Annotated in this window: 61 protein-coding genes and 4 riboswitches (2 of these 65 running past the window's edge); of the genes, 30 read left to right on the top strand and 31 right to left on the bottom strand. The window is 42.4% G+C overall.

Going from position 1 to position 57482, the window contains the following annotated elements; translation table 11 throughout:
* From ACIQXH_RS10925 to ACIQXH_RS10935, 3 genes are all read left to right on the top strand, one after another.
* Positions 1-956 carry the 3' portion of a nitronate monooxygenase gene (locus ACIQXH_RS10925; RefSeq protein ID WP_402990282.1) on the top strand. The gene continues 91 nt to the left of window position 1, outside the view, so only the last 956 of its 1047 coding nucleotides appear in the window; the start codon falls outside the window, past its left edge; its stop codon occupies positions 954-956.
* On the top strand, positions 946-1407 hold the full coding sequence (locus ACIQXH_RS10930) for a GNAT family N-acetyltransferase (protein WP_402990279.1): 462 nt from the start codon (positions 946-948) through the stop codon (positions 1405-1407). The genes ACIQXH_RS10925 and ACIQXH_RS10930 overlap by 11 nt, the downstream gene beginning before the upstream one ends.
* A gap of 67 nt (positions 1408-1474) precedes the next feature.
* Positions 1475-1636: a hypothetical protein gene (locus tag ACIQXH_RS10935; protein WP_402867622.1), complete on the top strand. Its 162-nt coding sequence runs from the start codon at positions 1475-1477 to the stop codon at positions 1634-1636.
* A gap of 44 nt (positions 1637-1680) precedes the next feature.
* Here ACIQXH_RS10935 and ACIQXH_RS10940 read toward each other — a convergent pair whose 3' ends face one another.
* Positions 1681-2259: a GNAT family N-acetyltransferase gene (locus tag ACIQXH_RS10940; RefSeq protein WP_402990276.1), complete on the bottom strand. Its 579-nt coding sequence runs from the start codon at positions 2257-2259 to the stop codon at positions 1681-1683.
* Positions 2260-2364: 105 nt separating this feature from the next.
* Here ACIQXH_RS10940 and pdxR point away from each other — a divergent pair, with 105 nt between their 5' ends.
* Positions 2365-3759, top strand: coding sequence for a MocR-like pyridoxine biosynthesis transcription factor PdxR (gene pdxR / locus ACIQXH_RS10945; RefSeq protein ID WP_402990274.1), 1395 nt, complete (start codon positions 2365-2367; stop codon positions 3757-3759).
* A 45-nt stretch (positions 3760-3804) separates the two neighbouring features.
* Here pdxR and ACIQXH_RS10950 read toward each other — a convergent pair whose 3' ends face one another.
* A complete protein-coding gene (locus ACIQXH_RS10950) occupies positions 3805-4227 on the bottom strand; it encodes a MarR family winged helix-turn-helix transcriptional regulator (RefSeq protein WP_402867625.1) in 423 nt (140 codons plus the stop codon).
* A gap of 318 nt (positions 4228-4545) precedes the next feature.
* On the bottom strand, positions 4546-4749 hold the full coding sequence (locus ACIQXH_RS10955) for a hypothetical protein (protein WP_402867626.1): 204 nt from the start codon (positions 4747-4749) through the stop codon (positions 4546-4548).
* Between the two features lie 127 nt (positions 4750-4876).
* Between ACIQXH_RS10955 and ytvI the strand changes: the two genes are divergently transcribed.
* Positions 4877-5923 (top strand): sporulation integral membrane protein YtvI, encoded by a 1047-nt coding sequence (gene ytvI / locus ACIQXH_RS10960; RefSeq protein WP_402990271.1) that lies wholly within the window; start codon positions 4877-4879, stop codon positions 5921-5923.
* Positions 5924-6293: 370 nt separating this feature from the next.
* On the opposite strand, the gene ACIQXH_RS10965 is transcribed toward ytvI, so the two are convergent.
* Entirely contained in the window at positions 6294-7646 is a 1353-nt protein-coding gene (locus ACIQXH_RS10965) for a hemolysin family protein (protein WP_402867628.1), read from the bottom strand.
* 602 nt (positions 7647-8248) lie between these two features.
* Between ACIQXH_RS10965 and ACIQXH_RS10970 the strand changes: the two genes are divergently transcribed.
* The 4 genes from ACIQXH_RS10970 (at position 8249) to uptA (ending at position 10700) form a co-directional block, all read left to right on the top strand.
* On the top strand, positions 8249-8824 hold the full coding sequence (locus ACIQXH_RS10970) for a YitT family protein (protein WP_402867629.1): 576 nt from the start codon (positions 8249-8251) through the stop codon (positions 8822-8824).
* A gap of 88 nt (positions 8825-8912) precedes the next feature.
* A complete protein-coding gene (locus ACIQXH_RS10975; RefSeq protein WP_403123480.1) occupies positions 8913-9626 on the top strand; it encodes a FixH family protein in 714 nt (237 codons plus the stop codon).
* Between the two features lie 105 nt (positions 9627-9731).
* On the top strand, positions 9732-9905 hold the full coding sequence (locus tag ACIQXH_RS10980; RefSeq protein ID WP_402867631.1) for an Lmo0850 family protein: 174 nt from the start codon (positions 9732-9734) through the stop codon (positions 9903-9905).
* A 165-nt stretch (positions 9906-10070) separates the two neighbouring features.
* The gene (gene uptA, locus ACIQXH_RS10985) at positions 10071-10700 is read left to right on the top strand and encodes an undecaprenyl phosphate transporter UptA (RefSeq protein WP_402955538.1); all 630 of its coding nucleotides are present in this window, start codon (positions 10071-10073) and stop codon (positions 10698-10700) included.
* Between the two features lie 43 nt (positions 10701-10743).
* Here the strand turns inward: uptA and ACIQXH_RS10990 are convergent, their stop codons facing one another.
* From ACIQXH_RS10990 to ACIQXH_RS11000, 3 genes are all read right to left on the bottom strand, one after another.
* The gene (locus ACIQXH_RS10990; RefSeq protein WP_402867633.1) at positions 10744-12075 is read right to left on the bottom strand and encodes a hemolysin family protein; all 1332 of its coding nucleotides are present in this window, start codon (positions 12073-12075) and stop codon (positions 10744-10746) included.
* Between the two features lie 266 nt (positions 12076-12341).
* On the bottom strand, positions 12342-13451 hold the full coding sequence (locus tag ACIQXH_RS10995; RefSeq protein WP_402867634.1) for a histidine kinase N-terminal domain-containing protein: 1110 nt from the start codon (positions 13449-13451) through the stop codon (positions 12342-12344).
* Between the two features lie 223 nt (positions 13452-13674).
* Positions 13675-14562, bottom strand: a complete 888-nt coding sequence (locus ACIQXH_RS11000) for a cation diffusion facilitator family transporter (protein ID WP_403123483.1) — start codon at positions 14560-14562, stop codon at positions 13675-13677.
* 250 nt (positions 14563-14812) lie between these two features.
* Positions 14813-14915: riboswitch (TPP riboswitch) on the top strand.
* A 98-nt stretch (positions 14916-15013) separates the two neighbouring features.
* Between ACIQXH_RS11000 and thiT the strand changes: the two genes are divergently transcribed.
* Positions 15014-15595 (top strand): energy-coupled thiamine transporter ThiT, encoded by a 582-nt coding sequence (gene thiT, locus ACIQXH_RS11005; protein WP_403123486.1) that lies wholly within the window; start codon positions 15014-15016, stop codon positions 15593-15595.
* A gap of 52 nt (positions 15596-15647) precedes the next feature.
* Here thiT and ACIQXH_RS11010 read toward each other — a convergent pair whose 3' ends face one another.
* The gene (locus tag ACIQXH_RS11010) at positions 15648-16172 is read right to left on the bottom strand and encodes a universal stress protein (RefSeq protein ID WP_403123489.1); all 525 of its coding nucleotides are present in this window, start codon (positions 16170-16172) and stop codon (positions 15648-15650) included.
* 290 nt (positions 16173-16462) lie between these two features.
* Here ACIQXH_RS11010 and ACIQXH_RS11015 point away from each other — a divergent pair, with 290 nt between their 5' ends.
* Positions 16463-18439: a transglycosylase domain-containing protein gene (locus ACIQXH_RS11015; protein WP_403123492.1), complete on the top strand. Its 1977-nt coding sequence runs from the start codon at positions 16463-16465 to the stop codon at positions 18437-18439.
* A 179-nt stretch (positions 18440-18618) separates the two neighbouring features.
* On the opposite strand, the gene ACIQXH_RS11020 is transcribed toward ACIQXH_RS11015, so the two are convergent.
* Positions 18619-18924 (bottom strand): hypothetical protein, encoded by a 306-nt coding sequence (locus tag ACIQXH_RS11020; RefSeq protein WP_402867639.1) that lies wholly within the window; start codon positions 18922-18924, stop codon positions 18619-18621.
* A 176-nt stretch (positions 18925-19100) separates the two neighbouring features.
* On the opposite strand from ACIQXH_RS11020, the gene iadA reads away from it, so the two are divergent.
* The 3 genes from iadA to ACIQXH_RS11035 all read left to right on the top strand — a co-directional run bounded on the left by iadA (position 19101) and on the right by ACIQXH_RS11035 (position 22271).
* Entirely contained in the window at positions 19101-20276 is a 1176-nt protein-coding gene (gene iadA, locus ACIQXH_RS11025; protein WP_402990256.1) for a beta-aspartyl-peptidase, read from the top strand.
* Positions 20277-20354: 78 nt separating this feature from the next.
* Positions 20355-21626 (top strand): MFS transporter, encoded by a 1272-nt coding sequence (locus ACIQXH_RS11030; protein WP_403123806.1) that lies wholly within the window; start codon positions 20355-20357, stop codon positions 21624-21626.
* Positions 21627-21773: 147 nt separating this feature from the next.
* The gene (locus ACIQXH_RS11035; RefSeq protein WP_402955565.1) at positions 21774-22271 is read left to right on the top strand and encodes a kinase; all 498 of its coding nucleotides are present in this window, start codon (positions 21774-21776) and stop codon (positions 22269-22271) included.
* A 147-nt stretch (positions 22272-22418) separates the two neighbouring features.
* Here the strand turns inward: ACIQXH_RS11035 and ACIQXH_RS11040 are convergent, their stop codons facing one another.
* A complete protein-coding gene (locus ACIQXH_RS11040) occupies positions 22419-22817 on the bottom strand; it encodes a carboxymuconolactone decarboxylase family protein (RefSeq protein ID WP_402955568.1) in 399 nt (132 codons plus the stop codon).
* 118 nt (positions 22818-22935) lie between these two features.
* On the opposite strand from ACIQXH_RS11040, the gene ACIQXH_RS11045 reads away from it, so the two are divergent.
* The 7 genes from ACIQXH_RS11045 to ACIQXH_RS11075 all read left to right on the top strand — a co-directional run bounded on the left by ACIQXH_RS11045 (position 22936) and on the right by ACIQXH_RS11075 (position 26585).
* On the top strand, positions 22936-23364 hold the full coding sequence (locus tag ACIQXH_RS11045) for an Lrp/AsnC family transcriptional regulator (protein ID WP_402955571.1): 429 nt from the start codon (positions 22936-22938) through the stop codon (positions 23362-23364).
* An 88-nt stretch (positions 23365-23452) separates the two neighbouring features.
* On the top strand, positions 23453-24019 hold the full coding sequence (gene sigY / locus ACIQXH_RS11050; protein WP_402955575.1) for an RNA polymerase sigma factor SigY: 567 nt from the start codon (positions 23453-23455) through the stop codon (positions 24017-24019).
* A complete protein-coding gene (locus ACIQXH_RS11055) occupies positions 23973-24320 on the top strand; it encodes a YxlC family protein (RefSeq protein WP_402955578.1) in 348 nt (115 codons plus the stop codon). The genes sigY and ACIQXH_RS11055 overlap by 47 nt, the downstream gene beginning before the upstream one ends.
* The gene (locus ACIQXH_RS11060; protein ID WP_402955581.1) at positions 24313-24531 is read left to right on the top strand and encodes a sigma-Y antisigma factor component; all 219 of its coding nucleotides are present in this window, start codon (positions 24313-24315) and stop codon (positions 24529-24531) included. Before ACIQXH_RS11055 ends, ACIQXH_RS11060 begins: the two co-directional genes overlap by 8 nt.
* The gene (locus tag ACIQXH_RS11065) at positions 24512-24826 is read left to right on the top strand and encodes a YbjQ family protein (RefSeq protein ID WP_402867647.1); all 315 of its coding nucleotides are present in this window, start codon (positions 24512-24514) and stop codon (positions 24824-24826) included. The genes ACIQXH_RS11060 and ACIQXH_RS11065 overlap by 20 nt, the downstream gene beginning before the upstream one ends.
* A 102-nt stretch (positions 24827-24928) precedes the next feature.
* A complete protein-coding gene (locus ACIQXH_RS11070; protein ID WP_402955584.1) occupies positions 24929-25471 on the top strand; it encodes a glutathione peroxidase in 543 nt (180 codons plus the stop codon).
* Positions 25472-25655: 184 nt separating this feature from the next.
* Positions 25656-26585, top strand: coding sequence for a catalase family peroxidase (locus ACIQXH_RS11075; RefSeq protein WP_402867649.1), 930 nt, complete (start codon positions 25656-25658; stop codon positions 26583-26585).
* Between the two features lie 79 nt (positions 26586-26664).
* Here the strand turns inward: ACIQXH_RS11075 and ACIQXH_RS11080 are convergent, their stop codons facing one another.
* The 4 genes from ACIQXH_RS11080 to ACIQXH_RS11095 form a co-directional block, all read right to left on the bottom strand.
* The gene (locus ACIQXH_RS11080) at positions 26665-28335 is read right to left on the bottom strand and encodes an ABC1 kinase family protein (protein WP_402867650.1); all 1671 of its coding nucleotides are present in this window, start codon (positions 28333-28335) and stop codon (positions 26665-26667) included.
* A 15-nt stretch (positions 28336-28350) separates the two neighbouring features.
* Positions 28351-28653, bottom strand: coding sequence for a phasin family protein (locus ACIQXH_RS11085; protein ID WP_402955593.1), 303 nt, complete (start codon positions 28651-28653; stop codon positions 28351-28353).
* Between the two features lie 242 nt (positions 28654-28895).
* Positions 28896-29192 carry a hypothetical protein gene (locus ACIQXH_RS11090; protein WP_402867652.1) on the bottom strand — a complete coding sequence of 99 codons (297 nt, stop codon included), beginning with the start codon at positions 29190-29192 and terminating at the stop codon, positions 28896-28898.
* A 3-nt stretch (positions 29193-29195) separates the two neighbouring features.
* A complete protein-coding gene (locus ACIQXH_RS11095; protein WP_402867653.1) occupies positions 29196-29987 on the bottom strand; it encodes a TIGR00266 family protein in 792 nt (263 codons plus the stop codon).
* A 251-nt stretch (positions 29988-30238) separates the two neighbouring features.
* Between ACIQXH_RS11095 and ACIQXH_RS11100 the strand changes: the two genes are divergently transcribed.
* The gene (locus ACIQXH_RS11100) at positions 30239-30703 is read left to right on the top strand and encodes a CBS domain-containing protein (protein WP_402955599.1); all 465 of its coding nucleotides are present in this window, start codon (positions 30239-30241) and stop codon (positions 30701-30703) included.
* A 178-nt stretch (positions 30704-30881) separates the two neighbouring features.
* Here ACIQXH_RS11100 and ACIQXH_RS11105 read toward each other — a convergent pair whose 3' ends face one another.
* The 4 genes from ACIQXH_RS11105 to ACIQXH_RS11120 all read right to left on the bottom strand — a co-directional run bounded on the left by ACIQXH_RS11105 (position 30882) and on the right by ACIQXH_RS11120 (position 35090).
* Positions 30882-32999 carry a peptidoglycan D,D-transpeptidase FtsI family protein gene (locus ACIQXH_RS11105; protein WP_402990240.1) on the bottom strand — a complete coding sequence of 706 codons (2118 nt, stop codon included), beginning with the start codon at positions 32997-32999 and terminating at the stop codon, positions 30882-30884.
* 280 nt (positions 33000-33279) lie between these two features.
* Complete coding sequence (locus ACIQXH_RS11110) at positions 33280-33645, bottom strand: hypothetical protein (RefSeq protein WP_402867656.1); 366 nt, start codon at positions 33643-33645, stop codon at positions 33280-33282.
* A gap of 75 nt (positions 33646-33720) precedes the next feature.
* Positions 33721-34836: a DUF2515 family protein gene (locus ACIQXH_RS11115; RefSeq protein WP_403123495.1), complete on the bottom strand. Its 1116-nt coding sequence runs from the start codon at positions 34834-34836 to the stop codon at positions 33721-33723.
* Positions 34837-34919: 83 nt separating this feature from the next.
* A complete protein-coding gene (locus ACIQXH_RS11120) occupies positions 34920-35090 on the bottom strand; it encodes a hypothetical protein (RefSeq protein ID WP_402867658.1) in 171 nt (56 codons plus the stop codon).
* Between the two features lie 519 nt (positions 35091-35609).
* On the opposite strand from ACIQXH_RS11120, the gene ACIQXH_RS11125 reads away from it, so the two are divergent.
* Both ACIQXH_RS11125 and ACIQXH_RS11130 read left to right on the top strand, forming a co-directional pair.
* Complete coding sequence (locus ACIQXH_RS11125) at positions 35610-37361, top strand: ABC transporter ATP-binding protein (RefSeq protein WP_403123498.1); 1752 nt, start codon at positions 35610-35612, stop codon at positions 37359-37361.
* Entirely contained in the window at positions 37358-39376 is a 2019-nt protein-coding gene (locus tag ACIQXH_RS11130; protein ID WP_403123501.1) for an ABC transporter ATP-binding protein, read from the top strand. The genes ACIQXH_RS11125 and ACIQXH_RS11130 overlap by 4 nt, the downstream gene beginning before the upstream one ends.
* 69 nt (positions 39377-39445) lie before the next feature.
* Here ACIQXH_RS11130 and ACIQXH_RS11135 read toward each other — a convergent pair whose 3' ends face one another.
* From ACIQXH_RS11135 to ACIQXH_RS11145, 3 genes are all read right to left on the bottom strand, one after another.
* Positions 39446-39907, bottom strand: a complete 462-nt coding sequence (locus ACIQXH_RS11135; protein ID WP_403123503.1) for a GNAT family N-acetyltransferase — start codon at positions 39905-39907, stop codon at positions 39446-39448.
* A gap of 72 nt (positions 39908-39979) precedes the next feature.
* The gene (gene metC, locus ACIQXH_RS11140) at positions 39980-41161 is read right to left on the bottom strand and encodes a cystathionine beta-lyase (protein ID WP_403123506.1); all 1182 of its coding nucleotides are present in this window, start codon (positions 41159-41161) and stop codon (positions 39980-39982) included.
* Positions 41158-42270, bottom strand: a complete 1113-nt coding sequence (locus ACIQXH_RS11145) for a methionine biosynthesis PLP-dependent protein (protein WP_402867662.1) — start codon at positions 42268-42270, stop codon at positions 41158-41160. Before ACIQXH_RS11145 ends, metC begins: the two co-directional genes overlap by 4 nt.
* Positions 42271-42355: 85 nt before the next feature.
* A riboswitch (SAM riboswitch) is annotated at positions 42356-42470 on the bottom strand.
* A gap of 319 nt (positions 42471-42789) precedes the next feature.
* On the opposite strand from ACIQXH_RS11145, the gene fumC reads away from it, so the two are divergent.
* The 4 genes from fumC to ACIQXH_RS11165 all read left to right on the top strand — a co-directional run bounded on the left by fumC (position 42790) and on the right by ACIQXH_RS11165 (position 46593).
* Positions 42790-44172 (top strand): class II fumarate hydratase, encoded by a 1383-nt coding sequence (gene fumC / locus ACIQXH_RS11150; RefSeq protein ID WP_402990220.1) that lies wholly within the window; start codon positions 42790-42792, stop codon positions 44170-44172.
* Positions 44173-44279: 107 nt separating this feature from the next.
* Positions 44280-44522 (top strand): hypothetical protein, encoded by a 243-nt coding sequence (locus ACIQXH_RS11155; protein ID WP_402867664.1) that lies wholly within the window; start codon positions 44280-44282, stop codon positions 44520-44522.
* A 226-nt stretch (positions 44523-44748) separates the two neighbouring features.
* Positions 44749-45945, top strand: a complete 1197-nt coding sequence (locus tag ACIQXH_RS11160) for an MFS transporter (RefSeq protein WP_403123509.1) — start codon at positions 44749-44751, stop codon at positions 45943-45945.
* 237 nt (positions 45946-46182) lie between these two features.
* A complete protein-coding gene (locus ACIQXH_RS11165; protein ID WP_403123512.1) occupies positions 46183-46593 on the top strand; it encodes a hypothetical protein in 411 nt (136 codons plus the stop codon).
* A gap of 68 nt (positions 46594-46661) precedes the next feature.
* On the opposite strand, the gene ACIQXH_RS11170 is transcribed toward ACIQXH_RS11165, so the two are convergent.
* The 5 genes from ACIQXH_RS11170 to ACIQXH_RS11190 all read right to left on the bottom strand — a co-directional run bounded on the left by ACIQXH_RS11170 (position 46662) and on the right by ACIQXH_RS11190 (position 51478).
* A complete protein-coding gene (locus tag ACIQXH_RS11170) occupies positions 46662-47804 on the bottom strand; it encodes an ABC transporter ATP-binding protein (RefSeq protein ID WP_402955631.1) in 1143 nt (380 codons plus the stop codon).
* 99 nt (positions 47805-47903) lie between these two features.
* On the bottom strand, positions 47904-48800 hold the full coding sequence (locus ACIQXH_RS11175; RefSeq protein ID WP_403123515.1) for a PucR family transcriptional regulator: 897 nt from the start codon (positions 48798-48800) through the stop codon (positions 47904-47906).
* A 134-nt stretch (positions 48801-48934) separates the two neighbouring features.
* Positions 48935-49756: a MetQ/NlpA family ABC transporter substrate-binding protein gene (locus ACIQXH_RS11180; RefSeq protein WP_403123518.1), complete on the bottom strand. Its 822-nt coding sequence runs from the start codon at positions 49754-49756 to the stop codon at positions 48935-48937.
* A gap of 50 nt (positions 49757-49806) precedes the next feature.
* Positions 49807-50475: a methionine ABC transporter permease gene (locus ACIQXH_RS11185; protein WP_402867670.1), complete on the bottom strand. Its 669-nt coding sequence runs from the start codon at positions 50473-50475 to the stop codon at positions 49807-49809.
* A complete protein-coding gene (locus ACIQXH_RS11190; protein ID WP_403123523.1) occupies positions 50462-51478 on the bottom strand; it encodes a methionine ABC transporter ATP-binding protein in 1017 nt (338 codons plus the stop codon). The genes ACIQXH_RS11185 and ACIQXH_RS11190 overlap by 14 nt, the downstream gene beginning before the upstream one ends.
* A gap of 69 nt (positions 51479-51547) precedes the next feature.
* Positions 51548-51657: riboswitch (SAM riboswitch) on the bottom strand.
* Between the two features lie 326 nt (positions 51658-51983).
* Here ACIQXH_RS11190 and ACIQXH_RS11195 point away from each other — a divergent pair.
* Entirely contained in the window at positions 51984-52805 is an 822-nt protein-coding gene (locus ACIQXH_RS11195) for an MBL fold metallo-hydrolase (protein ID WP_402867672.1), read from the top strand.
* A 91-nt stretch (positions 52806-52896) separates the two neighbouring features.
* Positions 52897-53098, top strand: a riboswitch (cobalamin riboswitch).
* A gap of 228 nt (positions 53099-53326) precedes the next feature.
* A complete protein-coding gene (locus ACIQXH_RS11200) occupies positions 53327-53551 on the top strand; it encodes a hypothetical protein (RefSeq protein WP_402867673.1) in 225 nt (74 codons plus the stop codon).
* A 29-nt stretch (positions 53552-53580) separates the two neighbouring features.
* On the opposite strand, the gene ACIQXH_RS11205 is transcribed toward ACIQXH_RS11200, so the two are convergent.
* The 5 genes in view from ACIQXH_RS11205 to ACIQXH_RS11225 are tightly spaced (at most 60 nt apart) and all read right to left on the bottom strand, a layout consistent with a single transcriptional unit that may run on beyond the window.
* Complete coding sequence (locus tag ACIQXH_RS11205) at positions 53581-53772, bottom strand: hypothetical protein (protein WP_402867674.1); 192 nt, start codon at positions 53770-53772, stop codon at positions 53581-53583.
* A gap of 58 nt (positions 53773-53830) precedes the next feature.
* A complete protein-coding gene (locus ACIQXH_RS11210; protein ID WP_402867675.1) occupies positions 53831-54034 on the bottom strand; it encodes a YheE family protein in 204 nt (67 codons plus the stop codon).
* A 60-nt stretch (positions 54035-54094) separates the two neighbouring features.
* The gene (locus ACIQXH_RS11215; protein ID WP_402955655.1) at positions 54095-55237 is read right to left on the bottom strand and encodes a YheC/YheD family endospore coat-associated protein; all 1143 of its coding nucleotides are present in this window, start codon (positions 55235-55237) and stop codon (positions 54095-54097) included.
* Between the two features lie 50 nt (positions 55238-55287).
* A complete protein-coding gene (locus tag ACIQXH_RS11220; RefSeq protein ID WP_402867677.1) occupies positions 55288-56655 on the bottom strand; it encodes a YheC/YheD family endospore coat-associated protein in 1368 nt (455 codons plus the stop codon).
* 3 nt (positions 56656-56658) lie between these two features.
* Positions 56659-57482, bottom strand: partial view of a YheC/YheD family endospore coat-associated protein gene (locus ACIQXH_RS11225; RefSeq protein ID WP_402867678.1) — the 3' portion only. The gene runs 247 nt beyond the window's last position; only the last 824 of its 1071 coding nucleotides appear in the window; its start codon lies off the right edge, out of view; it ends in the stop codon at positions 56659-56661.

The raw sequence follows: 57482 nt of genomic DNA on the forward strand, positions 1-57482 counted from the left end.
CAGGAGGATTGGGGTTTCTCGCAGCTGGATATAAAACTGCAGAGGAAATGAGAAACGAAATGGAAGAGGTGCGCCGATTGACTGGGCGGCCTTTTGGCGTGAATGTGTTCGTGCCAAGTAAAGAGGTTGTGGATGAATCCAGACTCACCGCCTACCGGGAAAAAATACAAAAAGAGGCGGAAAGTGTAGGGGCTTCAATAGGGGAACCCATGAGCGACGATGATGACTGGGTCAATAAAATAGCCGTGTTAAAAGAACTCCGGGTCGCCGTTGTGAGTTTCACATTTGGGTGTCCAGAATCCGGTATCATCAAGGAACTCCAACATGCCGGTACGCTTGTTACGGTATCGGTGACGAACCCTACAGAGGCACAAATTGCAGTTACGGCGGGAGCGGATATCCTTTGTGTACAAGGGATTGAGGCAGGCGGCCATCGTGCCAGTTTTGATAACGAGTCAGAAAGTGACCAAGCGCTTTTGGAATTGATCAAGATCGTAAAAAAAGAAACGAACGTGCCGATAATTGCCGCAGGCGGATTGATGGATGGAAAAGACATTGCCGGTGTTCTTGCAGCAGGGGCAGTAGCGGCACAGTTGGGAACCGCTTTTCTATGTTGCCCGGAAAGTGGCGCAAGCCCAGCTCATAAGGCAGCGCTCCATAATCCACGGTTTACCGAAACGGCGATCACCCGGGCATTTAGCGGCCGCCGTGCTCGGGGGTTGGTGAATCGCTTCTTAATGGAATATGACAGGGTCGCCCCGGCAGCCTATCCTTATGTTCATCACATGACGAAACAGATGCGAAAGGTGGCGGGACAAAAAGGCGAACCTGAATTGATGGCTCTATGGGCAGGAGAAGGATACAAACGGAGTCGAACGCTTCCCGCCTCGGTATTGATGGGAGAGTTGGTTGAAGAAATGAATATAGAATCTAGGAGAGTATGTCATGAAAATTAGACCCTTGAATCCAGGCGAGGCACCACCGATGGAGTTACTGTTGCTTGCTGATCCTTCAAAAGAATTGGTTGAGACCTATTTGGAGAGGGGCACGTGTTTTGTCGCTGAATCGGATGGGCTGATAACCGGCGTGTATGTCTTGAAGGAATTGTCCGATGACACGATAGAAATCGTCAACGTTGCTGTAGCGGAACAATACCAAGGTGAAGGCCAGGGGAAAAGACTGGTCAATCATGCGGTTCATCATGCGAAGTCACTGGGGTATCACTCCATCGAAATCGGCACGGGTAATTCAGGGATGGGGCAGCTGGCCCTTTATCAAAAATGTGGATTTAGAATAACCGAAATCGATCGCGATTTTTTCACGAGGAATTATCCAGAGCCCATTTATGAAAATGGGATACAGTGCAGGGACATGATTCGTTTATCTCAAACCATCGGGAGCACCTAATGCCGTTAGGGAAATCAATCCAATGTAGGCATCCCATCTTACTGGATAGAGCATAGGAGGAAAAATCATGCTTTTCGGCGATTCCATTTATCTATTGTTTGCGTTGCTCATGCCACTTTTTTTCGCTATTGTCGTATTCATATTCATTCGTTCTATTAAAAAGCAGAATGAATCTTTACAGCAAAAGGAGAAGGAAAGTACAGCTCATAAACAATCATCCGAAAATTAATCCATGGTCAAGAGAGTGTCCAAATGAATGGGCACTCTCTTGATTCATTTCCCCAAAAACCCTTCCAACTTCTGCTTCACATTCGGCCACTCTTCTTTGAGGATGCTGAACACCATGGTGTTTCTGACTCTCCCATCTTTCAGTACTTTTTCTTTTCGTAACATCCCCTCTTCAACAGCTCCAAGCCTAGCAATGGCCGCACGTGAAGCTCTGTTCAGCTCATCTGTCCTGAATTCTACACGATTCATGTGCCACGTTTCAAAGGCATGCTGTAAAAGTAAATATTTGCATTCGGTGTTGACGGCTGTCCTCCACTTTGAAGGGTGATACCAGGTCGAGCCGATTTCCACTGTTTGATTATCGAATCGTATATCCCTTAGGCTTGTGCTGCCGATAACCGATTGAGTCGAAGAATCGATTACCGCAAAGGGATGGTGCTGATTCTTTTCCCTTGATAAGATGCCTTGCTGTACAAATTCCACAGCGTCTTGATGAGACAAAATCTTCGTCGCACTCCACACCCAGATTTCTTTGGGGAGGGAGGCTGTGTAAATCGGTTCGATATGATTTTCCATCAGGGGTACCAGTGAAACGTATTTCCCGGTTAATTCAAACGGCTTCATGTTCATTCCTCCAATCAAGTAATATCCTGATTATAAAAAAAATCTGGTACTATAATAAGAACCAGAACTGTTATAATTTATGGAACCAGTAAAGGGGTGGGCGCCATGTACGAAATCACTTTTCAACTCGAAAAAACAAAGGATCGACCATTATATGTTCAACTGTATCACTATTTGAAAAGGGAAATTCAGAATGGGCAAATAAAGGCTGGAATGAAGTTACCCTCAAAACGAAAGCTAGCCGTTCATTTAGGTATTGGCTTGAATACGGTGGATTCAGCTTATCAGCAGCTAATCGCGGAAGGGTATGTGGAGAGCCGGGTGAGAAAAGGATATTTCGCAGCGGAAATCGATCGGATTTCTTCCATTATGGAGCAAGTAACCACGACTAGTAATCCAGAGACCATTTTGCCAATTGTAACCAACATGATAGATTTTCATTATGGCCATGTGGATATCGACTCCTTCCCACATACCGTGTGGAAAAAGTGCATGAATAATACGCTGTACCTTCAGGAAAGGGACATGTTCATCAGCGGGGACCCTCAAGGGGAGCATGGTCTTAGGAACGAAATTGCGGACTACCTTTTTCAGTCAAGAGGGGTGCGGTGTGTCCCTAATCAAATCATCATCGGAGCGGGTACACAGTATTTCATTCATCTTTTGCGGCTTCTTCTTGGCAAGGAGAGAGTATTTGGGTTGGAAGACCCCGGGTTTCATCGGGTGAGAGAAGTATTGAAAGTGGAGGGAGCTGAGATGAGGTTCATTCCTTGTGATGAAAGCGGGTTGTGTGTGGAATCATTAAAGGAAAGCCAAGCTGATATCGCCTATGTTACCCCTTCTCACCAATTCCCGTTAGGAATGATCATGCCCATATCACGAAGGGTGGAATTATTGAAATGGGCAGGTAGAAAGAATGGCTATATTATTGAAGATGACTATGATGGAGAATTCCGACATACAGGCAAACCTATACCGTCTCTGCAAGGTCTGGATACAGGTGGAAGGGTAATCTATTTAGGCACGTTTTCTAAATCATTGATTCCCACGATTAGAGCGGGATATATGGTACTACCTCCTGAGTTAGCCGATCTTTACCAAAGAAAATTAAAAGGATACAAACAGACCATTTCCAAAATGATCCAAGAAACGGTCTGTCTTTTTATAAAAGATGGCCATTGGGAACGGCATCTGAATAGAATGAGAATCTTGTATCGAAAAAAGAATCAAGTGTTGCTTGCTGAACTAGAAGAAACCTTCCATGATCAAATAACGGTAATAGGAGAGAAGTCCGGACTACATATTCTAGTGCAAGTCCATAGTGATAAATCCGAAGCCGAGCTTATTCAAACCGCTGAAAGAAAGGGAGTGAAGGTGTACCCCACTTCAGTTTATCATTCAAAGAAAGACAACCATCCAACCATTTTGATGGGATATGGCGGTTTATCTGAATCAGATATCAAAGAAGGGATTCGCCTGTTAAAAAAGGCGTGGCTCTAGCTTTTGAATCGCTTATATAAAAGGGATTTAAAAGAATGATGGCAATTAATCTCTAATATTATTTAGAATTTTAAGCAGTGTTTGGAAAAATAAGTCCTGCTCCTCTTCGGAAATGCCATCTAAGGCTTTTCCTTCGATCTTATCCGCAATCTTCATGCATTTCATATGTACTTCTTTTCCTCTGGGCGTGAGTTCAATTCGCTTTTCCTCTTCATCCTTCCCAGGGACTTGTTTGATCATATGGTTCTCTTCCATGCTATTCACGGAACGGGTAATGATCACGCTATCAACGTCTAGATAATTGGATATGTCATTGATGGTAGAATAACCACAGTTCTTTAAATAATTCAAGATTGTCCATTGGTTATGATAAATATTCAGGCTTGTGATCTGTTCGTTCATATTTTTTACGATAGTTCTGGATAATTGTAAATGTTGATGGAATAGCTGATTTTGTTTGTTTTTCATATAATTCTCCTTCATAATGAGCGGCCACTTCATTATAATTTATAAATTGAAAAAGTCTAAGATAAAGAAAGATTCATATGATTCATTTTACTCATAACCGATTTTATCTTCAAGACATGTAAGGGGTATCATTTGTCGTACTTTGTGAGTAGTTGAACATAAACAAGTGCCAAAAAGAGAATGACCCTTTGTATTATACGACAAACATACAGAAATTTTAAGTAGCGTCTTGAAAATCATGGGGAACTATCTTTTTCCAATTTGCCCCTTACAAAAATATCAACTAAAAAAACCAGCATGGAAGCTGGTTTTTTGTCGTTAAATTCTTTCGCTTGCGGAGCGGTGTTTGGTTTCTTCTTTATTTCGTTCTTCTTCTTTTTCGTATTTAATGTCTTCTAGTGGCAAATCGTCGATGGGCATGACAAGCTGATCACGTTCTAGTTGTTTCTCTTGATTTTCTTTGAAAGCCTTGGATTTATCATTACGTTCCTGCAGAGTTTTATCTTTTTTTAAGTTATCCATAATCGATCCCTCCATCTCTTTCCTTATCTTTTCCCTTGAAATGAGAAAATAAAACGTATAACCGAAATATATGGGAGATTCTTTCATAAATATAGGAGAAATAGGAAAGGGCAAGGGGGTGTAGTAATTGAATTTCGCTATGTTTTTTCGCTGGTTTTGGAAGGCGGCTATCCTTTTAGGGATTATATTCTTGATTCCTTACTCGTGGGCGCTGATTTTTGCTCTAGTAACCGCCATCATATTGGATGGATTAGTGAACTTTATAAGCAAAATGTTAAACGTACATCGCCTCTGGGGCGTGTTGGTTTCCTTCATTATCTATGTAGGTGGCTTTATCGGCTTGATTTATTTCTCGCTTTCCGTTCTAATCAAACGGATTATCGTCCATTCTGAAAAGCTACCGATTTTAATTCGAGAAATTTATCTCACGGCAATTTTGCCGGTCATCAGGCAATGGGAGCAATATTCCCAAACGTTGCCGCCTAATCTCATTCAGTCAATCGAACTTACGATGGAAAAAGGGGTCATGGCTCTTGAGGGGTTTACGAAGGACTTTGTCCAGGACATGGTTCAGCTTGTTACGCTCGTACCCGCCTTTTTTATAGATTTCTTAATCTATTTAATTGCTTTATTCTTAATCAGTCTTGAGCTTCCGATGTTGAAGAGAAAGCTAGTTTCTTTTTTAAGGGAGTCAACCTACCAAAAAATCACCATGGTTTATCAAGATCTTAGTATGGCGGCTGTCGGGTTCTTTAGGGCGCAGATTGTATTGAGTTTATTCACGTTCTTGATGGCCTATGCGGGACTATGGATCCTAGATGTGAAATACACCTTGATCTTGGCTCTTTTAATCGTCATCGTCGATATTCTCCCGATATTGGGAACAGGGTCAGTGCTCGTTCCTTGGGCTGTCATTGTATGGACGCAAGGAAATCATCACCTTGGCATTGGTCTAATCATCTTGTTCCTGGTCATAACCGTTGTCAGGAGGACCATTGAGCCAAAAATCTATTCAGCAAATATGGGTTTAACCCCGCTAGCGTCGCTTGTCAGTCTTTATTTAGGATTTAAAGTGCTGGGGGTAATCGGACTTTTCCTAGGGCCGGCTATTCTCATCGTTTATAATACATTGAAGAGGGCTGGTGTCATCAAGCTTCATCATTTTAAAATATGAGCCATTGTTAGAAATTCTTAATGGAGTTTACTGAATTGGACATATCTTTAACCGTTTTACCTTTTCCTTTACAATGATTGCAGTTCCGTGAAAAGAACTGTAGATAGCGAGTTTTGCCTTTCCCTTTGCATTGCTGGCAAATGGTTATAACTTTCATCAGTCTTCACTCCTTAATTATGATGATGTTTCTTTAACAGTATGAAACAAGAAAGGTAGAACTATACCTCAATCACTATAAATAGAGGGGGATTTCTTACTATAATATGAAAGTTTTTTGTCTCATGTACCATAATGAAAGTGAAATCATGGAAGATGCCATGATGTAGGGTAGAAAAAACCCCGTCCTAATAAACTAGGGCGGGGTTTTCCATTAAGAAACGATTTCAGTCTGCGACATTAAAGGAAATTCCTTTACTTCGCTTACTGCTTTTGCAGGTTTATAAATCTCGATATAGCTGATATGGTGGTCTTCCATTTCTTTTATTTTAAAATGGTAAGGTCCATAATTCAGAATATCGCCTTGTTTGGCTTCGTAGTTCTCGGTAAGAATCCAGCCACCCATCGTATCGATATCTTCATCGTTGATATCGATGCCAAGTAAATCATTTATTTCACTGACCAATACCTTTGCATCGATAATATAATGATTTTCCTTCACTTTACGAACGTCAGGGACTTCATCTAAGTCGAACTCATCCCGGATATCACCGACAATCTCTTCCAGGATATCTTCAACGGTGACTAATCCCGATGTGCCGCCATATTCATCCATGAGGATTGCCATGTGTACACGTTCTTTTTGCATCTTTAATAGTAAATCGTGGATGGGGATGCTATCGATGACACGAATGATCGGACGAACATAACGATTGATCGTAGATGTTGCCTGATTTTTCTTGTCTATCATTTCCGTGAAAAGTTCCTTGATATTGACCAGTCCGATGATATGGTCTTTATCACCATCGATAACTGGGTATCGAGTGAAGTTTTCTTCAGCCATGATGGAAAAAAACTGCTGTATGGTATCATCTTTGGAAATCGTGGCGATTTCGGTACGAGGAACCATGATTTCCTTTGCTATGCGATCATCGAATTCAAAAATTTTATTCACATATTTAAACTCAGATTGGTTAATTTCGCCGCTTTTATAGCTTTCTGAAACAATGATGCGAAGCTCTTCTTCCGTATGAGCCAAGTCATGCTCAGAAACTGCTTTTAATCCAAACATTTTTGTTAGCACTCTTGCAGAGCCATTAAGTACCCAGATGAAAGGATACATGACTTTGTTAAATCCAATTAGCGGTTTGGCAATGAATAATGTTACTTGCTCTGCTTTTTGAATGGCCATCGTCTTTGGTGCCAGTTCTCCCACCACCACATGAATGAAGGTGATCAAAGAAAAGGCAATCGCGATTGAAAGGATATGTGAAGCAGATTCAGGGATATTTAATTGAGTGAGAAGCGGGCCCAAAATACTTTCAACTGTCGGTTCTCCCAGCCACCCAAGTCCTAATGCCGTAACTGTAATTCCCAGTTGGCATGTTGACAGGTATTCGTCGAGATTGGATGTGACCTTCTTTGCTGCTAGGGCATTCGGCTTACCTTCTTCAATTAATTGATCGATCTTCGTGCTCCTCACTTTAACAATCGCAAACTCCGAAGCTACAAAAAATGCTGTTAAAGCAATTAAAATGGCAATAAGTACCAAGTTTATTATGTCCAAAAAGTCTCCCTTACATCGCCTATGAGACGAATAAGGAGTCCACCTCCTACATTTTTAAAATATACAAGTATATTTTTTTTGTCGTGCTAAATAGCTAAATACGTACTGGAGTCGTGCATGAAGGCTGCAAGTTTACACTCCGTTTTTAAATGAATAGAGTACTAGTATATGTGTATTAGCGATACGTAGACGGGAAATAGAAGAATTTTGCAAGGAAAATGCAAGCAAGATTATTTAATACCGTGCACTTTTTCGCCAGGCAAAGCAGCGTCCGTCCGTCACAACGAACGTTCTTTAATGTCCCATCCAATCACCTCAGTTTAATTGATTTAAATACTTTCATTATAGAAAGAGTTAGTCATCCAGTCAAATTGCCTAATACTCGCAAAATGGTGGAAATGGCTTGTAAAAGGTTCATTTGTTTCACTATTTGACGGTTTTTGACCAATTCCTTTCCTATAACCATTATATAATGGAATATTCAGAAAATTAAAGGTCTATGCCTATAAAAAATAAAAAAGGCCTTTTATTAATTTTTAGCTTCTCTGTACATAGGATATAGGATTGGGACAAGATTATCCATTAAAAAGGATGTGGAAGTCATGATGATCATCGAAAAGATGGCAGCCATAATGGCCGGAAGTTTGCTTGTGGGCGTAGGAATTAATTTTTTTCTCATTCCTTATCACTTGTTGGATGGTGGCATGATTGGGATTGGTTTAATCATTCATTATTTTCTAGGGCTTCCAACTGGATTAGGCGTTATTCTGAGCAGTATTCCCCTATATATATATGCTTGGTATTACGAAAAAAAACTATTCCTCAACAGTTTGCATGGCCTACTTTTCTCTTCGTTATGTATCGATATTTTTTCCGAGGCTGTCATCGATTGGAATCTTCCCATCTATATAAGTGCCATAATCGGAGGGGGATTAATCGGGCTGGGAATCGGGCTCATGCTCCGGTATGGTACATCAACAGGCGGGACCGACATGCTTGCACAGATCATTTCCAGGAAAAGCGGGCTTAATGCCGGCATGTTAATTTTCTTCATAGATGGATGTGTCCTCATTGTGGGCTTGAGCGTGGTGGACCTGACTGTGTTTTTCTATTCATTTTTGACCATCATCGCTGTGGCGATGCTGACTTCGGTAACCGTGATGCGGACCGCAACTTAATAGAATGTATATATTTCAGTTATCTGGGAAGGATGGTGTATAAAACGACCGTCTTATCGGTTAATTATGAAAAAGAAGGAAGTTTTCGATGAAGAAATTTTATTTGTCAGCCATATTATTGTTTGCGTTAGCAGGATGTCAGGAAACCGAAAAGCCAGAAGATAAAGAAGTGAGCAATGCCATACCTGAAACCATGGATGCCACTATATCCGTTAAAGGGACATTGGTTTCCGGAAAAGAGGTCATCCTAGAAACCACAGTGAAGGAAGGAAGCCAACTTGTAAATGAAGCTGGTGAGGTTCTTTTTGAAGTGAGGAAATCCGGACAGGATAAACGGGAAATGTTAGATGCAAAGAATACGGGAAGCGGGACATATCAAGTGATGCACACCTTCAAGGAACAAGGGAAGTATCATGTAATTGCCCATGTAACAGCTAAAAATCAACATGTGATGCCGGAAAAAGAAGTGGTCATTACTGATAATGAAAGTGAAAACACCTCGGTACACCCAAGGTCGAATGTCTTGATCGAGTTTCATAACAATCCTGTGACGGCGGGGAACAGTTCCACCTTTGAAGCCAATGTGCATTTGGATGGGAAGCCTTTGACTGATGCAGATGTAAATTTTGAGGTGTGGAAAGAAGGCAGTGAAGAAAGTTATTTCACCAAGGCGAAAGAAGAGGGAAAAGGGACTTATCTAAATAAAGTGTCCTTTGACGAGGCGGGAACTTATAAGATTCAGGTGCATGTGGAAAAAGAAGAAGTGCATGAACATCAGCTACAAACGATACAGGTTAATTGATGAGAATATCTACCCTTTTTGGCGAGTATTTATCCAGATAGGTTTTAGCCTTACTTTTAATGGGAACGTAAAGGATAACGAATACAGCAGGAAGGGAGGGTAAGCATGAAAAATGAAATAATCAACAAGTACAAAAATCTCGGGGTCCATATTCAAAAAACGAAATCACGTCAGGAGATTTTCACGAATATTTCTCACACTGATTCATCCTTACTCACCTTAGAGTTCGCAACTGCTTTTTCAAACGATGTACAAAAACAGGAAATAAAAGAATATTAATCACAAGGAGACCGGGAAAGACAAGCTGGTCTTTTTTTTTGTTATCTAAAATCATATCACAATCTGACTGTTCCTTTTTTCAGGAAAATGAATAGAACGGATTTTTCCGCAATAGGATAGAAGGACAACCAAGTCAAAATTAGCGGAAAAGGGAGTCATTACATGATGTCAGAGCTGATTATGAAGATACTGAATTGGTTTGCGGAGATGGGATATATCGGTATTTTATTGGGGTTGATGGTGGAAATCATCCCCAGTGAGCTCGTACTTGGATACGGTGGCTATTTGATCGGAATGGGTAAGATGAACTTTTTGGGTGCCGTTATCGCAGGGGTGATGGGAGGTACGATTGCCCAATTATTCCTTTATTGGGCTGGTTATTATGGAGGACGGACATTCCTTTTAAAGTATGGAAAATATATATTCATTAAAGAAGCTCATATGATAATGGCCGAAGAATGGTTCCAACGGTATGGGGTGGGGGTGGTGTTCACAGCTCGCTTCATTCCTGTCGTACGACATGCCATTTCCATACCAGCTGGGATTGCCCGGATGTCCGCCTGGACATTCACTTTTTATACAGTGGCAGCCGTCATCCCTTGGACGATATTGTTCTTGTCATTGGGTCGGATTTTGGGGGAGAATTGGCAACAAATTAGAGAAATCACTGCACCTTATTTGATTCCTGTAGCAGGTTTTTCATTCGTCTTGATCATGTTGTATATCATTTGGAAGAAAAAGAGCCCGCCGCCAATCGTGACGGTCAAAAAGGTTGGGTCTGATAAAAGAATATAAAAAAATGGCCCCGGTAAGAATACTAGGGCCATTTTTCTTATTCTTAATCTTGTGGAAGGTTCTCCTCAAGTGTCAGCTGTTCTACTTTTTTTGTCACTTCAATAAAACGGATGGCGTGTTCATCCATCTCAATGACTTTGAAACAGAAACCATCTTTTTCCATGATGTCGCCAACTAGTACATCATAATTTTCCGTTAAGATCCAGCCACCGATTGTATCTACATCCTCTTCATCCAGGTGAATGCCAAGTAAGTCATTCACGTCTTTTACTAGAAGTTTGGAATCCAAGATATAGTGTCCATCCTTGATCTTACGAATGGAAGGAACTTCATCGATATCGAATTCATCACGAATTTCCCCGACGATTTCCTCAAGGATATCTTCAACGGTGACGAGACCGGAAGTACCACCATATTCATCCATCAAGATGGCCATGTGAATCCGCTCTTTTTGCATTTTTAGCAGTAATGTGTGAATGGGTATATTCTCCATGACCCGAATGATCGGGCGGGTATATTGTTCAATGGTTTTGGACTGGATATCCCGGTCCTTAATTAGGTCAGAAAAAACTTCTTTCAGATTGACCAAGCCAATCACATGATCCTTATCACCTTCGACAACGGGGTAACGCGTGTATTTTTCCGTTTTGGCAACATCGACGAAACCTTGTACGGTTTCATCTTTGGAAATGGTAAGGATTTCTGTTCTTGGAACCATGATTTCCTTGGCTACCCGGTCATCAAAATCAAATATATTGCTTACATATTTGAATTCAGATTGATTGATTTCCCCGCTTTTATAGCTGTCCGAAAGGATGAAACGCAATTCTTCCTCCGTGTGAGCAAGCTCGCTTTCCGAAGCGGATTTGAAGCCGAATAATCCAACGACAAACCGAGAGGAATGATTCAATAACCAGATGAACGGGAACGCGATCTTATGGAAAAGGATCAGAGGTTTGGCGATGGCCAAGGCCACCTCTTCCGCTTTTTGGATGGCAACCGTTTTAGGTGCGAGTTCACCTACGACGACATTCAAGAAGGTCATTAGGGAAAATGCAATGATAAAGGACAGAATACCTGCCACGTTGTTCGGAATATGTAATAGCTCGAATAAAGGTTCTATCAATTTATAGATTGTCGGTTGCCCAAGCCACCCAAGTCCAAGGGCGGTCACGGTAATGCCGAGCTGCGTTGCCGATAGGTACTCATCGAGATCTGATGTCACCTTTTTTGCAGCTAAGGCTTTCCTGTTTCCTTCTTCTATCAATTGGTCGATTCGCGAGCTTCGTACCCTAATGATTGAAAACTCGGAAGCAACAAAAAAGGCGGTTAAAGCGATTAAGATAATGACTAAGGCTAAACTAAATATGTCCAATAGTGAGGGATGTAATTGAACCGTTTACTTGCACCAAACGGGTGAATTATCCCAGTCACCTCCCAAAAACAAAAATGAATAAAATGTATAATGACTGTAAAAAAAGTAGATGGAATGATCTTGAAATGAATGTCTTCGAGCTTTTCTTTACGAATCTGTAGATTTATTCATCACGATTATACAAGTCACCTAATTATAGTATAAGGAACTATCAGGGAATCAGTCAAAAATTACACACTACTTCCCCGTGATTTGGTGACTTTTACTTATGATTTTGTTTTTACGCGTATGGAGAATGTAGTTAAGAAGTCCGTTGAATGACAAGTCAAGGTCCCTTGATGCTTGAGGATGATTTCCTTGCAAACGAATAGTCCCAACCCTGTGCCCCTTTTTTTCGTTGTGATGAAGGGTTCAAAGATGCTAGGAAGCACCTCGGAAGGTATCTTTGGACCGTTATTAGAAATATTCAAGGTTAGGAAACCTGATGCTACCGAACCGGAAATGTCTATGGATGGATTTGGCGTTTCCGTAACTACATCCAGGGCATTCAATATGATATTGAGTAACACTTGCCTGAATTCCTCCTTGGAGCCGGCCAACTGGGCTTCGCCCTCAATATTACAGGAGACGGAAGCATTTACTTCCAAGATGCTAGGGTATAGGAATTCAATCACTTCATCTACCAGGGGGGCGATTGGAAATATTTCAATTTGTGTAGTATCCGTTTCCCTCTTTGAAAGGTTAAGAAATTGTGTAATCCGATAATTAAGCTGATCCAATTCCTTTGAAATGATGTCCAGATACTTAATCTCTGGCTGTTCGGCTTGTAATAATTGAATGAAACCCATGATGGACGTAAGGGGATTCCGGAACTCATGGACAAAACTTGATGTCATCTGGCCTAAAAGGGTCAAACGGTCTTTATGATTTGGATTGATCAGCTGATATTGCTCCGCAACCTGCTTCGTCTTTAAATCGGTATAACTGGATAAAGCGAAATAAATGAGTTTATCGAAGTACGCATTTATTTGGTGGATAACCGCAGATAGTTCTCCTTTGATGGCTTCGTAAGAGAGAAATTGATCAATGATGATCGATCTTCCGGTAGAGGTTATGGAAAAGAACATATCCATATTCAAATGCTGTTTAACCCGGCCGGCTGAAATCTTTTCCCCTAAATCCTTCAGCATATCATCTATGTTAGTATCTGTATTTTTCAGTTGTTTCATCAGTGAATTTAGAATTTTTTCTATTTCTTCTTCAAAATATTCTATATAGCCATCTGACAAATGCTTTAATCGCTCTTTCCATTCGGTAAGGATAGTAGTTTTATGAGAAGATAGGAAGTGAAGAGTCATTTCTCGATTCAATACCATTTTGCCCTCCATGTGTAGGAAAATGAATTTATCTTACTTAATTATGAATGAATTAGAATATAATTCCAAAATGTAATATATGGTTTTAATAATAACAGATTGAAAGCGTTCTTTAAATACTCATTCATGCGGTAAATGATCGGTAAAAGGGGAAAGGCTTTGTTTATATTAGGTAAACATTGTATTAATAGGGGGTTTACACATATAAAAAAGGCACCGTTCATTATTGACGGGTACCTTTTTTTTGAAATGTATAGGGTTCGATATGGACAATGACATGTTTGATGTCATGTTCCTTTAATAAGTTTTCTTCAACCTTCACTGTAATGTCATGACTTTGGATGACGGTCAAGAGCGGATTGACATGCACGGTTGTTTCAACCAGAATTTCATTCCCATGCATCCGAGCTTTAATTTCACTCATGTCTTTCACCCCATCCGTCAACAGGATGGTTTGACCTATTTGTTGGAGATGCTGTTCATCGAAACCGTCGGTCAAGGAAAGTGAAGCGTCGTGGAAAATATCCCAAGCCGTTTTACAGATCATCAGACCTACCACTAAAGCCGCAACCGCATCCAACCAGTCTATGCCGATTGTGGTACCGATAATACCTACGAAAGCACCGATACTGACAAGAGCATCAGAACGGTTGTCCTGTGCGACAGCACGGATGGAGGCGCTGTTTATTTTTTTGCTTAAAGCCAAGTTGTAACGATAAACCCCGTACATGAAGATGGCGGAGAATAAAGCGACATAAGCTGTGAACATATTCGGTACAACTGTCGCATCCTGCGAAAAGAATGATTCGATGGCGCTGTATATGACCTGTAATCCGACGGTGATCATAATGAAGGCGGCAACCAGAGACGCTACGGTTTCAGCTCTCAGATGACCGTATGAATGATTATTATCAGGTGGTCGCTTTGATATTTTTAAGCCTATTAATACAGCGACAGAGGCAATGATATCGGTCGTGTTGTTTAAACCATCTGCCCAAAGTCCTTTCGAGTCTCCAAAGTAACCAAACGTTAATTTGAGGGCCGACAAGAATATGTATGCGGCTATACTGATATAGGCGCCCTTTTCAGCAGAAATTGAATGTTTATCCATGTCTTTTCCCCCTCGTGCAAAATAACCTTTATAAAGATATCAAATTGAACCCTAGTGAGTCTATAGAAAAATTGTCGTCTTTATCCATCTAACTTGGCGTATGGCATGTGTATTGAGGCCATGTAAAGAAGTTGGCTGGATGAAAAAATATAACCAGTAATAGGGAAAAACGCTCGTGGATATAATCGTGTTATTTACTTGTCAATTAGAGAAACTAGTAGTATATTCTAACCGAGGAACAAAAATTAAATACTTCCACAAGGGGAGCCAAGATGGCTGAGAGTGAACGGTTGAGTTCAGACCCTATGAACCTGTTAGTTAGTACTAGCGTAGGGATGTGGTTTTGGATAGCAATACTGGGCATCCATTACCGCCCTGGTGTTGCTTTTTTGCATGCCAAAAAAGCGACACGGGACTCATGGGCACTTTTGCACGTGGAGAAGGGTGAGAGATGATGAAACATAAAACATTATTCATGACAGAGGTCGCGATTTTTTCTGCATTGGCATTACTGCTGGATATAGTCTCCGGTTTTGTTTTTGCAAGGATATGGCCACAGGGGGGATCGATTTCCATTGCCATGGTACCGATATTCTTAATGGCCTATCGTTGGGGAATCAAGGGAGGAATGGCCACCGGTTTACTATTGGGGCTTTTGCAGATTGCCACTGGTTTGGCATTTCTGGCAACGCCGCTTCAAGGATTTATCGAATATTTTCTTGCTTTTACCGCCGTGGGATTATCCGGGTTGTTCATGAATAAATTTGTGAATAACCGTAAAGGGGGAAAACGGTTAAGAGGGGATATATATGCGGTTTGTGGCATGTTTGTGGGGAGCTTCCTGAGGTTTCTTTGCCATTTTACAGCAGGTATCGTTTTCTTTGGGGAATATGCGCCAAACGGGCAACCAGTCGTCCTCTATTCCTTGATTTACAATGGGACATATATGCTGTTTAGTTTTATTTTATCAGCAATCGTGGTAATGGTGCTTTATTCGGCTGCTTCGAATGTCTTGTTAAAGAAAGCCATCTAAGGACAGACTTATAAAAAGGGCCGGCTCAATTATGAGCCGGCCCTTTTCTCCATTATTTTGCAATAAATACCGAGCATGGTGCCTGCTTGGCTATGGAACTGCTGGTGCTTCCGAGGAAAAACTTTTCCAGGCCGCTTTTTGCACTGTTGCCGACGATGATTAAATCGGCGTTCGTCCGCTTTGCATAGTCACATATGCTATCGGTGGCATTTCCCTCTAAAATCTCGATATTTCCATTAACCTGACATTCACTGAGCAATCTCATCATATTGCTTTCAGCCATCCTCACATTGTTTTCATGAACGGTGGGAGTATCGTTCATGTGCATTTGACTTTGTTGTTCTACTTCTGTTACGGGATGCGTTTGTGAAGGGTCGACATAAAATCCTGCTGCCGGTACGAACCCAGGAGCGGATGCACTCTCGATGATGCGGCTTTCACCTTTTGGATTCAGAACTTGAACAATGGTCAATTCAGCTTCCGGAAAGGCCTTTTTTAATGAAGCTCCATATTCCACTGCGCGGTTGCTCTCTTCATTTCCATCATAAGCGGCGACGATACGTTTTAATTGTTTCATCTAAGATCATCTCTCCCCATAATTTGTCATTATAGGTTATATACCCGTTTTTATTGGTTTCATGCCTTTTTCAGGTGTATATTGATTTATAAATGTGGGTAAAGGGTATGGAAAAAGAAAAGACTAGGCATGAAAGGGAGAAATATTGTAGGCACTTTGTATGGAAAAGGATAAGGGGAAAAATGTTGTGGAATTTGTTTTCCCTTTTAGCCATTGCAAGAGTTTTCTTTCATAAAAAGGGCAAAATATTTTTAATGGAGCATGTCGCATCTGGGAAAATGGGGGTACAAATGAGAGCGTTATTGAAAATAGGTCTTATAATTATATCAATCATTGTCGTAGTGGGAGCCGGTTTGTTCATATATTTTAAACAAACTGTGGATATAAGCAATCTCCAGGATCAACTTCAGCAACCGACCAAGATTTATGACGAGGATGGGAACTTAGCCAGTACCGTCACGGCTAATAAATCGGAAGGCGTCGCGATAGAGGAGATCCCGGAACATCTCATTCAAGCGGTCGTATCCATTGAGGATCACCGTTTTTATGAACATCATGGCATAGATTATCAAGCGATCATGCGTGCGATGGTGAAAAATGTCAAGGCGAAAAGCGTTGTTGAAGGCGGGAGCACACTTACCCAACAACTTGTAAAAATCACCATGCTTGAATCAGATCGGACCTTGAAAAGAAAGATAGAAGAGTTTTTCATCGCTCAAGAATTGGAACGTACGTATACAAAGGATGAAATTTTGGAAATGTATGTGAATCAAGTTTATTTTGGACATGGAGCATGGGGACTCAAAAAGGCAGCGAACATATATTTTTCAAAAGATGTTTCTGAGTTAACCGTCGCCGAAGGGGCTTTGCTTGCTGGGGTCATTAACTTGCCTTCCAAGCTTGATCCGTACAAAAATCCAGAAGGGGCGGTTAAACGACGGGATTTGGTACTGTCTAGAATGACCGAACACGGATATTTGACCGAAGAGGAAGCGGCTTCTGCCAAAAAGGATGAAGTATCACTACAGTTAGGTGAAGATACAGATCCTTTAAAAGGGAAGTATCCTTATTATATAGACCATGTCCTATCTGAAGCCTCCACCATGTATGGATTGGAGCTCCAGCAATTACTCACTAGGGGCTATAAAATATATACCACATTAGATCAACCGATGCAGCAGGCTGCCGAATCAGTCTATAGTCAGGATGCCAATTTCCCTTCTGGGACAAGCAATGACATATTGGTGCAAAGTGGGACGGTCCTTCTTCATCCTAAAACAGGCGGCATTAAGGCACTTGTTGGGGGGAGGGGCGAGCATCAATTCATGGGATATAATCGGGCGACGCAACTGAAAAGATCTCCTGGTTCGTCGATTAAACCGCTCGCTGTTTATACACCGGCAATTGAAGAAGGATATGAAATGACCGACTCTTTAAAAGACGAGAAGATGGAGTTCGGGAATTATGAACCATCGAATTTGAGCGGCACTTATAAAGGGGAGGTCCCAATGTATGAAGCCGTGATGAATTCCTTGAATGTGCCAACCGTTTGGCTCCTGAATGAAATTGGAATCGACAAGGGGCTGGATGCGCTCAAACGGTTTGGGATTCCTTATGACAAAAAAAATGACCGAAATCTATCGATAGCCTTAGGCGGGATGGATAAAGGGGTGTCCCCACTCCAAATGGCAGGAGCTTATGCGGCGTTTGCAAATGAAGGAAAGCGAAACGAAGCGCATGCCATTATAAAAATAGAAGACACGGATGGGAAAGAAATAGCAACCTGGAAGGAAAAGAAGACAAAGGTGGCTTCGAAGGATGTCGTCGATAAGATGAATGCGATGCTTCTTGGGACAGTTAACTATGGAACGGCTAAAAATGCCGCGGTCTCTGGCTATGAAATCGCAGGAAAGACAGGATCCACACAGGTCCCGATCGAAGGCATATCAGGTGTGAAGGATCAATGGTTCGTGGGATACACCCCTTCTTTAGTAGGAGCTGTATGGGCTGGCTACGATAAAACGGATAAAGAACATTATTTAACCACTAACAGCAGCCAGGGAAGTACACTCATCTTTCAAAAAATCATGGCTCAGGCCTTACAGAACGAAACGGCTGAATCATTTCATGCAGAAGACATCGGACCATTGATAGCAGAACAGCAGGAAAAGGAAGAAGAAGAGGAAAGGAAGCAATATTGGATTGATAAGGGGAATGAAATCAAGGAGGGGCTTGGTAAGTGGAAAACATGGGATTTTCCTTGGTGATGATTGGGGATATATCCATATTCCCAGTAAATGAAAAAAAGCTGTCATTATTGACAGCTTTTTTTCCCTCATTAAAAGATGAAATTTACAACTAAACCGATTACGACGATAGCCCCGATAATCATTAAAATGGTTCTCATATCTATACACCTCATTTATATGTAATTTTTTTTCGTATATTAAATCCCAACGGTTTGGTTGGAGTGAAATCCTATTTTTTCATCATTTTCTTTACAAATGGCCTGAACCTTTTCCAGCATTGCATGTACATTTTGTCCTTCTAGGATCACTTTCATATCCACACACTCTTGTAGAATGAGAACGAATGATACAAATGTTGAAAGTTTTGTGGCATCGACCATTTTATGATTGCAGATAAAGTAGATGTTTCCTTTGAATTCTTTTGTCACTTGGTATAAGTTCATGATTTGACGCATGGATAATCGTGTATTTGTTTTAATATCAGCAGAAATTACTTTGTTCATGGTTGTTTACTCCTTTAATTTTTATATAATTAAATGTTTGTGCCGTAATACTTATAAGATAGAAAAACTAAGTTAAGTTCTTTTGAATTCATGTAATTGGGTTATGGTGTATATTTACCCGCGTATATCGTTTTGAAACCTATTAGAATATTTAAACTTGGAGGGAGTTTGGCCCTATGCTGACACTGATAAAGAATGGTGAGGTTTATACGCCGGAATACATAGGTAAGAAAGACGTTTTGTTGGTCGGAAAACAAATTGGCTTCATCGAGGATAAAATCGACGTCCCTGCCAATTTCGTTGAAATGCAAGTGATTGACGCGAACGGTCGAATCATTGTACCAGGTTTTATCGATGCACATGTTCATATCATCGGTGGCGGCGGTGAAGGGGGATTCAAAACAAGAACGCCCGAAATTCAGTTGACCGACGCGACGCTAGCCGGTATCACGACATTAGTCGGGGTCATTGGCACGGATGGAACGACAAGGACGATGCCGGACTTGCTCGCTAAAGCGAGGGCCCTAGAAGAAGAAGGGATTAGTTGCTTCGTTCAAACAGGTTCGTACCAAGTCCCGGTGAAGACCCTAATGGACAAGATTGAAGATGATTTAATCTTAGTGGATAAAATCATTGGAGTTGGTGAAATTGCCATTGCCGATCACCGTTCTTCACAGCCAACCGTGGCAGAGCTTGCAAAACTTGCGTCGCAGGCCAGGAATGGAGGACTTTTGTCCGGGAAAGCCGGTATCGTTAATATACATGTCGGGGATAGCCTGGATCATGTACAGGTAATCGAGGAAGTCGTCAGGACGACGGAAATACCGATTACACAGTTCTACCCTACACATATGAACCGGAACCCGCATTTGTTTGAGGCCGGGATACAATTTGCCAAAAAAGGCGGGTACATCGATTTCACGACAAGTACCATTCAAAAATTCCTGGATGAAGGGGAAGTAAAAGCAAGCACGGCAATAAGGAGAGCCCTCGACGAAGGTGTTGATATCCGCAACATCACGCTTACATCAGATGGACAGGCTAGCCTTCCGGAATTTGATGGCAACGGAAATATATCCGGACTGAGTATGGGGACCTGCATGTCGCTGTATGAATCGGTTGTCGATGCGATTATCGATGATGGAGTTTCGATAGAGGATTCCATCCGTGTGGTCACGGAAAATCCCGCGAATATTTTGAAGCTAACTAATAAAGGACGGGTGGAAACGGAAAGGGACGCAGATATACTGATTTTGAAAAAAGAGACCTTTGAAATAGATACCGTCATCGCAATGGGTCAGATTATGGTCAGTGAGGGCAAAGCGATGGTGAAGGGCACATTTGAAAAATAATTCATTGATTTCTCTTTCTTGAATTGGAATTTTTGGGTAAAATTAACCAGAAAGTCGGATGAAGGGGGATAGAAAGAGATCATAAAACTTTTTAACAATCGAAATTATACGAAATTATTTTTAGCGAACGTAACATCACAAATGGGCGGGACCATCGGCATGACTGCATTTATGTTTTATTTACTGGACCGCTTCACCAATCAGCCGATTTATGCGACGGTTACGGAATTAATGTATTCTTTGCCTACCCTTGCTGTTTTCTTACTGGTGGGGGTTTTTGCTGATAGATTGGACAGGCAAAAGATTGCTTTGTATTGTGATTGGATTTGCGCAGGGTTGTCTGTTTTATTCTTGCTTTCGTTAGAGCTAGATCTTCTCATGGTATCGTTTGCCGTCATTTTTCTGAGAAGTGCCGTCAGGAATTTCTTTGTGCCAGCGGAGTCAGCGTTGATTCAAGGCATTTTGCCTAAAGAGGATTATACGATGGCGGCTGGTTTAAATCAGATGGTATCGAGTCTGTTCATGCTTTTCGGAAACGGAATCGGCATTTTTATCTATTGGTCAGTCGGCATTGAGGGAGCCATTATCTTCGATGTGATCGGATTTATAATCAGTGGTTTCTTGATCCGTTCCTGTCGGATTTCAAAAGAAGTCAGACAGCCGAATGGAGTTTACAATTTGAAGGAACTGAGTGTAACAGGCGTTTGGGCAGATTTTAAAATTGGCTGGCAATATATATGGCAGTATAAGCTATTGTTCACGTTAATCAGCGGTTTTCTAGTATTTGGGATTGTGAATGGTGGATTTTCCGTGATGCAGGTTTTTATCTTGAAGTACAAACTTGAACCTGTTGATTATGAAAAGTATGCAGTCATCTTTGGTGTCATTTTCGGGACTGGAGTATTGCTGGGAAGCATCTTAGCTTCGGTACTGGCCAAAAAAATGAAGCTTCATCATATGATGGTCGTAGGCTTGCTGATATCGGGAGTGGGCACGGTGGCCAGTGGCCTTGTCGAAACAACCCTGCAATATATGATTGGATTAGCCATCGTGGCTCTATCGCTTCCCATACTTAATGTGTCCCTTGGCGGGTGGCTGCCAAGCCTCGTTGCTCCCGAAATGATGGGGAGGGTCCAAGGATGGATCAACCCCTTGGTGATGTTATCGCAATCAATCACGTTATTCTTGATAGCCGTTGGATTCCCCACCTACATAGCAGTAGAAACGTTATATTGGGTAGTGGGAGGGTGTCTGATCTTCGTAGGCTTCCTATATATGGCCATTATACCGAAGTTCATCCATGAAAAGGCGCCAGAGGCTACTGTGATGATGAAGGATCAAGCGAAGTAATTAAGCAAGTAAGGAATGGAACAAGGGAATTCTTGTTCCATTTACCTTTTCTATTTTCTAAACGGTACAGGTTCAGCCTCAATCTGAGAAAATGTCTTGCTAACAATCAGGGTTTATATAAAGAGCGCAAGGTTATGGGGGGAGACCATGAAATCGAAGCTAATCATCATACGAGGGAACTCTGGCAGTGGAAAAACAACGATAGCAAAGAGCCTTCAAAATCAGTTAGGAATAGGTACCCTATTGGTTTCTCAGGATACAGTTCGCCGGGACATGTTGAATGTTCGTGATAGAGAAGGCAACCTTTCAATTGATTTGATCCGACAAATTACGGAATACGGAAAAGGAAAATGTGAATATGTCATTTTGGAAGGAATCTTACATAAAGATCTTTATGGTGATATGCTACATCACTTAATACGGTTCTATAACGAAAAGGTTTTAATTTGTTATTTTGATTTATCCTTTGAAGAAACCGTCAAACGTCACAACTCTCGTTCAAAAAAGATGGAGTTTGGAGAAGAGTCTTTACGTGCTTGGTGGAAGCCGAATGATTATCTAGGTATCAAAAATGAAATGATATGGACTAACGAAACGTCACAGGATGATGTATTGAATCAGGTTTTTGATCATTTAGAAGATTGATTGATATAACGAGAATGAGTATAAAAGCAGAGTGAATTCACTCTGCTTTAATATTTGTATAGAGAAGCGGTGTTTACCTTCTTACACTATATTCATCACATGTACGAATCCACTGCAAGTCCTAGAAATTGTAACTGAATGCAAACGTTATTTTAGTCCCATCATGGCCCCGAAGTATTGTTGTGCAGTGGAAAAACAAATGAAGGCTATTAATTCTGATATTTCTTCGTCGCTGAATACTTCCTTTAATACTACAAAAAAACGTTCTTCTGTTTTCTCGCGTTGCACTAAAAATACCTCTGCAAAGGCGATTGCGTAGCTTTCTTTTATATCGGCCGGTTCCATTGGAATGCCTTTGGCCTGACAGTACGCACAGCCATTTCCATAGGCTAGAATTCTTCTGACATTTTCCTTCAATTGCTTTGTAAGCACTCCATCAGCAGAAATGGTTTCTGAGAGGTCATTCCAATTATGCGCAATTCCTTCGTTATGAAACAATTGCTGAAATGGACTTGTTCCAAATTGTGAACTTTTAATTCTTGGCATCGATATCTCCCCTTTGAGATAATCATAATCTAGAAGAAATGAAAAATTAATCGCATATGAAAAGTGATAGGAACAAAAAAATACTAGATGAATGGAAAATAAGGAGAATAGTATTCATATGAAATTAGACGATAAAGACCGCAGCATTTTAGCCGTACTGAAGAATGATAGCAGGGTTTCCATGAGAGAATTGGCAAAGAAAGTGGAGATGTCAGCACCCGCCGTTACAGAACGTGTCCGGCAAATGGAGTCTTTTGGTATCATCAAGGGTTATGGAGCCGAGATTGATTATAAAAAAATGGGCTTTCCGATAGAATGCATGATTGAAGCGACGGTGAAAAATGGGGAATATGACCGATTCAGAAAGTTTATCTTGGGTCAAGAAAATGTGGAATTTTGCTATCGAATCGCGGGAAAGGCTTGTTTCATGCTCAAAATTCGCTGTGAAAGCCTTCAAAGAGTGGAAGAATTCATTAATCTCGCCATTCCTTTTGCATCGACGGTGACGCATGTAATTCTTTCTGAAGTAGAGAGACTTTCTGAATGAAAAATTTTTTTACAAGTCAGTGAACGAATTCATTTCCTTAACCGTCATATAAGTAACAAGCTAAGGATCAGGGAGCAGGTGATGATAGATGGAAGAACTGGAGCTGATTAAAGCGGCGAAAAAGGGGGATGATCAGGCGTTAGCCTCACTATTTCAAAACACGTATCCTTTTCTGCTAAAATACTTGCTTAAATTGACTTATGATTTACAAACTTCAGAAGATGTAGCTCAGGAAACCTTTTCTAAGGCCATCGAGAATCTTTCAAGGTACAAAGGGACTTCCAAGTTTTCCACATGGCTGATTTCCATTGCGACTCGGGTTTACTTGGATCAGAAGCGGAAGGAGAAGCGGGAAGAGTCCTGGTTAAGGCAAGAGCAATCGGTCAGAAAGCTCAAATGGGAGACGCAGGCCAACAATCAAGCATGGGATGATGTAATGGAAGCATTGGGGAATGTAGAGGATGATCTGCGAATTCCAATCATCTTGAAGCATTATTACGGATTTTCTTACGAAGAGATTGCGAAAATCATCAAGATACCAGAAGGTACCGTGAAGTCACGTGTCCATATTGGATTAAAGAAGATTAGAAAGGAGTTGGTCAGTAACGATGAAAAAGAACCATCCGGTTTATCAAAACCACTCAGACAAGAGTGATCAAGAGACGGTTAGTCAAATCAAGAAAAGCTTGGAGGAATTTGACGATACGATTTCCATCGATGTCCCCCAAGTATCTTTTTTTGAGCAAACCATTAAACGAAAGCGTCAAAAAGCCAGAAGGGAATGGCGGAAAGAAGTGCTTATGTTTCTAGTGACGGCTGCTCTCATTCTCTGCTTCTTGTTTCTATCTTTATTTCATCAACCTGAAGTATTTCTCACATTACAAGTGTTGAGCGTGATTTTCATCGGCATATATACGTTTTATGTAAAAAGGAAGGTGGAAAGCAGTCATGGATAGAATGCAGATGTATGTATTGATTATGTGTGGGCTTATCTTGTTGGCCCAAAGCATATATTTATTCACCGATGCAAAGAAGAATGGTTTCAATCATTGGTTATGGGGCATTCTTGGTTTGATTCAAGCACCGGTTCCGCTAATTTTTTATTTAATCGTAAAAAAAATAAGAAAACGGGAAGAGGATGAGCTCAATGATTATCGTGACTACTAATGAAGTGCCGGGTAAAGAAATAAAGGAACTGAAGGGACTCGTTAAAGGGAACTCGGTCCAATCAAAGCATATCGGGAAAGATATTATGGCGGGTTTGCGGACCATTGTCGGTGGGGAAATTTCTGAGTATACGGAAATGATGAAGGAAGCTAGGCAAAAGGCCATTGGCAGAATGGTGGATGAGGCGAAGGAAAAAGGAGCGAATGCCATCGTTGCGATGCGCCTTGAAACATCCGCTATCATGCAGAACGCTTGTGAAATCATTGCCTATGGAACTGCCGTATATGTTGAATGAAGGTTTTTGTAAGCAATTAGTCATAGGTATTTAAGCTTATTTCTTTTGTTCCTTCTATTCCTATCGTATAATTCTAGATAGAAATATAAGGGGGAATGAAGAGTGGGGATTTATGAATTTTCTGCAGAGCGAATCAATGGACAGGAAGTTTCTTTAGAGAAGTATAAAGGTGAGGTCCTTATCGTCGTCAATACGGCAAGTAAATGTGGGTTTACCCCGCAATACGAGGATTTACAAAAGCTTTATGACCGATATAAAGATAAAGGATTGAACATTCTTGGTTTTCCTTGTAACCAGTTTGGAGAACAGGAACCAGGCCAAAACCAAGAAGTGGAAACATTTTGTCAGTTGAATTACGGCGTGAATTTCCCACTATTCAGTAAAGTGGATGTCAGGGGAAGTCAGGCACATCCATTATTTCACTATTTAACAATGAATGCGCCATTTACCGGTCTTGTCGACAAGCCAGGCGGAAGAATGCTGCATGCAAAATTGCAAGCGGAGCATCCAGAGTTTTTGATAGATGATTCAATTAAGTGGAACTTCACGAAGTTCCTTATCGACCGCGAAGGAAATGTCGTGAAGCGTTTTGAATCGGTAGAAGCCCCATTTGATATGGAACAGGATATTGAAGCCCTTTTATAAAACCCTAATGGAAAAACGGCAGCGCTTGGATTCTTTCAGGCGTTTTTGTCGTTTTCACGTTAAAAATATCTGCATATGGAAATAAAGAGAAGGACGATGTGCTATCCTGCGTTTTATATGGAATAGACAATCGAGATTGAGGGTACTGGTAAAAGAAACTTTAGCGGAAAGAAGGGTGATGAACGTGGAAAATGAAAAGGCAAAACCCGAATTAGCTAATCAGGCGGTGGATGCCATTGAAAAAGTCGTGGGTACGTTTCCGGGTAATCGTCGAGCTCATGCGAGGGGGAATTACTATGAGGGCGTGTTTACCCCAAATGGTCAAGCCGCATTGTTAACTGACGCACCACATCTTCAGAATCAGGCAGTTAAGGCCACCATCCGATTCTCCAATAGTTCCCCGAACCCCAATCATACGGATGCCCATTCTCCCGTAAAAGGGATGGCTGTCAAGTTCCATTTGCCTGATGGGGAGGAAACAGATCTTATTGCCGTGACGATTCCTTTGTTCTTCGCGAAAAAACCAGAAGCGTTTGTTGAGATTCTTGAGTTTGTCAAATCGGCCAAAGATGGTTTCCCGAATTTGAAAGAACTCGCAACGATTGCGATGAAATACCCTGAAAGCAAAGCGGGTCTACAGATGATTAAAGAAATGCGTTCCCCTGCCAGTTATACAATGGCACGATACTTTTCCATACACGCCTATTATTTCGTGAATGAAAATGGGAAGCGCCAGGCCATCAAATATCAGTGGGAGCCGGATGCCGGGTTAAGTATGCTGGAAAAGGATGAATTGGCCAAGCTTCCACCAGATTTCTTGACTGGAGACATGGAGGAAAGGCTGAAACGAGGACCAGCCAGCTTTAATTTAAACATACAAATCGGTAAGGAAAATGCCCCGACTGATGATCCTACCGTCGTGTGGCCGGAAGATAGTCAAATCATTACGGTTGGGAAGTTATCCATCACAGGTAAATTGGACTCGCAGAATGAGGCAATCCGGTTCGATCCAACGAATGTGACGGATGGGATTGAGTGTTCGGAAGATCCCATCTTGAATTTCCGTCATAGCGCCTATGCCGTTTCTTATGACCGACGCACACATAACCAGTGATTGGGCAGGCGAATTTGTGAATGTCCATGAAAAAAAGAGAAAATGCCAAGAAGGGATTTTCTCTTTTTTCATGATGAAACTACATCCTCCCCGATCTAAAGATGGTATAGATCATCAATAAGAACATGAGGGTTGCGACGACAAACCCGATTTCGATGGCTGGTATATTCCAAAGGATGTTTGCTTGGCCGGCAATGGCAGAGCCGACGATTAGACCGACCATGATGATGCTAAAGGCCAACAGGATTATACTGAAGGACAGCCGATTCGAGATTTGATCAAGTTTATGTAAGAAAACCTGGAGTTCGGGGATGTTGATGTCCAACCGTAACTTTCCTTTTTTGATGATATCTGAAACGTCCCTTATATCCTTAGGAAGCTCGGAAATTGCTTCTGCGGATTCAATAAATTGATTCCATGTTTTCTTTGCCAGGTTCTTAGGATGGAAACGCTCTTTCAATAGCCTTTCACCAAAAGGTTCTGCGGCTTTCATGATACTGAAGTTCGGGTCCAATTCTTCGACGATGGCTTCCATGGTGAGCAAAGCCTTACCAAGCATCGTGAACTCGGGTGGAATCATGACCTTGTGTTCATTGGCCACGGAAAACAGATCATTGACTGCACCACCCAAGCTTATCTGGCTCAAGGGGATGTCATAATATTTATTCCGCAATTCATCAATATCATATCGTAACGAAGACATATCCGTTTCGTCCGTGAGAAGTCCCATATTGGAAAGGGTATTGATCAATCCAGTGGTGCTTCCTCGCTTTAGATTTATGACAAGGGAAGCAAACTGATACTTCATCTCTTCCTCAAGACGGCCGACCATACCGAAATCCATCAGAGACACTACATTCCCAGGTAAGATGACGATATTCCCTGGATGAGGGTCACCGTGATAAAAACCATCAATCAAAATCTGCTGAAGAATGGAATTGGCTAATCTATCCGCGATTATCCTGCGATCATATCCTTCTTCATCAAGCTGTTTGTAATGATTGATCTTGATGCCTTTGATGAAGTCCATCGTCAGGACCTTTTTGGTTGAATAATCCCAGTGGATCTTCGGTATCTTGATACCTTGATTGTCGATGAATTGCTTGGCTATCCTTTCTCCGTTCCGCCCTTCTGAATTATAATCGAGTTCAGCTCGCAGGGACTTAGCGAACTCATCAATCATTTTTCTGATTTGATATCGCCTTGCCCAAGGTATCCGGGCTTCCATAAGCCTGGTCAAATCATCGAGGATCTCCAAATCCGTTTCCACGTTTGGCAAAATGTCGGGTCGTTGGACCTTGATGGCGACCACTTCCTGTGAGTGAAGCCGAGCAACGTGGACCTGACCGATTGAAGCGGTCGCAAGAGGGGTTTCTTGAAATTCAAGAAAAAGGCTTTCCAAGGAATCCCCCAATTCAGCTTCAATAATCTGGCGTGCTTTTTCAAAAGGGAAAGGTGTGACCTGATCTTGGAGCTTCTCTAGCTCGCGGACAATTTCTTCCGGTACAATGTCACGTCTGGTACTGGCAATCTGACCAAGCTTGATGAAAGTCGGGCCTAAACTTTGTAATATCTTATGTAGCCGTTCCCCGATCGACCGCAGGTTCAGGTTTTCTTCGGGTGCGACTTTCGATGTGGATTTTCCATCAGATAATCCCAATCGATAGATGAAATAACCCATGCCGTTTTTTAAAAAGGCATTCGTGATTTCCTGATACCGATGTGCATGTTTCAATCGCTTGCCAAACATTCATTTTCCTCCAGATCAAGGTTGTATGGATTGGTTTTTTTGTTCTAAAGCAGCTATCCGGCGCTCTAATGCCTGAACTTCTTCTCTTGTGGCCAAATTGAGGCCATTCAAAGCCTGGTTGACTTTCACTTTGACTGAATCATCGATTTGCTTTTGGGCCTGTTCGCCTTTTTCTACCCACTGTTTAATAAGGTCCTTTGATTCTTCTTTACTGATATCGCCTTTTTTTACCAGGGTATCCACCGTTTTCTCAATCTGCTCTTTCGTTGCTGCAGCAGCACCTATGCCTAAGGAAAATATGTTTTTTATTAAGTCCATGTTTACATTCCTCCAATATAAAGTTTTTTACACCTTAAACTCCAAGAGTAAACCATGCTTTTCTTCTATCATACATGAATCATGAACACTACTAAAATATTATGGGTCAGAGTATTCGAAATGATGGGAAGAATGTGGCTACAAGGTGAAAGGTGAACATGCACTAAAGATTTGTTAGAAACCGACTTGATACGGAGAACCATGCAATATGAAAGCCACTGACAAGATAAGTAGAATGAATGTCATTTTTTACGGTAGAGGTATTGCCATTCGGTTCCGAGCTCCCGGTTAAGCAGTCGTTCCATTTGTTCGAGTTCGTTTCTGCCAACAGGCTCATCGGCAGGTGTCCACTGAATGGTGTAAACAAAATAGTACTCTCTTATTTTTCTGAAGATGACGGGGGAGTTGGGGTATTGGTCAAAAATCGCTTTGATATTGTATCGTCTCATGTAGGACCATTTAACAAGCTGCATGTCGATTCCACCCTTTTCTGCTAGATGATATCTGTGGCCGAAAAGCCTGCCGGCCACAGACTGCATCAATTATTTATCGTTGAATAAGCCGAACAAGCCTTTTGCTATGCTCCCTTCATCGGATGACCCGCCATTTTGTGGCATCGCAGCAAACACACGGCTGGCCAGGCGGCTGAACGGAAGGGATTGAATCCAGACGGTTCCAGGACCCTTCAATGTGGCAAAGAAAAGACCTTCTCCGCCGAATAGCGCAGTTTTTACACCTTTGACGAATTCGATGTTATAATCCACTCCGCTGGTCATGGCGACTAGACAGCCGGTATCCACACGGAGTACCTCACCTGGGGCCAATTCCTTTTGGTGGATCGTACCCCCTGCATGGACAAAAGTCATTCCGTCTCCTTCGAGTTTTTGCATGATGAACCCTTCACCACCGAAAAAGCCTGTCCCAATTTTCCTCTGAAATTCGATTCCAACCGATACACCTTTCGCTGCCGCTAAAAAAGCATCTTTTTGACAAATGATTTTTCCGCCGAGCTCACTCAAGTCCATAGGGATGATCTTACCTGGATAAGGGGAGGCGAAAGAAACATGCCTTTTTTCATGACTTTCATTGGTAAAGGTGGTCATGAATAAGCTCTCGCCCGTAAGCAGCCTTTTACCGGCACCAAAAAGTTTTCCCATCATCCCTCCATCACTGCTAGATGACCCATCGCCAAAGATCGTTTCCATTTTGATTTGATCTTCCATCATCATTAAACTGCCTGCTTCGGCAATCACCGTTTCTTTGGGATCCAATTCGACCTCGACAAACTGCATGTCATCCCCGTGTAATTTGTAATCTATTTCATGATTATTCATTGTTTATCCTCCATTCTGATCTTATTTTCATTGTAAAAGAAATTCATCCAATCTTCCAATATTATTCAATGATTTGTTTTACGGAAAAAGAGGGGGCTGATTGTCCAATAAGAGGGTGGGGCAGATGAAAGTAGAAAAATTGACAAAGAATGCACAAGTACCAATGTTTTTTAATGGTATGATTAAATGGAAAGTAAGTGAAAATATAGATATTGGATATGGAACATCAACTTAATAAAAGGGGTGGTTGGATGTTAGTCAAGGATTATATGATCAAAGAGGTATATGTGGCTCGCCCGAATTTTACATTAAAGGAAATCATGGGGCTCTTTATAGAAAATAAGGTTGGTGGGGTTCCTGTGGTCGATGATCAGGATAAGCTTCTAGGGATGGTATCGGATGGAGATATTTTACGTTACCTGGCACCCGCGGAAGAATCCGTCAAGGGATATTACACGTACATCACGATTTTGCCTGGCGAAAACCTGGACGAAAAGGTCGCCTCTAAAATGAATGATAAAGTCTCGCAAATTATTAAAAATAAGAAAATCACGAAGTTATCCCCGGAAGATCCATTGTCTGATTTGATAAAGGTCATATCTAAACACCACTTCAAGAAAATCCCGGTGGTGGATGAACATAATAAGGTTGTCGGGATAATTAGCAGGGGAGATGCGCTACGGGCCCTTTATAAAGAGTTCGTCCAAAAGCTATAGTATTAAGTATGAAAATGAAATGGGGCTGTCTAATAAGTCCTTATTCCAGTGAATTTCGCAAAAATAAAGAGGCAGAAATGTTGTTAAATCAACGTTTCTGCCTTTTACTATTTATTCAATTTCGGTGTAATTACCCCTTTTGGGACAGCCCCATTTTTGTCGATTCACCCGATTTGGATCACTCGGGATTTGAATCAACCGCCTTGTCTTTCTCTGTATCTCCTTTTAATCTTTTTTCCTTTAATTTGAAATAAGCATCCATCGCCCTTTCACCAATCCGCTTGTTGATATCATCTGCGGCGGAACCTTGGTAAACCCATGGTGCTACGACGGAAAACGCCACTTCTGGTTTATTGTGTGGGGCGTAGCCTACAAGCGTTAGATTGATAGTTGGTTCGGGTTCGCTATATTCATTTCTTCGAGGCCCGTCATAAAAGGCCTGGGCCGTCCCTGTTTTCGCAGCCGGGCGGTATGACTTGCCGGCAAAAGCACTATATGCCGTTCCACCAGGTTCCTGTGCAACCTGTCTAAAGCCTTCTTGGACACGTTGAATCCAAATTTCTTCCCCGCCCAGATCGTTTAAAACTTTCGGACTCACCGATTGAAATACAGATCCCAATTCCCCATGCTTATCGGAAGGGTTCCTGATTTCCTTAACAACATGAGGCTCAAGTCTTTGTCCACCATTAGCAATCGTCGATACGTACTGTGCCAATTGCATCGGTGTATAGGTATCATACTGTCCAATGGATAAATCGAGTAGCAATCCATCTGTCGAAGTATCGACCCCTTTAAATCCCGCCGATTCATTGGGAAGGTCGATGCCCGTACGAACGCCTAAACCAAATTGGGCATAATGGTTTCTTAGTGTGGTAAAGGACCCACTCTTAAGACCCAACTTTTGATGTGGACTATAATGACCGCCGCCAATCTTGATTGCCGTCAGGAACATATAAACGTTCGATGATTTTTTTAATGCAGTTACATCTGATAGATACCCCAAGTTGCTATATGACTTTTTGGGTTTAGCCCCAGCCAGATAAAGTGGCTGGTCATACAAGGTTGTCCCGGGAGAGATGACCCCAGTTTGAAAACCCGTGTAAACCGTCGCCCCTTTTACAGAGGAACCCATCGTATAAGATGTGGTAATCGTTCCAAGGGCAAAATCGTTAATCTCGGTCGCACCGGTTTTAGCGTTGTGCCCGTATTGTTTCCCGGACATTGCCAGGACTTCGCCAGTATTAGGGTCCATTAAAACGACGAAGGCACGATCTAACAAATATGTATTACCCTTTGCTTTCGTTCTTCTTAACTCCGTTTCAATGATTTCGTCTACTATTTGCTGCAGCTCCATATCGATGGTCAGGACCAGGTCCTTTCCACTTTCACCGTCAGTGACGGGAATCGTGTCAACCACTTCGCCTTTACTTAAGATGTTTTCCACTTTCGCCTTTTTCCCACGGAGGACATCTTCATATTGTTTCTCAATATAACTTTTTCCGACTCGATCATTCCGGGTATAGTCACGGGCTAGATAATAGTCTAGATTTTCGCTAGGAAGCCCTTCTTCAGAAGAGGACACTTTTCCGAGTACCGACCGCAACGTTTCATCATATTTATAGGTCCTATCCCAATCCGTCGTAACATCGACACCAGGAAGGTCGGATAAATGCTCACTGACCCTGGCGAATTCTTTTTTGGTCACGCCTTTATTCTTAACGATGGATGGGGTAAGTGCGTATCCACTATTAAACTCTCGAAAAATTGCGAGAACTTCCAATTCATCCTTGGTGAATTCTTTGATGTTTTCTTCGGTTATTCGCTCTAATTGAAGTTCATATAACTTTTTTTCTTTCCACTTATTTTCTTCGACTTTCTTCCGTTCCGCTTTTGTAATCAAAGCCTCCGCTTTTTTAGGATTTTTTAAGATCCAGAAATCCTTCCTATCCCGCTCCGTAATTTTTTTCGTATCCTTTTTTATCAAGGTAGCGAGGATTTCGGCCGTTTCTAGCATTTCTGCTGTCTTTGTATTTGGATATTTCGTATAGGTGATCGCATTAAGAGGATCATTATCGACGACTGGGTTCAAGTACCGGTCGTACATTTTACCACGGGGAACGGGGCTGTTGACCACATCATTTTCGGTTCGATCCACCTCGCGTAAATAATTATCTCCATAAACAATTTGAACGATACCCAGCCTTATAACCAGGGCGGAAAATAATATGAATATGAAAAAGAACATAAAGTTCAGTCGGAAAGGAATTGGATTCTTTTTTTTCTTTTCTTTCTTCATTTAGGTCATTCCCTTCTTAATCAAAAGTAAAAAATTCCTAAATCTAATGATATATAAAAACAGCCTATATATCTATGGTTATTCCATAAAATTATTTAATTAGAAAAAATAGGTTGGAAGAATAAGAGAATAACCAGGAGAATTCGGGAGGACGAGAAGAAAGAAGCAGAGGATGAGGGGGAGTATGTACCCTTTTAGATGGGGGCTGGAACGCCGCCAAATTAACTGCGAATTTCCCTTCTTAAGGAATTATAAGGAATATACGGAATGCGAGCAATGCCTAATTGGCTTCTTTTCCCTTTGGTGTTAGCGAATAACTCATACGGTCGGATACGCTGATTACTTCATTGAAATATCCGCAAAGTTCAAGCCACTTTTCAGGATAAATCGTGATAAAACGTTCCATTGTTTCGATTGAATGCAGGACAAGGCAATCAATTTGCTTTACTTGTTTATTCTGCAGGTTAAAGAGAAGTACATGAGGGATGGTGTAATACGGATAGAGCTGATATGGGTTCAGTATGACCGGGGAAATATTCTTTTCTTCTATATACTTGTCCGTCATGATTTTTTGGATTGCAAAACTCTCACTCGGATGTAAGTCTCCTATGGCGTGATTCGGATTCATCAGTACAATGCCTCTCATTTGGTTTCTCCCCTTCTTTTTGGTACTCATTGTTTCCAAATGATGGGAGTTGTATTCGTAATGAGAGGCATGGATTCAAATGAAAGATTTCAGTTCATTGATGGTCTTTAAGTGTTGGACATTTTCTAACACCTTGCTTGTCAGGTCCACCTTCTGAACAAGCGGCAAGTCTTGTAAATCATAAATGAAGGCTTCTTTCGTAAACCAATCAGTCCGGGGCAAAGGGAAAACCGGACAATCACTCCAGGCGGTGGGGAGGGTTGGGCTGTATACCTTCGATTCCACGCCGGAAATGGATGTAGAGGTATACACATCATCCCAATAGTCTGCCCGGGAAGCGGTGTGGGGATGATTGGTTGCGAATTGCTCGACACCTTGGAGGATCATGGGGTGCTGAAAGAGAAGCTGGTATAGGGTCTTGCCGGTCTTGATTCGTTGAAGGGGATCAGCAAATCGCGAAACGGTCAGGCCGGTTAATGAATAGCGCTTTTTCTGGTATGCATAAGGAAAGAGCACCGTCGTAAAGCCTAAAAGTTCCTGTAGCCGGAAATCGAGCCTCCGGAGGATTTCACCATGACGGGAGCGTTTCAATACGCGTTCTTCCAGCATCCTTTGTTCATTGATAATGAGGGCGTTTGTTAAAAGTGGAGAATGGGGCTCATGGATAAAGGACTCCCATATGGGGGCCATGAAGTTGGAGATATGGAAGATCCGCAAATATTTCCTTAAGGGAATATTTTTTTGCTTGGCCTTTTCATATAAAAGGAGCTGTGGAAAGGCATCGGCAAAAATGGCCGAATTTGCCCGTTCTAGGAAAAGGAAGAATTTTTGCCGATCCTCGCTGTTGAGAAGATGGGTCATGGAAGAACTGGCCAAGTCCGTCATATGATAGCCACCGTTCCTAGAAACCATATGAGCTAAAAAAGACCAATGCACCTCGGGGTTTCGCTTGTAATAGGAAAGGTAAGCTTGAGTCCTGGTCACGTTATTCCGGTTCTGGGCCGCAGTCTCAGCCCGGATGTTTTTTATAAGGGAGGATTCTTCAGGAAAGAAAATGATGGATTCTTCCGCAGGCTGCTTAAGCTCGAGTTCCAATCTGGATTTCAATGCATCGAAATCCCCTGCATCCAAGACGGGTTGAATCTTTTGTGGGGGTCCACCTAACAGCTTCTGCACATATTGCGAGAACATACAATCACCACGAATGTTTTTCGGTTAGTATATGCAGAGCAGTCAAGAAAGGGGCGTTGCTCCTGCAGAGCCATCGTACTAGATCAACGGTTCTTTTTCTTCTTATTCAAATACATGATGATATAGTAGACGACCCAGAAAAGCCCAACTGGAATGAAAGCTAACGGACTGTATTTTTCGGGAACGACAAATGCAATGAAAATGGATAGTAATAAAAATGGAACAGCCAGTAGTATATAGCTTCTCCAATTCATAGAATGAACCTCCTTTAGGGTTACGTTATCCCTATAGGATAAATGATTATTCAATAATAATCTAGAAAAGTCACAATTGACAAAAATATACACCCGTAGTAATCTTTAAAAACAAGTTAATTATTTCCAATGTATCTTTAAAAGGAGGAGGACGTCATGACGAAATTCGATAAGCAAAAAGAAGCAATGATCGTATATTTTCATACGTCAGCCTGGCCCGAAACATTGTCTATATAAGTAATAGACTTATATGTTTCTTTGGATAGCATGTGCGCAGGTTGTGGATATTCGCGGCCTGCTTTTTGATGCGTTTTCTTACGCATATTGAAAGCTTCTGCTAAATGATGCGGGAGCTTTTCCTGTTTAGAGAGCATTGTGGGCAGGCCAGTATCCTTTCCGTATACATGTGTAAGAGGAGGAAGGTCAAGGGGGGCAAAGCTTTGGGATATCTGCTTCGAGCGGGAGAGCCAAATAGTGGCCAATCAACCTTGGTGGTGACTACATAAGGAGGAGGAATTCATGTTTGCGATATTCAAGAAGCTGAGCTGGTTCTTTAAAGAGCAGTGGCGGCGGTATACCTTGGCTATTATCTTTTTATGTTTGGTAAATGTAATGGAAGTCATCCCCCCACGGCTCATTGGGAATGCCATCGATGATATGAACAATGGCAATATGACCCAAGATGCCTTGGTGCGGTATGTTACTTATTTGCTTGTTCTTATGTGTGTCAGCTATTTATTTGGATACTTATGGAGTTACCTTTTATTTGGTGGCGGGAATTTGGTCGAAAGGAAGATCAGGTCAGGATTCATGGGGCATTTATTGAAGATGACACCGACCTTTTACGAGAAAAACCGTACTGGTGATCTGATGGCAAGGGCGACCAATGATTTAAAAGCCATCTCGCAAACGGCTGGTTTCGGAATATTGACACTGGTCGACTCGGTCGTCTTCACATTCATGGTCGTCATCATGATGGGCGTGACCGTCAGTTGGCAGCTAACGATCGCGGCTATACTGCCCCTACCCATCATGGCCCTCATGATGCAGATTTATGTGAAGAAAATTTATAAGCGATTTACGGATGCACAATCAGCATTCGGTGAGCTGAATGACAAAGTGTTGGAGTCCATTTCCGGCGTGCGTGTCATACGTGCATACGTCCAGGAAAGGGAAGATGAAAAGAGATTCGATGAGATGACGGAGAATGTTTATCGCAAAAACCTGGCAGTGGCAAAGATCGATGCCCTTTTCGATCCGACGATCACCATCATCATCGGCATTAGTTACTTAATCGGCCTTGGATACGGAGCGTACCTTGTTTTTCAACAAGCCATCACGCTTGGAGGCCTTGTATCATTCAATGTATACCTAGGCATGTTGATTTGGCCAATGATTGCCGTAGGCGAATTGATCAATGTCATGCAAAGGGGGAATGCATCTTTAGACCGTGTTCAAGAAACCCTTTCCTATGAAGCCGATGTGAAAAATCCATTGAAGCCCGGGCAATCTTTGAACGGGGATGATATCGCGTTTCATCAAGTGAGTTTTACCTACCCTTCTTCAAAAGTGGTGAATCTGTCTGATATATCGGTTCAACTGGAACAAGGTCGCACTTTAGGGATTGTCGGTAAAACAGGAAGCGGGAAAACGACGTTCGTGAAGCAATTGCTGAGGGAATACCCACTGGGAAGCGGGGAAGTCGTATTTGCGGGAATGCCGATTGAACAGCTTGAACTCGGGGATGTCCGCGGCAAAATCGGGTATGTCCCACAGGATCACTTTTTATTTTCAAGGTCCGTGAAAGATAATATCCTCTTCGGAAAACTGGACGCCTCGGAAGAAGAGCTTGCAGAAGCAATCCGACTTGCAGATTTCGAGAAGGATGTAACGATGCTACCTAACCGGCTTGAAACGCTCGTCGGTGAAAAGGGGGTCGCTCTATCAGGAGGACAGAAACAGCGGATAGCGATAGCAAGAGCCTTGATTAAAAATCCGGAAATCCTGATCCTGGATGATTCCCTTTCAGCCGTGGATGCTAAAACGGAAACGACGATCATCAAAAATATCCAAAATGAACGGGCGGGGAAAACGACAATCATCACGACCCACCGCTTATCGGCCGTTCAACATGCGGACCATATCATCGTCCTCGACAATGGGACGATTATCGAAGAGGGTACACATGCAAGTTTACTCAAGCAAGAAGGCTGGTATAAGGAGCAATATGAGCGGCAACAAGTTAATGAAGGAACGGAGGTCGGGGCATGAAGGTTGTAAAAAAACTCTTTCAATATGCTTCCCTTTACAAAAAGATAATCATCGGAGCACTGATCATGCTGGCCCTTTCCGTTGCCGCCGATTTAAGCGGTCCATTCGTCGCTAAAAAAATCATCGATTCTCATATAATGGGAATCGAATCATCTTGGCATGAAACGGAAAAAGGGCAAGATGCCGTGGAATACGAAAATCACTGGTACAAAAGGGATGCCTATTTTTCAAAAGGGGAAGAGAAAGGGAAAGAGGTCCGGGTGCTACAGGTCGGTAGCCAATTCGTCTTCGTCGATAAAGCGGTCCCGGTGGATGGGCGCCGCAGTTTAGATGGTAATACATTAGTCATTGAAAAAGGCGGAAAAGAAACGAGGACGGCATTTGAACCCTTATCAACCCAGGAATTGATGGGGTTTTATCAACCGGAAATTCCAAGGATATTGGGACTGGTCGCTTTTTATTTCGGTCTAGTCCTCATTTCCTCCGTCTTTCAATACGGACAGAGCTTTTATTTACAGAAAGCCGCCAACCGGATTATCCAGCGGATGAGAAATGATATTTTCACCCACATTTCCCGTTTGCCAATCCGCTATTTTGACAATATGCCTGCTGGTAAGGTCGTTGCCAGGGTCACAAATGATACAGAGGCCATCCGCGAATTATATGTAACCGTCCTGGCCAATTTCTTTTCGAGTACGATCAACATCATCGGTGTACTCATTGCCTTATACATTTTGGATGCACGTGCGGGTCTCATGGGTCTTCTACTTGTTCCCATCATTATTATCTGGACGAAGGTATATCGTAAATTCGCCTCGAAATATAATCATATCATTCGGGAACGAGTCAGTGATATCAATGGGATGATCAATGAATCGATTTCAGGAATGAATATCATTCAAGCATTCGGACGTGAAAAGGAAACGAAACAGTCATTTGAAACCTTGAACCGAGATCATTACTTTTATCAAAACAAGATGCTTCATTTGAATTCCTTGACGGGGGGAAACTTGATTGGAGTCATCAAGGTTATCGCACTCATCGCATTTGTATGGTATTTTGGCGGGATGTCGCTTACAGCGACCTCAGCCGTTTCACTCGGGATGATGTATGCCATCGTCGACTTGATCAGCCGACTGCTTCATCCGTTACATGGAATCGTCAATCAGTTCGCGAACCTGGAACAGGCATTGGTTGCGGGGGAGAGGGCTTTCAGTCTGTTGGATGAGCCGGGCATTCAGGTCAGCGATCGAAACATTCCCAGATATAAAGGCAATGTGGCATTCGAACATGTATCGTTTGGCTATAAGGAAAATGAATATGTCTTAAAGGACATATCCTTTTCAGCTAGTCAGGGAGAAACGGTCGCATTGGTGGGCCATACTGGTTCAGGGAAAAGTTCCATCATGAATTTACTGTTCCGTTTTTATGACAGCAATGAGGGGACCATTAAGATTGATGGAAAGGATATTTTGGATATCCCCCATCAAACCTTAAGGGAACATATGGGGATCGTCCTTCAGGATCCTTACTTATTCACGGGAACGATTGCTTCCAATATCAGTCTAGGCCAGGAAAGGATCACAAGGGCCACCATAGAAAAAGCGTTAAAGGATGTTGGTGGAGATAAAGTGTTGCGGCATTTGCCATTAGGGCTTGATGAACCGGTGATTGAAAAAGGTGGGACATTGTCCTCGGGACAACGACAGCTGATTTCCTTTGCTCGCGCCCTGGCCTTCGATCCGGCGATTTTGATCTTGGACGAAGCAACGGCGAGCATCGATACGGAAACAGAGGCCATCATCCAAGAAGGCATGGAAGTGTTGAAAAAAGGAAGAACGACTTTCATCATCGCGCATCGATTATCCACGATCAAGAATGCCGACCAGATTCTCGTATTGGATAAAGGGCGGATAGTGGAACAGGGGACACACGAAGGGTTGATGGAACAAAAGGGGAAATACTATCAAATGTATGAACTGCAGGCTGGACCTAATAAGGGGATGGCTGGATAGATTCATAATATGTAGGATGAAAAAGAAGAGGGGCATTTGCTCCTCTTCTTTCTCATTTGCTCATATAGATTACATTTCCTTGTAAACAAATTCTCGGTATTTTACAAACTCATTCTTCTTATAAAAGTTCCTTGCAATTTCGTTATCGAACCAATAATCCAGTTCAATCCTGTTAATGCCGTTTTCTTTTGCAAAATCAGTAATTCTATCCATTAACGTAGTAGCATATCCTTTTCTTCTTTGACTATCCACTATACTTATTTGATGAACATATACAGATTTATACGCTTTTTTAAAGGCATTTTCGGGAAGGTTTCTTAACTCAATCCAAGCATATCCCAAAGGTTTTCCTTCATCCTCCAACTTCAGGAAAGTGAATTCGTCTCGATGGATGATTCCTTGGAAAAAAGCTTTAACTTCTTGGAAGTTATATGGCTTAAAATAATCAGGATATAAATTCGCATGTATATCGTGCACGTATTTATTCAATCTAGCAAGTAATTCATAATCGTCTGTTCGATCGATTTTCAAATCCTTTTCTCCTTTGAAATATCCTGAATTAAAATCCTAACATTACTTGTTCCTTTTATCCTTCTCATCCGTTTATTTAGTAGAAACGGCCTGTCTTTCTGTACTTTTCTTAAGGGCTAAATCAAAGTCCCTGATCAAATCATCAGGATTTTCCAAACCGACGGACAAGCGAAGCAAGCTGTTCGTGATGCCGCGTTTTTCCCTTTCTTCTGCAGGCATGGCCGCATGGGACATTTTAGCCGGGTAAGATAGAATCGATTCGACGGCCCCGAGGCTTACAGCAAACACGGGTAACTCGACATGGTTTACGAACGAGCGGAAAATTTCTTCGCTTTCCAATTCGAATGATAGAACAGCTCCCGCTCCCCTGGCTTGATTTTCCTGGATGCCGTGTTGTGGGTGGTCGGAAAGACCAGGGTAATACACGTTTTTCACTAACGGTTGCTGTTTTAAATATTCCGCAATTCTTTCAGCACCTTTTTGAGAGTGCTCCATCCGGACGGATAGGGTTTTCAGACCTCTCATCACAAGCCAGGCATCCTGAACACCGAGCACCGCTCCAAAAGAGTTTTGGAGGGAACCAAGTCTATCGGCAAGGTCCGGGTCTTTTACGACGGCAAGGCCTGCTACGACATCACTATGTCCAGACAAAAATTTCGTTGCACTGTGCAGGACAATATCGGCCCCGAGGTTTAACGGCTTTTGGAGGGCAGGCGTCAGGAATGTATTGTCTACAAAGCTTAATGCGCCAATGCTTTTGGCGATATCACATACCGCTTTAATATCGGTTACTTTAAGCAAGGGATTGGAAGGCGTTTCAATATAGATTGCTCGCGTATTTGGCTGGATGGCCGCTTTTACACTCTCAAGATCCGTCATATCCACGAAGGTATGTTCGATGTTAAAACGGGTCAGCACGGTTGTTACCATTCGGAATGTGCCTCCGTATACATCTTCAGAGATGACGATATGGTCACCGGCAGAAAGCAGGAGGAAAGCCGTTGAAATGGCAGCCATCCCGGATGAAAAAGCGAATCCGCGCGTGCCTTCTTCCAGTTCCGCAATGATATCTTCCAGGGCTTCTCGCGTCGGATTCCCGCTCCGGCTGTAATCGTATTTGCCAAATTGATCAATGTCGGTTTGATGGAAGGTGGAAGCATGCTGGATCGGAACACTCACCCCACCTGTTGTTGGATCGAATTTATGTTGGTTGTGTAGTAATTTGGTTTCAAAACTGAATTCTTGGTTTGTCATCGTATTGCCTCCTTTTTTACTTGAGCAAATGCCTGCTGCAGGTCTTCGATTAAATCTCCGCTGTCCTCGATGCCGACAGAGAATCGAAGGAGTCGATTGCAAACTCCATTTGCCGTTCTAACTTCAAGAGGCATATCGGCATGTGTCTGTGTCGCCGGATACGTGATGAAGCTTTCGACGCCACCAAGGCTTTCGGCAAATGAAATCAATGAAAGGGACTGTAGAAATGGGTTGACCACCGCTTCATCATTGACCCGGAATGAAATCATGCCGCCACGACCTGGATAGAGAACATCCGTTACACTTTCATGTTCCGTCAAATAATCAACGATAACCTTGGCGTTCTTTTCATGACGTTCCATTCTCAGTGCCAAGGTTTTCATCCCGCGCATCAACAACCACGAATCAAATGGGCTCAAGACCGCTCCCATACCATTATGGTGGAAAGCAAGGGACTCACATAACTCGGCTCCTTTTGCCACAATCAAGCCGGCCAACACATCATTATGGCCACCAAGATATTTCGTTGCGCTGTGAATCACGATGTCAGCACCAAGTAAGAGGGGCTGTTGGATGATCGGCGTGTAAAAAGTATTGTCAACAATCAATAGTAAATTGTATTGTTTGGCAAGAGCGGCGACGGCTGGAATGTCCGTTTGCTGCATAAGAGGGTTTGTGGGAGTCTCAATAAAGATGGCCTTTGTTTGAGGGGTGATTGCTTTTTCAATATCCTCCAGGCAACATGTATTGACATATTCGCATTGTAGCCCCCATTTTTTAAAGCCATGCTCTAATAAACGATATGTACCGCCGTATAAATCTTCGCTACTGATCCATGCATCCCCTGATTTGAATAAGGAAAGGATGGTGGCAATGGCAGCCATTCCCGAACTGCATGCATATCCTTGATCGCCATGTTCTAGTTTGGCGATCGATTGCTCCAATAGCTGGCGTGTAGGGTTTCCTGTTCGTGTATAGTCGAATCCTGTTGATTGACCAATTCCTTCGTGACGGAAAGCCGTCGAGAAGTAAACGGGCGGATTGACCGTTCCTGTCGCCGTTTCACTGCGGTTTCCAAGCTGAGCAAGATAGGTTTCTGTTTTGTACATAATTTTTCACTGCTCCTTTTAGTTAAATAAAATAAAAAAAGTCTTCTTTAAGAAGAAGACTTGAATAAGTAGGATAGAGTCATTCTTCTTATCTTCCAAGTTACACAAACTTGTGGAATTAGCACCTTTTCATTGGTTTGAAACAAATGAAGGTTGCTGAGGTGTCATAGGGCCATTCCCTCTACCTCTCTCGATAAGAGTTTTGATTATTCAATTTCTTTTGAATTTACTATAAATATAGGATTCTGTCAAGGACATTCCTAATAGACGGTTATTTGGGACTAGCTATTATGGAACATGTATCATGTTTATCATTATAAAATTACGAATTCAACAGAGTAATAGAACCGGATTCAGATTAAACGGACTTTTCTGAAGGAAAAGGTCATTTGTGTTCCGTTTTTTTTGCTTTACAATAATAATGTTTGTACAATATATAGGGGATCATATAAAACGTCATTATTCATTACATATACATATTGTTTCTCAGTGGATAGTGCGAATATAGGAGGAGAACACATGGAATTTAGAATCGAACGAGATACAATGGGGGAAGTAAAAGTTCCTGCTGATAAGTACTGGGGTGCACAAACGGAAAGAAGCCGTAATAACTTCAAAATCGGTTATGAAAAAATGCCGATTGAATTAGTCCATGCATTTGCTTACGTAAAACAAGCGGCAGCAAAAGTGAACTTTGAACTTGGCGATCTTTCAGAAGTGAAGAAGGATGCCATCGTTAAAATTTGTGGTGAAATCCTTGAAGGTACGCTTGACGAACATTTCCCACTTGTCGTCTGGCAAACTGGTAGCGGCACACAAAGTAATATGAACGTGAATGAAGTGGTCGCAAACAAAGGGAATAAATGGTTAGAGGAAAAAGGCGAAACTGAGATGCTTCACCCGAATGATGATGTTAACAAAGCGCAAAGCTCTAACGATACATTCCCGACAGCCATGCATATCGCAGCTTATATGGAAGTTGCCGAAAAATTGGTACCGGCCATTAAAGTGCTTCGTGACACATTCGAAGCCAAAGAAAAAGAATTCTGGGATGTCGTGAAAATTGGACGGACCCATCTTCAAGATGCGACACCACTAACTCTTGGCCAAGAAATCTCCGGTTGGAAAGCAATGCTTGATAAAGATTTGGCGATGATCGAAGAAAGTAGCCAAAAATTATTGAACCTTGCATTGGGCGGTACGGCTGTAGGGACTGGAATCAATACGAAAAAAGAATTCCCGGCACTTTCTGCTAAACAAATCGCAGCGGATACAGGACATTCATTTGTCACATCGGATAATAAGTTCCATGCTTTAACAAGCCATAACGAAATTGTTTATGCACACGGTGCTCTTAAAGCGTTGGCTGCTGATTTAATGAAGATTGCCAATGATGTTAGATGGCTGGCAAGTGGCCCAAGAAGCGGAATCGGTGAAATCGCCATTCCTGAAAATGAGCCAGGCAGCTCCATCATGCCAGGTAAAGTGAATCCGACCCAATGTGAAGCAATGACAATGATTGCGACACAAGTTGTCGGAAATGATGCTACAATCGGTTTTGCAGCAAGCCAAGGGAACTTTGAATTGAACGTTTTCAAACCGGTCATCATTTACAACTTCCTGCAAACCGTTAAATTATTGACAGATGGCATTCATTCCTTCAATGATAACTGTGCGGTAGGAATTACAGCGAATGAAGATAAGATCAAAGAAAATGTTGATCGTTCTCTTATGCTCGTAACGGCATTGAACCCACATATCGGGTATGAAAAAGCGGCTAAAATTGCGAAAACTGCATTCAAAGACAACTCCACTTTGAAAGAAGCGGCGTTGAAACTTGAATTCCTAACGGAAGATGAATTCAAAGCATGGGTTGACCCTGCTAACATGGTCAATAAATAATCAACAGGTAAGCATCCTTCCTCGCATGTAGGGAGGATGTTTTAATGTGTTAAAATGATGGAATAAACGAATACTTAAACTAGATAAATCGAACAGGAGGAATGGTCATGTCTTTATGTCCACTATGCAATGGTCTTAGAAAAATGCATTTAGAATGCCCTAAATGCAGTAGTGACCTTGAAGATCAAGGGAAATTGATGGATTATGCCGATGATTACAGTGCTTATATGGATATTGATACATTGAAAAAAAATGACGGTTTTCCCGAATCCCTTCAAAAGGGACAATGCCCGCATATTATGAAGTGCCCCAACTGCGGACACGATGAAGTGATTTTGGTACAGGAATAGAGTTCTTGAATAATAGGGTGAGATCTAAGAATAATTAATGATCGAGACTTTTTCATGAAAATGAAGAAGTCTCTTTTTTGTGGATCGTTATTTCAAGAAGAGGAGGTTACCTAAACTCGGATTTGGAAATTCATAGTGGAAAAATAGAGGGATAGTGGGCTTGTCTCGCCGTATAATGTTATGGTAATGAGTTATTCGTCGAGAATGGAAAGTAGGGTGGTATCCTTTGGCAATGCTCTTATTGGTTATGATTTACTTGGCTTTCATAAGCCTGGGTCTTCCAGATTCCTTACTGGGTGCTGCCTGGCCGGTCATGCAGTCTGATTATGACCAGCCACTGGAGACTGCGGGCTTACTTTATATGATTGTTGCAGCAGGGACCATTTTCTCAAGCCTGGCTAGCGGCTGGCTAAATAAACGACTGGGGACGGGAAAGGTCACGTGTATAAGTGTGGCCCTGACAGCGGTGGCCTTATTTGGCATTGCCTATTCTCCCTCTCTGGATTGGCTTATTATCTGTGCGATCCCTTTGGGGCTGGGTGCAGGAGCTATCGACGCTGCGCTGAATAACTACGTGGCGTTGCATTATAAAGCCCATCATATGAACTGGCTTCATTGCTTTTGGGGAGTGGGGACAAGCATAGGACCCATCATGATGTCTTATTATATGGCTAATCAAGGCACATGGAGAGCTGGTTATGTAACCATTTCCTATATCCAGTTCACCCTAGCCCTTTTACTCGTGTTAACCCTTCCATTATGGAAGCTAGTCTCTCGGAGGGTGCCAATCGATGAAGGTAGCACAGTGAATCCGGATTACTTGGAAGAACGGGTATCCAAGGAAAGGCCGCTTAAAATCAAAGGAGTCAAGTATGCATTGTTCACGTTCTTTTTCTATTGCGGCGTTGAATCAACGTTAGGACTGTGGGGAAGCAGCTATCTTGTGAATAGCAAGGGCATGTCAGCTGCTTTGGCCGCTCAAGGAGTCTCTTTTTTCTATACGGGTATTATGCTAGGACGGCTTATAACAGGATTTATACTTTTGAAGGTCACCAACCATCAGCTGATGATCCGATTGGGACAGATTGCAGCACTTATTGGGACGGTACTCCTTATCCTGCCCTTGCCGGTTACGATGTCGCTTGTCGGTTTTATTATAGTCGGATTGGGCCTGGGCCCCATTTATCCTTGCATGATTCATGAGACCCCCGCCAGGTTCGGTAAAACCCATTCACCGTCCATCATAGGGTATCAAATGGCTGTGGCATACACGGGGACCACCCTTTTGCCGCCCTTTCTAGGGTTAATTGCTTCGTACACTACGCTTGATGTATTTCCGTACTTTGCTCTGGTTTATGTGATGGCCATGCTGTTCGGATCTGAAAAGTTGAATGGAATGTTGAAGAAGCGTTGGGCTAATTAGATCCCTACCTTGGATGGGAGGACTACCTCATGAATCTTTATGAAGTGATGAACGTGAATGCCATATTTTAAAGTCTTATTGCTTCGTGGTAGGCAGGCGATTAGACGCAGGATAATGAAGCTGAAAAAGAAACGTGGAGCGGGTCGATAGAAGTGGATGAGGTAAGTTTTTGGAATAGAATAGTTCGGCGAATCGTCCATATATCGAGGAAAAGAGGAGTATAAAGGAGCATGTAATGTGAGTTTAGCGAGCTATATTGGGTGTAACGTGGAACTCCTTCCTTGTGAAGATGGGGAGCATAACGCCTTAATTCAGATTGGAGATTGTTTTTCAAGTAAGTACGACAAACAACATGTGAAAAAGTATCAATTCACGGCAAAGTTTGTTTATGAAGTGTCATCCGACTGGGGAATTGAAATTTCAAAAGATATGAGTCCAAGCCAGTGTTTTGAATCAAAAAAGAAGCTTACAGCATTATGCGAAATGATGAATGACTATCTTGAAAAAGATCAGTATTTCGAATTGTATAGTTGCTGGGTAGGGGAGGAGAAAGAAAAACGAGTAGGTGAGTTAACGTTAAAAATGGATACATTGAATGTTGATTCGATTGAAATGCCTGAAAAGACATTGGTTCGATTTGAGAAATAAGTTGAGGGAAGCCTTGGTCGATAAGGCTTCCCTCATTTGTATGCAAATCAAAATCAAAAAGTAATTACTTAAGCCATCTTCGTTTGCTGGTTGCCTTCCATTTCTGATTCTTCGTCAAAAATGCGTTGCTCGGACTCTTTATCGAAGAAATGGGTTTTATTCATATCAAGGGCCAGGTCAATGGCATCACCAGCCTGGATGAGATGTTTGGCATCCACCCGGGCAACAAAGTCCTGTCCTGCGAATGTCGAATAGAGCATGATTTCGGCACCCATTAGCTCGGCCACATCGACTTGAGCCGTGAATGTTGAAGTGGGCGATGCGGAAATGAACGTTTCTTCGTTATGGAAATCCTCAGGCCGGATGCCAAGAATGATGTCTTTTCCGATATAGCCTTGATTACGAAGCGTATCCATTTTGAAAGGAGGCACCTCAAGTGTTTGCTCCCCAATTTGAATGAATCCATCCTGCAAGGTACCCGTAAAGAAGTTCATGGCAGGTGAGCCGATGAATCCGCCTACGAAAACATTTACAGGCTTTTCATAGACATCCTTCGGTGCGCCCACCTGCTGGATGATGCCATCCTTCATGACTACAAGCCGGGTGGCCATGGTCATGGCTTCTGTTTGGTCATGGGTGACATAAATGGTTGTTGTATTGATCCGTTTGTGCAGTTTAGCGATTTCTGCGCGCATTTGTACCCGAAGTTTTGCATCAAGGTTGGAAAGGGGCTCATCCATCAAGAAGACTTTGGCATCCCGGACAATGGCCCTTCCAAGTGCCACACGCTGGCGCTGCCCGCCAGAAAGGGCTTTAGGCTTCCGTTGTAAGAAGTCTTCAAGTCCAAGGATCTTGGCAGCATCATGGACGCGTTGCTTGATTTCCTTCTTCGGCGTTTTCCTTAGCTTCAGTCCAAAAGCCATATTGTCATAGACGGTCATATGAGGATATAAAGCGTAGTTCTGGAAAACCATCGCAATGTCCCGATCTTTTGGAGGCACATCATTGACCCGCTTGCCATCTATAAAAAGATCCCCTTGGGAGATGTCCTCAAGGCCGGCAATCATCCTTAAAGTGGTCGACTTTCCACACCCCGAGGGTCCGACGAAAACAATGAATTCCTTATCGGCCACGCTAAGGTTGAAGTCTTTAACGGCTGTCACCTTATTATCATAAATCTTGAAGATATGATCCAATACTAACTCTGCCATGAACTATTCCTCCTCTTAAACTCCTAAATTCGTAATGATATTTATAGTCTACTCTATCAATACTGAAATAAATATGGGCACACTGCACAAAAGGGATAATTATCCTTTTTGCTCATTTAAGAGAATGAGGAGGTAGGCAGCCAAAGCATGCGGAAAATTCCGTACATCCAGTCCTGTTTTTTCAGCGAATTTATCTATCCTGTATTGCAGGCTGTTCCGATGGATATAAAGTTGTTTAGCTGCCAATGAGGCGTTGGAATTACATTCGATATACGTTTTAACCGTTTTGATCAATTCATGATCCTGCCGCGTCTTGCCAAGCAATTCATTGATGTACCATCTTTTATCCATGTCAGTACAGGCATTCATGAGTGCGTAGGGGATAATAATGGGTAATTCCGTCACCTTAACATCGGATAGATGGAGCAAAGAAAGTGTGAAACATTTTCTCTCTTGTATCAGATGGTGATGAAGGTCCGCATCGACAGGGTGAAATCGACCGGCATAGACCCTGATCTTCACGTAAAAGTCACTCTCGAGTGTAGATGAGATGGCGAGAAAATCATGCGTCGATAAGGGTTCATCCATGTCTGATTCAATTAAGGTTCCCGCCGTTCCATTCTCCCAGACCAGGATGGAATCGGATGGTACGAATGAGAGAATCGCTTCCTCGAAATGATCGTGTGAAAAATCCCCATGGGCCAGGTTAAAGTAGGTGAACCGGACATTCTCCCAGTTCGTTAGGGGCTGGGAGGCACGCGGCCCAAATAAAAAATCATTCCAAGTAGTTTGGGTAGTGGAGGTGTTTGGACTTTGGAGTGATGGAGTGTCAAAGAGTAGCGTAAGCAAACGGATTTCCTCCGCCGATATGTCTGAGCGGGGAATGCCAATTGTATGGCCGAATGGATCTTCCAACCAGAAATATGCCGAGATGTCCTGTGCATCTTTTTTATCTGAAAGGGAGTTTGGGAATGTATGTTTAAGCTTATTAAGCATCATGTTCACCTTCTTTCCATTCCATTATATCCAAAAAGGGCAAAGCGGAAAAGAAAACAATGACTGCGTTCATAGGTATTGTTAATCAGTAAAGGCCTGCCCCAGACAGGAGCAGACCCATACTTGCTGTTTCCTTATTTCATCCAATCGGGTTTACCGAAGCCTTGGAACTTGTCATCAATCACCTTTTCAAATTCGGCACTTTCTACAACTGATTTGATATCTTTTGCAAATTGGGCGTCTTTATCCTTAGTGTTTACAGCCACGACATTGCGATACGTATCTGGCATGTTTTCTAAAGCAAGAGCATCTTGAAGGTCCATTTTGGCGGCAATCGCAAAATTACCAGGAACGGCCGATAGGTCAACACTGTCCGTTGCACGAGGTAATTGTGCCGATTCCAGTGGTTCGAATTGAATGTTCTTCGGATTCTTTGTTACATCTTTCTCAGATATTCTTAATGGGTCAACATCCGGATCCACTTCAATCAGGCCCTCATCCAATAAAACTTTAAGTGCACGGGAGAGGTTGACTGGGTCATTGGGAACGGCGATGGTCGCACCATCTTTAATATCGGCCAATGATTTGTATTCCGTGGAGTAAATGCCCATCGGTGCCGTTGGAACAATAATAAGGTCAGAGAGTTCTAAATCATGTTCCTTTGCGAAATTATCCATATACACTTTATGCTGAAAGAGGTTGGCATCGATCGAACCATTACCAAGTGATTTATTCGGCTGGATATAATCACTGAATTCGACGATGTCCACTTTGTAGCCAAGGTCTTCAAGTCCGGGTTGTATGGCCTCTATCACCATGTCGGCATAAGGGCCAGTCGTTGCCCCAATTTTTAATTCTTTTTTGTCCTCCGTTTTAGTTGTCGCATCGTCATTTCCGCAAGCTGACAACCCAAGGGCTAATGCACATATAGATAATAATGAAGTGATTTTTTTCACGAAAAATTCCTCCTTGTTTAATGTAGTGTCATCGTTAACATTCATGAATCTTATCGTTTGTTTACATAGTGAGAGGCCTTATCGCCTATCATTTGGATGATTTGGACAAGACAGATCAGAACGACCACCGTTGTGATCATGATCGTGTTGTCATAACGGTAATAGCCGAAACGAATCGCGAGGTCACCGATTCCTCCTCCGCCGATTGTTCCTGCCATAGCCGAGAAGCCGATGAGTGATATCGTCGTTAATGTCACGCCTTGGATGATTCCAGGCCTTGCTTCAGGAAGAAGCACATCCTTGATGATCATCCATGGGGAAGCGCCCACGGCAATCGCGGCTTCGATCACTCCCTTATCTATTTCTCTCAATGCAGATTCTACGATCCTAGCGAAAAAAGGTATGGCGGAGACTGATAGGGAAACGGAAGCCGCTAGCGGTCCAATCGTTGACCCGGTAAGGAATTCGGTTAAAGGAAGCAAAGCGACTAAAAGAATGATAAACGGAATCGAGCGGACTAGATTGACCACGAAACCGAGGGACCGATTCAACGTGATATGTTCAAAGAACAAATTCCTGGTCGTCGTAAACAGCAACACTCCTAGAGGCAGTCCAATCAGGAGGGCAACCGCAAGGGAAATTCCGACCATATAAATCGTTTCCAGAAAGGCTTTATTAAGGTCAGGCAAAATATTGATGATGGAATCAAGCAGTGACATGATTTAACACCTCCACGGATCGGGTCCGGCTTATTATGTATTCAAGGGCTACTTGCACTTCTTCAGGCTCACCAATCAATTCGATGATCAAGATTCCTAGAGGGACATCCTGGATATATTCAATTTTCCCGTGCAGGATATTCCCTCTGACAGAATAGTTTTGTAGAGTATCCGAGAGAATCGATTCACCAGCGGTTTGCCCTTCAAATTGTATTTTGATAATCGTTCCTTTGTTTTCCCTAATAAGGTGGGGAGGAAGTTCAAAATCCAATACGCTACTGATGAACTGCTTAGTCAGTTCTTGTTTGGGTTGTGAAAATATTTCATAAACAGGGCCATCTTCAATAATTCGTCCATCTTGCATGACGGAGACACGATGGCACAGTTCCTTGACCACTTCCATTTCATGGGTGATCAGCACGATGGTGATGCCCAGTTCTTTATTGATCTTTTTCAACAACTGTAAGATCGACTTCGTAGTGGTTGGATCAAGGGCTGATGTCGCTTCATCACATAATAGGACGGTAGGGTCATTCGCTAAGGCCCGTGCAATGCCTACCCGCTGTTTTTGTCCGCCACTGAGTTGAGCCGGATAAACATCTTTTTTATCCCGAAGGCCAACGATATCCAAAAGTTCCAGAACGCGGTTAGTAATGACCTCCTTTGGTTGATGGGCGGCTTTCAAGGCGAAGGAGATATTGTCAAAAACCGTTTTGGAACTGACTAGGGAAAAATGCTGAAATATCATGCCGATTTTCTGGCGTTGTTTGCGAAGCTCCTGGCTTGATAAGGTTGTTAAGTCGACGCCATCGATGATGATGCTACCATTGGTCGGACGCTCAAGAAGATTCAGACAGCGAATCAATGAACTCTTTCCCGCGCCGCTATACCCGACAATCCCATAAACCTCCCCCGTTTGAATGGTTAAAGATACATTATCCACTCCGATAACTCGGGTATTCTTCGAGATATATTCCTTTCGAACTGAACGAATTTCAATCATGATGCTATCCTCCTTATACATAAAAAAGCTACCTCTATCATTCAGAAAGAGGCAGCGAAATTATATCCCGTCTTATCTTTCAGAATGGTATTTCATTCTGCAGGAAGGGGCACCATTCCCGATGTGGGGCGGTTGCCGGACGTCATAGGGCCTGGTCCCTCAGTCACTCTTGATAAGTTAATTACTATTTTAGTATTTTATTATTTTTTTAATATAATCTATATTATTTGTTAAATACAGTAATGTCAATTATTTTTTGAATTTTATCAAGATTATGAATCAAACGATCTACTTGCCCAGATTATAGTGGCCATTTGCTAAGTTACACGGAACGTCCCGGATCTTACATGGCCTGTCTGCGTAAGAATATGGACTTTGATCACTCCCATCATTAGAAAAAATATTATACTTGTAAAAAGTATGGAGAGATAATACATTTATTGTAAGTGAATTAGAAAATAAAGGATGATGAGGTTTTCCAAAAAAATGATTGGAGTGGAAAGTCATGCTGGAAATGAAAACGATAAACGATGTGGTTTGCGTAAAAGGGACACCGGAAGGAAACAAATCAGGCATGAGCGTGAATGTGTTCTTAACCGATGGCATGTTAGTTGATACGGGGGCAAAAATCTTGTTGAAGGAACTTACTCCATTCTTTGAAACCGCTGATTATGATATGGTGGCGCTGACGCATTATCATGAAGACCATACGGGTGGGGCCGCATGGATACAGGAACATAGGAACGTCCCCATCTATATTCATCCGATGTCCCTCGATATTTGTGCAAAGGATGCCGAATATCCCGATTACCGCAGAGTTTTTTGGGGAGACAGGGATGCCTTCAAGGCAGAACCATTGGGAGGGGTCGTCCATTCACGCACTCAAACATGGGAGCCAATCTTTACACCAGGGCATTCGAGGGACCATATGGTTTACCTGAATCATAGTAATGGCATGCTGTTTTCGGGTGACCTGTTTGTAACGCCGAAAACAAAGCTCGTTTTAAGGGAGGAATCAATTCCGTTCATCATGGAATCCATCAAGAAACTGCTTCGGTATGATTTTGTAGAGGTCTTTTGCTGCCACGCCGGGTATGTCCCGAACGGGAAGGAAATGTTTGAAAGAAAGCTCAGCTACTTGGAAAATCTGCGCGGTGAAATTTTGCGTTTGCATGATCAAGGATTGGAAGTCCATGAAATTCAGCAAAACGTGTTGCCTAATCGGTATCCGCTTATCGAGATATCCGGTCATGAATGGGATTCGGAGCATATCATTACATCGATACTGAAAGAGAGTAGGTTGTATTCAGAGGAAAGGAAGAAATGATGAATAAGAGGATGGGGGATAGGGTCGAAGAACAAGGCGGGAGCCTCATTGTAATCCTAGTGAAAATTTGATACAGTTAAACTGAAAAATAGTATTTCGTCTAGAAATGGGTGCAGATAAGAACATGTAGCTTATCTGCTTAAAAGGGAAGTCGGTTAGAATCCGACGCTGTCCCGCAACTGTAAATGAGAGCGATTCGAAGGAATGCCACTGTCTTTTTTGCAAGAAAAGATGGGAAGGTTCGAAAAGCGATGATCATGAGCCAGGAGACCTGCCCGTTTTTAGCACAACGCCAGAAACCTACGAGGATAGGGGGTGTTAAGTGCGAAAAATTAGCAAGAACATGCTTTCTTATTTTTGTAGAAAAATGGGGAATCATGGTCATTTTTGTTATGTTTCGTTTGCACTCTAACAACTTCTGAATGGGAAGTTGTTTTTTGTTTTTTACAAGTCCATATTGGACAACATTCAAAAAGAATCCTGTTAATTAGACAGGACAGCTATCATAGGGGGCCATATCATTGTTTGGTACAGTTGAGCATTTTACGGACTATTTAAAAGCGCAAATCATGCGTAACTTTTGTGTGGAAGAAATGATATCTTTAGATGATTGCCGAGCAAGCTTGATTGAGGAAATCCAGGTTCATGGCAAAAACGTAGAAGATAGGAAAGAATACGAAGCAAATCTTGAAAGAGCCTTTAGCCAAGTGAATCTAGAAATATTCGGCTATCAAGAAATCAAGTAAAGAGCCGCCCATAAGGGAAGCTCTTGTTTTCAATCTTTATTGATGTTCGGTTCCGTTTCATCATGAAAGTCATGGGCTTCCTCAATGTTCAAGGTGTCCGCGGCTTCATAGACGTTTCCGCCAGCAAGTCCTTCATTGATGATACGATCGATATCGAGATATACAGAATCCTTACCGTCATACTCGGTATCCTTCAGAAATGTAATCTTTTCTTTATCCAAATGAACTCCCTCCTTGGCTTTTTATTAGTGTTAGCCAAAGAGGGATTCTTTATTCTATTTAGTCGTACACGTGGTACACCATTAAATCATGAATCATGCCCTTGAGTTTTTCTTCCTCTGACTCTACAGGCGGATTGGTTAACCACTCAATGGACCCATCTTTATGATAGAGGGCTTGGACGGCCAATTTATTGAAGTAAAAGGAAATCTTCCAGCCAGGTAAATTCTTGTGCAACGGCTTCCATTGAAAATGCGTAATCATATGTATAACCTCCATATCGCTGTTTCTCATTTCATTATAATGGAAAAAGCAGGATGGAGGTTATTTTCTTATGTGATTCGGAAAAGTTAATTCAATGAACAGGTTTTTTAAATGTAGTAGGCGGCTCGCTTCAATTTCCTCTTCATCAAATTGCATGGGTTTTGAATTGACTTCATAAATGAATAGAGCACCGGATGTATCTTCCCCGATATCAATGGAGAATTCCCCAAGAAAGCCAAACTTCCTGGAGAGGATGATTCCACATCTTTGCGCAATGTTCGCCAACTTCCTGTTTAACGGCCTCGTTTGTAGCTGCTGATAGGGAAAAAGCTTTCCCCCCCTTGGCGTATGGGTTGTGATTTCCTGGGTTTGCGACATCCTCACGCCCTTGCCGGTCACTTTATAAAACCCATTTTCATAATGAACAAGAATACGGTAATCGTATCGGTGTCCATTCAGTTTCTTTGGAATGACCGCTCGTTGGGCCAGATACCCCCTCTTTTTGAGCGACGCCTTATTGGCTTCCCAAAACGCGGAGAAATCAGGGTACAATTCCTGATGTTTCAGGCTATTGAATTGGAGGGTGCCATCAGGTTTTTCTAGCAGGGTGTAGATGCCCTTACCTTGGCTTCCTTTGCATGGTTTCAAATAAATATGTTTGTGGAAATGTAAGAAGTCCGCTAGTTGGGTAGGGTCGGATAGGTCTATGGTCGATGGAAGATGGCGGGCTAGAGATCCATCTTCCGTCAATGCTTCGTACATCAAGTACTTATCCAAAAAATGAGGGTTGAATAAAGTGATGCGATGTTCTTTAAAAAAGGAAAGGAGTTCTTGAAAACTTTCCGATGCTTCGAATCCCCTTTTGGGAATGCGATTATAAACGATATCGGGCAGTGGTAATTTTACCTCATTCCATGTGTTCGTTTGTGAAGAAAAGATGAAGCCTTTCATGTAGTTGGAAAGCAAGGATTCAACCGTGAATACATAGGCCAATATCCCATGATTCGATAAATATTGAGATAAATTCTGAAAAAGTGTCAAATTCCCCCCTATACCTGATTCCTTCTTTGGATCTAGAGAGGTCAAGATACCAACGACTAGCACCCGGTTTCCCGGAAATAAAGTAATCGGAAAAAGTGCCTGATCCTGGGTGTCCTGCTTAAAAGGGATTTCCTCATTCGCGGCTCCCGCATATAGCTGCATATCTTCCTCGTTATGGCTCCATCTCTCAGAGGGAACATCATAAAAAATGTTCATTTCTGTGTACCAATCGTTTGTGAAATCGTCTGTTCGGTAAGATAAATGGCATAATCAAGGCTGAGCTTCCTGGTTAAAAGTTCAAATTCCTTTAACTTTGGATGGGAAAAGATAGAACGGCCTGGTTTAGAATTAGCTTCGAACATCCATACTTGCCCTTTTTTATCCAATCCGAAATCGAAGCCGATTTCTCCTATGATGCCATCTAGGTGCTCCTCGATGCTTTCACTTAATATAAGAGCGGCTTCTGATAGCTTTTCCTCGATCCGTTTAGCTTCTTCGTCATCTCCGTATAGTTCGGCAACCGTCTTGATGACCCCGCCGCTTTTAATATGGGTCGTCACACTGCCAGCCCCGGAAACTTTTGCGGCGATGGCCGTCACTTGCCAAACCCCATTGCTGTCCTTGTTCGTATGGACCCTGAAATCCACTGGCCGCTTTGAAGAGCGGATTAACGGGATGCCTTGTTGAACGATCAGGTTCTCAAGCGGTCGATTATGAAATACATGTTTGAGGATGGATTCGAGTGTGGAGAACTTTTGTAATTTGTTTTCCTGTTCCTCATTTTTATACCGGCAATAGTAGACATTTTCATGCTTATCATACAGAATTTGATGAATGCCGAGGCCAAGGCTACCATGAATGGGTTTGATATAGACTTGGCGATAATGCGACAGAAGCGTCTCGACGACGGATAGAGATTGAAAAGGGTAGGTCTCCGGTAAAAATGGCAAAGCCCGATCATCCGCATTCAACCGTTCGTAAACATCCCATTTATTGAAGAAACCAGGATTGTACCAAGGAATCTTATATTCCTTTTGGAACTTTTGCTTCACTTCCTTTGGCCCCTCACGGTTTTCCGTCATTCGGTTGGGAAGCCGGTCATATACGACGTTGGGAAAAGGGAATTCGTTGATCTGCCAGTTTTCCTTCTCATATACATATCCTTTAATCGTTTCTTGATCCCAATTGATGACATTCTCACCGAAAACAAAGGGGATACAACCGGTTGTTTGACTGAGAGAAAGTAATTTCGAAAAAAAGCCGGAACGTTCCCCAAGCGGTTTATTGGAAATGCCTGTGAAGCCTGATGAGAAAATTCCAATGAGCGGGCCGATATGAAGGCTCTTCCCGTATATAAATAAATGAAGGGGAGTATCGATCTCGTTGAACATCAAAGAATCTGCAAGACTATTCGAGAGTACGATTGATTGCTTGATGGCTGGATTTGGCTTGACGGCTGCAGGGCAGGAATGCTGCCCAAAATAAATTAATTCGATATCCCCCAGTTCCCCAAGGTCAGACGGATAAAAAAGGACGTGGCCGGGGATGTTGGCAATCTCTGCAGGGTATGTCTTTCGCATGGGTCATTCACCTGCTTTCAGAAGATGTTCGGATAAATATTGGCAATATTTGAACGGGGCTTGATAAATTTCTTTCATGGACTCTGGTTGGAGTGTTTGGATGATTTTTCTTCCGGGCTTGGAGTTAATGTCCAAGATCCAAATTTTCCCCGCCTTATCGATGCCTAAATCGATTCCAAGTTCGAATAGCCTTTGAAAAGCGCCTTCCGTCTCCACAGGGAGAGTCCGGAGGATATGCTGGATGGTTTGTTCGACGGTTACCGGGATGGAATCAGGATTCTTTTTCATGAAGTCTTCAAGCGATAAGGCCTCTCCGCCAGTCGTCAGATTGGAAGTGATATGATCTTGTTTCCCAAGACGAATGCCCCGCCCCCGTTCCAGCCACTGGTTTTTTTCGTTTTTCTGAAGCAAAATCCGTAAGTCGAATGGTTCGTTCTTCTGGTTGCTCAATTCTAAATAAGGTTGACATAGGTAACTATAGCGAGTTAATAAGTGCTGTAGCCATTTATTCAGTTGCGATTTTGATTCGAATTGGCGGTCATATTTCGTTCCTTTTTTGGTCATGGACACGGTTGTGCCTTCCTTAGTTTTCGTCAGAAGGTAAATGCCAAGACCGCCTGATCCAAACTCGGGCTTAATGATGATTTTTTCCAGGCGTTCCATGTGCTCGATTATTTGCTCAGGTGTCGTGACCCGCTCCGTCTCTGGGAAAAAGGCTTGAAGCAGGGGATTGGTTTTCAATGTTCGGTAAACATCCCATTTGCCAGGGAGGCCAAGCCCAAGAAAATTCGAGTTTTCTTTTAACCAATTTATTTTCTCACGTATAT

Source organism: Peribacillus sp. NPDC097225, from assembly GCF_044761955.1.
Lineage (GTDB): Bacteria > Bacillota > Bacilli > Bacillales > DSM-1321 > Peribacillus.

Coding starts and splice junctions, on each gene's coding strand:
- ACIQXH_RS11105 (WP_402990240.1), bottom strand. CDS start 32,999: ATGAAGAAAGAAAAGAAAAAAAAGAATCCAATTCCTTTCCGACTGAAC.
- metC (WP_403123506.1), bottom strand. CDS start 41,161: ATGACAAACCAAGAATTCAGTTTTGAAACCAAATTACTACACAACCAA.
- ACIQXH_RS10970 (WP_402867629.1), top strand. CDS start 8,249: ATGATGATCATCGAAAAGATGGCAGCCATAATGGCCGGAAGTTTGCTT.
- ACIQXH_RS11065 (WP_402867647.1), top strand. CDS start 24,512: ATGATTATCGTGACTACTAATGAAGTGCCGGGTAAAGAAATAAAGGAA.
- ACIQXH_RS11215 (WP_402955655.1), bottom strand. CDS start 55,237: ATGCAGCTATATGCGGGAGCCGCGAATGAGGAAATCCCTTTTAAGCAG.
- ACIQXH_RS11220 (WP_402867677.1), bottom strand. CDS start 56,655: ATGCGAAAGACATACCCTGCAGAGATTGCCAACATCCCCGGCCACGTC.
- ACIQXH_RS10940 (WP_402990276.1), bottom strand. CDS start 2,259: ATGAAGCCGTTTGAATTAACCGGGAAATACGTTTCACTGGTACCCCTG.
- ACIQXH_RS11110 (WP_402867656.1), bottom strand. CDS start 33,645: ATGAGAGGCATTGTACTGATGAATCCGAATCACGCCATAGGAGACTTA.
- ACIQXH_RS11060 (WP_402955581.1), top strand. CDS start 24,313: ATGGATAGAATGCAGATGTATGTATTGATTATGTGTGGGCTTATCTTG.
- ACIQXH_RS10955 (WP_402867626.1), bottom strand. CDS start 4,749: ATGGATAACTTAAAAAAAGATAAAACTCTGCAGGAACGTAATGATAAA.
- ACIQXH_RS11020 (WP_402867639.1), bottom strand. CDS start 18,924: ATGAACAAAGTAATTTCTGCTGATATTAAAACAAATACACGATTATCC.
- fumC (WP_402990220.1), top strand. CDS start 42,790: ATGGAATTTAGAATCGAACGAGATACAATGGGGGAAGTAAAAGTTCCT.
- ACIQXH_RS10930 (WP_402990279.1), top strand. CDS start 946: ATGAAAATTAGACCCTTGAATCCAGGCGAGGCACCACCGATGGAGTTA.
- ACIQXH_RS11085 (WP_402955593.1), bottom strand. CDS start 28,653: ATGGACTTAATAAAAAACATATTTTCCTTAGGCATAGGTGCTGCTGCA.
- pdxR (WP_402990274.1), top strand. CDS start 2,365: ATGTACGAAATCACTTTTCAACTCGAAAAAACAAAGGATCGACCATTA.
- ACIQXH_RS11000 (WP_403123483.1), bottom strand. CDS start 14,562: ATGGATAAACATTCAATTTCTGCTGAAAAGGGCGCCTATATCAGTATA.
- ACIQXH_RS11175 (WP_403123515.1), bottom strand. CDS start 48,800: ATGCTTAATAAGCTTAAACATACATTCCCAAACTCCCTTTCAGATAAA.
- ACIQXH_RS11120 (WP_402867658.1), bottom strand. CDS start 35,090: ATGAATTGGAGAAGCTATATACTACTGGCTGTTCCATTTTTATTACTA.
- ACIQXH_RS10995 (WP_402867634.1), bottom strand. CDS start 13,451: ATGGTATTGAATCGAGAAATGACTCTTCACTTCCTATCTTCTCATAAA.
- ACIQXH_RS11210 (WP_402867675.1), bottom strand. CDS start 54,034: ATGATTACGCATTTTCAATGGAAGCCGTTGCACAAGAATTTACCTGGC.
- ACIQXH_RS10935 (WP_402867622.1), top strand. CDS start 1,475: ATGCTTTTCGGCGATTCCATTTATCTATTGTTTGCGTTGCTCATGCCA.
- sigY (WP_402955575.1), top strand. CDS start 23,453: ATGGAAGAACTGGAGCTGATTAAAGCGGCGAAAAAGGGGGATGATCAG.
- ACIQXH_RS11090 (WP_402867652.1), bottom strand. CDS start 29,192: ATGCAGTCTGTGGCCGGCAGGCTTTTCGGCCACAGATATCATCTAGCA.
- ACIQXH_RS11155 (WP_402867664.1), top strand. CDS start 44,280: ATGTCTTTATGTCCACTATGCAATGGTCTTAGAAAAATGCATTTAGAA.
- ACIQXH_RS11045 (WP_402955571.1), top strand. CDS start 22,936: ATGAAATTAGACGATAAAGACCGCAGCATTTTAGCCGTACTGAAGAAT.
- ACIQXH_RS10975 (WP_403123480.1), top strand. CDS start 8,913: ATGAAGAAATTTTATTTGTCAGCCATATTATTGTTTGCGTTAGCAGGA.
- ACIQXH_RS10950 (WP_402867625.1), bottom strand. CDS start 4,227: ATGAAAAACAAACAAAATCAGCTATTCCATCAACATTTACAATTATCC.
- ACIQXH_RS11095 (WP_402867653.1), bottom strand. CDS start 29,987: ATGAATAATCATGAAATAGATTACAAATTACACGGGGATGACATGCAG.
- ACIQXH_RS11185 (WP_402867670.1), bottom strand. CDS start 50,475: ATGTCACTGCTTGATTCCATCATCAATATTTTGCCTGACCTTAATAAA.
- ACIQXH_RS11190 (WP_403123523.1), bottom strand. CDS start 51,478: ATGATTGAAATTCGTTCAGTTCGAAAGGAATATATCTCGAAGAATACC.
- ACIQXH_RS11170 (WP_402955631.1), bottom strand. CDS start 47,804: ATGGCAGAGTTAGTATTGGATCATATCTTCAAGATTTATGATAATAAG.
- thiT (WP_403123486.1), top strand. CDS start 15,014: ATGATGAAACATAAAACATTATTCATGACAGAGGTCGCGATTTTTTCT.
- ACIQXH_RS10980 (WP_402867631.1), top strand. CDS start 9,732: ATGAAAAATGAAATAATCAACAAGTACAAAAATCTCGGGGTCCATATT.
- ACIQXH_RS11115 (WP_403123495.1), bottom strand. CDS start 34,836: ATGTTCTCGCAATATGTGCAGAAGCTGTTAGGTGGACCCCCACAAAAG.
- ACIQXH_RS11125 (WP_403123498.1), top strand. CDS start 35,610: ATGTTTGCGATATTCAAGAAGCTGAGCTGGTTCTTTAAAGAGCAGTGG.
- ACIQXH_RS11055 (WP_402955578.1), top strand. CDS start 23,973: ATGAAAAAGAACCATCCGGTTTATCAAAACCACTCAGACAAGAGTGAT.
- ACIQXH_RS11015 (WP_403123492.1), top strand. CDS start 16,463: ATGAGAGCGTTATTGAAAATAGGTCTTATAATTATATCAATCATTGTC.
- ACIQXH_RS11145 (WP_402867662.1), bottom strand. CDS start 42,270: ATGTACAAAACAGAAACCTATCTTGCTCAGCTTGGAAACCGCAGTGAA.
- iadA (WP_402990256.1), top strand. CDS start 19,101: ATGCTGACACTGATAAAGAATGGTGAGGTTTATACGCCGGAATACATA.
- ACIQXH_RS11035 (WP_402955565.1), top strand. CDS start 21,774: ATGAAATCGAAGCTAATCATCATACGAGGGAACTCTGGCAGTGGAAAA.
- ACIQXH_RS11130 (WP_403123501.1), top strand. CDS start 37,358: ATGAAGGTTGTAAAAAAACTCTTTCAATATGCTTCCCTTTACAAAAAG.
- ACIQXH_RS11195 (WP_402867672.1), top strand. CDS start 51,984: ATGCTGGAAATGAAAACGATAAACGATGTGGTTTGCGTAAAAGGGACA.
- ACIQXH_RS11040 (WP_402955568.1), bottom strand. CDS start 22,817: ATGCCAAGAATTAAAAGTTCACAATTTGGAACAAGTCCATTTCAGCAA.
- ACIQXH_RS11080 (WP_402867650.1), bottom strand. CDS start 28,335: ATGTTTGGCAAGCGATTGAAACATGCACATCGGTATCAGGAAATCACG.
- uptA (WP_402955538.1), top strand. CDS start 10,071: ATGTCAGAGCTGATTATGAAGATACTGAATTGGTTTGCGGAGATGGGA.
- ACIQXH_RS11100 (WP_402955599.1), top strand. CDS start 30,239: ATGTTAGTCAAGGATTATATGATCAAAGAGGTATATGTGGCTCGCCCG.
- ACIQXH_RS11010 (WP_403123489.1), bottom strand. CDS start 16,172: ATGAAACAATTAAAACGTATCGTCGCCGCTTATGATGGAAATGAAGAG.